48 protein-coding genes (1 of these 48 only partly in view) are annotated in these 57,671 nt (G+C 35.9%); 16 read left to right on the top strand and 32 right to left on the bottom strand.

The annotated features are described in order from the left end of the window. The 5 genes from C1634_RS06555 to C1634_RS06540 all read left to right on the top strand — a co-directional run. Window positions 1-840 carry the 3' portion of a hypothetical protein gene (locus tag C1634_RS06555; RefSeq protein WP_103232237.1) on the top strand. 30 nt of this gene lie to the left of the window's left edge, so the window shows 840 of its 870 coding nt (coding positions 31-870); its start codon lies beyond the left edge, outside the window; it ends in the stop codon at window positions 838-840. Next, the gene (locus C1634_RS25935; protein WP_165835278.1) at window positions 827-988 is read left to right on the top strand and encodes a hypothetical protein; all 162 of its coding nucleotides are present in this window, start codon (window positions 827-829) and stop codon (window positions 986-988) included. Before C1634_RS06555 ends, C1634_RS25935 begins: the two co-directional genes overlap by 14 nt. A gap of 1 nt (window position 989) precedes the next feature. Beyond that, complete coding sequence (locus tag C1634_RS06550) at window positions 990-2,582, top strand: hypothetical protein (protein WP_103232238.1); 1,593 nt, start codon at window positions 990-992, stop codon at window positions 2,580-2,582. Then, window positions 2,575-3,561, top strand: coding sequence for a hypothetical protein (locus C1634_RS06545; RefSeq protein WP_103232239.1), 987 nt, complete (start codon window positions 2,575-2,577; stop codon window positions 3,559-3,561). The genes C1634_RS06550 and C1634_RS06545 overlap by 8 nt, the downstream gene beginning before the upstream one ends. Window positions 3,562-3,949: 388 nt before the next feature. Further along, window positions 3,950-4,861 carry a hypothetical protein gene (locus C1634_RS06540; protein WP_103232240.1) on the top strand — a complete coding sequence of 304 codons (912 nt, stop codon included), beginning with the start codon at window positions 3,950-3,952 and terminating at the stop codon, window positions 4,859-4,861. Window positions 4,862-5,058: 197 nt separating this feature from the next. Here the strand turns inward: C1634_RS06540 and C1634_RS06535 are convergent, their stop codons facing one another. Both C1634_RS06535 and C1634_RS06530 read right to left on the bottom strand, forming a co-directional pair. After that, on the bottom strand, window positions 5,059-8,541 hold the full coding sequence (locus tag C1634_RS06535) for an RCC1 domain-containing protein (protein ID WP_109738079.1): 3,483 nt from the start codon (window positions 8,539-8,541) through the stop codon (window positions 5,059-5,061). A gap of 15 nt (window positions 8,542-8,556) precedes the next feature. After that, the gene (locus tag C1634_RS06530) at window positions 8,557-9,735 is read right to left on the bottom strand and encodes a hypothetical protein (RefSeq protein ID WP_109738078.1); all 1,179 of its coding nucleotides are present in this window, start codon (window positions 9,733-9,735) and stop codon (window positions 8,557-8,559) included. Between the two features lie 1,100 nt (window positions 9,736-10,835). Between C1634_RS06530 and C1634_RS06525 the strand changes: the two genes are divergently transcribed. The 3 genes from C1634_RS06525 to C1634_RS06515 all read left to right on the top strand — a co-directional run bounded on the left by C1634_RS06525 (window position 10,836) and on the right by C1634_RS06515 (window position 13,400). Continuing rightward, window positions 10,836-11,846: a phosphotransferase gene (locus C1634_RS06525; protein ID WP_103232243.1), complete on the top strand. Its 1,011-nt coding sequence runs from the start codon at window positions 10,836-10,838 to the stop codon at window positions 11,844-11,846. A 323-nt stretch (window positions 11,847-12,169) separates the two neighbouring features. Continuing rightward, window positions 12,170-12,640: a hypothetical protein gene (locus tag C1634_RS06520; RefSeq protein ID WP_103232244.1), complete on the top strand. Its 471-nt coding sequence runs from the start codon at window positions 12,170-12,172 to the stop codon at window positions 12,638-12,640. A 79-nt stretch (window positions 12,641-12,719) separates the two neighbouring features. Continuing rightward, window positions 12,720-13,400 (top strand): hypothetical protein, encoded by a 681-nt coding sequence (locus C1634_RS06515; protein ID WP_123921402.1) that lies wholly within the window; start codon window positions 12,720-12,722, stop codon window positions 13,398-13,400. 172 nt (window positions 13,401-13,572) lie between these two features. Here C1634_RS06515 and C1634_RS06510 read toward each other — a convergent pair whose 3' ends face one another. The 4 genes from C1634_RS06510 to C1634_RS06495 form a co-directional block, all read right to left on the bottom strand. Continuing rightward, entirely contained in the window at window positions 13,573-14,862 is a 1,290-nt protein-coding gene (locus C1634_RS06510) for an alpha/beta fold hydrolase (RefSeq protein ID WP_109738077.1), read from the bottom strand. A 436-nt stretch (window positions 14,863-15,298) separates the two neighbouring features. Next, on the bottom strand, window positions 15,299-15,766 hold the full coding sequence (locus C1634_RS06505; RefSeq protein ID WP_103232253.1) for a MaoC family dehydratase: 468 nt from the start codon (window positions 15,764-15,766) through the stop codon (window positions 15,299-15,301). A gap of 293 nt (window positions 15,767-16,059) precedes the next feature. After that, the gene (locus C1634_RS06500) at window positions 16,060-16,254 is read right to left on the bottom strand and encodes a cold-shock protein (protein WP_103232247.1); all 195 of its coding nucleotides are present in this window, start codon (window positions 16,252-16,254) and stop codon (window positions 16,060-16,062) included. 126 nt (window positions 16,255-16,380) lie between these two features. Then, a complete protein-coding gene (locus C1634_RS06495) occupies window positions 16,381-17,121 on the bottom strand; it encodes a DEAD/DEAH box helicase (protein WP_228410004.1) in 741 nt (246 codons plus the stop codon). Window positions 17,122-17,552: 431 nt separating this feature from the next. On the opposite strand from C1634_RS06495, the gene C1634_RS06490 reads away from it, so the two are divergent. The 7 genes from C1634_RS06490 to C1634_RS06465 all read left to right on the top strand — a co-directional run bounded on the left by C1634_RS06490 (window position 17,553) and on the right by C1634_RS06465 (window position 23,883). Next, window positions 17,553-18,500 carry a beta-1,6-N-acetylglucosaminyltransferase gene (locus tag C1634_RS06490; protein WP_109738076.1) on the top strand — a complete coding sequence of 316 codons (948 nt, stop codon included), beginning with the start codon at window positions 17,553-17,555 and terminating at the stop codon, window positions 18,498-18,500. A gap of 231 nt (window positions 18,501-18,731) precedes the next feature. Next, window positions 18,732-19,817: an NADH:flavin oxidoreductase gene (locus C1634_RS06485; RefSeq protein WP_103232250.1), complete on the top strand. Its 1,086-nt coding sequence runs from the start codon at window positions 18,732-18,734 to the stop codon at window positions 19,815-19,817. A gap of 212 nt (window positions 19,818-20,029) precedes the next feature. Continuing rightward, window positions 20,030-20,395 (top strand): DsrE family protein, encoded by a 366-nt coding sequence (locus tag C1634_RS06480; protein ID WP_103232251.1) that lies wholly within the window; start codon window positions 20,030-20,032, stop codon window positions 20,393-20,395. Between the two features lie 235 nt (window positions 20,396-20,630). Then, complete coding sequence (locus tag C1634_RS06475) at window positions 20,631-21,515, top strand: helix-turn-helix domain-containing protein (protein WP_109738075.1); 885 nt, start codon at window positions 20,631-20,633, stop codon at window positions 21,513-21,515. A gap of 12 nt (window positions 21,516-21,527) precedes the next feature. Next, window positions 21,528-21,995, top strand: a complete 468-nt coding sequence (locus C1634_RS06470) for a nucleoside deaminase (RefSeq protein WP_103235085.1) — start codon at window positions 21,528-21,530, stop codon at window positions 21,993-21,995. 315 nt (window positions 21,996-22,310) lie between these two features. Continuing rightward, on the top strand, window positions 22,311-22,475 hold the full coding sequence (locus C1634_RS25930) for a hypothetical protein (protein WP_153816317.1): 165 nt from the start codon (window positions 22,311-22,313) through the stop codon (window positions 22,473-22,475). 250 nt (window positions 22,476-22,725) lie between these two features. Then, on the top strand, window positions 22,726-23,883 hold the full coding sequence (locus C1634_RS06465; protein WP_109738074.1) for an acyltransferase family protein: 1,158 nt from the start codon (window positions 22,726-22,728) through the stop codon (window positions 23,881-23,883). Between the two features lie 33 nt (window positions 23,884-23,916). On the opposite strand, the gene C1634_RS06460 is transcribed toward C1634_RS06465, so the two are convergent. The 14 genes from C1634_RS06460 to C1634_RS25915 all read right to left on the bottom strand — a co-directional run bounded on the left by C1634_RS06460 (window position 23,917) and on the right by C1634_RS25915 (window position 38,083). Beyond that, a complete protein-coding gene (locus C1634_RS06460) occupies window positions 23,917-24,357 on the bottom strand; it encodes a lysozyme (protein ID WP_103235087.1) in 441 nt (146 codons plus the stop codon). Next, window positions 24,354-24,923 carry a hypothetical protein gene (locus C1634_RS06455; protein ID WP_123921400.1) on the bottom strand — a complete coding sequence of 190 codons (570 nt, stop codon included), beginning with the start codon at window positions 24,921-24,923 and terminating at the stop codon, window positions 24,354-24,356. Before C1634_RS06455 ends, C1634_RS06460 begins: the two co-directional genes overlap by 4 nt. Window positions 24,924-24,965: 42 nt before the next feature. Continuing rightward, complete coding sequence (locus C1634_RS06450) at window positions 24,966-26,282, bottom strand: ATP-binding protein (RefSeq protein ID WP_109738073.1); 1,317 nt, start codon at window positions 26,280-26,282, stop codon at window positions 24,966-24,968. Between the two features lie 977 nt (window positions 26,283-27,259). Continuing rightward, window positions 27,260-27,997 carry a hypothetical protein gene (locus tag C1634_RS06445; protein ID WP_109738072.1) on the bottom strand — a complete coding sequence of 246 codons (738 nt, stop codon included), beginning with the start codon at window positions 27,995-27,997 and terminating at the stop codon, window positions 27,260-27,262. A gap of 790 nt (window positions 27,998-28,787) precedes the next feature. Then, a complete protein-coding gene (locus C1634_RS06440) occupies window positions 28,788-29,645 on the bottom strand; it encodes a hypothetical protein (RefSeq protein ID WP_103234963.1) in 858 nt (285 codons plus the stop codon). Window positions 29,646-29,708: 63 nt separating this feature from the next. Next, the gene (locus C1634_RS25925; RefSeq protein WP_165835277.1) at window positions 29,709-29,867 is read right to left on the bottom strand and encodes a hypothetical protein; all 159 of its coding nucleotides are present in this window, start codon (window positions 29,865-29,867) and stop codon (window positions 29,709-29,711) included. Then, window positions 29,857-30,714: a hypothetical protein gene (locus C1634_RS06435; RefSeq protein ID WP_103234962.1), complete on the bottom strand. Its 858-nt coding sequence runs from the start codon at window positions 30,712-30,714 to the stop codon at window positions 29,857-29,859. The genes C1634_RS25925 and C1634_RS06435 overlap by 11 nt, the downstream gene beginning before the upstream one ends. 692 nt (window positions 30,715-31,406) lie before the next feature. Beyond that, a complete protein-coding gene (locus C1634_RS06430; RefSeq protein WP_103234961.1) occupies window positions 31,407-31,817 on the bottom strand; it encodes a 5-fold beta-flower protein in 411 nt (136 codons plus the stop codon). A 151-nt stretch (window positions 31,818-31,968) separates the two neighbouring features. Continuing rightward, entirely contained in the window at window positions 31,969-32,496 is a 528-nt protein-coding gene (locus tag C1634_RS06425; protein WP_103234960.1) for a hypothetical protein, read from the bottom strand. A gap of 2 nt (window positions 32,497-32,498) precedes the next feature. After that, window positions 32,499-36,521 carry a hypothetical protein gene (locus C1634_RS06420; RefSeq protein WP_109738071.1) on the bottom strand — a complete coding sequence of 1,341 codons (4,023 nt, stop codon included), beginning with the start codon at window positions 36,519-36,521 and terminating at the stop codon, window positions 32,499-32,501. Between the two features lie 226 nt (window positions 36,522-36,747). Beyond that, window positions 36,748-36,879: a hypothetical protein gene (locus C1634_RS26400; RefSeq protein WP_262509912.1), complete on the bottom strand. Its 132-nt coding sequence runs from the start codon at window positions 36,877-36,879 to the stop codon at window positions 36,748-36,750. Between the two features lie 61 nt (window positions 36,880-36,940). After that, window positions 36,941-37,318, bottom strand: coding sequence for a hypothetical protein (locus C1634_RS06415; RefSeq protein WP_109738070.1), 378 nt, complete (start codon window positions 37,316-37,318; stop codon window positions 36,941-36,943). A gap of 60 nt (window positions 37,319-37,378) precedes the next feature. Beyond that, the gene (locus C1634_RS25920) at window positions 37,379-37,546 is read right to left on the bottom strand and encodes a hypothetical protein (protein ID WP_165835276.1); all 168 of its coding nucleotides are present in this window, start codon (window positions 37,544-37,546) and stop codon (window positions 37,379-37,381) included. A gap of 378 nt (window positions 37,547-37,924) precedes the next feature. Further along, window positions 37,925-38,083, bottom strand: a complete 159-nt coding sequence (locus tag C1634_RS25915; protein WP_165835275.1) for a hypothetical protein — start codon at window positions 38,081-38,083, stop codon at window positions 37,925-37,927. Between the two features lie 929 nt (window positions 38,084-39,012). On the opposite strand from C1634_RS25915, the gene C1634_RS06410 reads away from it, so the two are divergent. After that, entirely contained in the window at window positions 39,013-39,678 is a 666-nt protein-coding gene (locus tag C1634_RS06410) for a S24 family peptidase (protein ID WP_228410003.1), read from the top strand. A 74-nt stretch (window positions 39,679-39,752) separates the two neighbouring features. On the opposite strand, the gene C1634_RS06405 is transcribed toward C1634_RS06410, so the two are convergent. The 12 genes from C1634_RS06405 to C1634_RS06355 all read right to left on the bottom strand — a co-directional run bounded on the left by C1634_RS06405 (window position 39,753) and on the right by C1634_RS06355 (window position 57,645). Then, window positions 39,753-40,646 carry a hypothetical protein gene (locus C1634_RS06405; protein WP_103235011.1) on the bottom strand — a complete coding sequence of 298 codons (894 nt, stop codon included), beginning with the start codon at window positions 40,644-40,646 and terminating at the stop codon, window positions 39,753-39,755. A 151-nt stretch (window positions 40,647-40,797) separates the two neighbouring features. After that, a complete protein-coding gene (locus C1634_RS06400) occupies window positions 40,798-43,998 on the bottom strand; it encodes a hypothetical protein (RefSeq protein WP_109738069.1) in 3,201 nt (1,066 codons plus the stop codon). 86 nt (window positions 43,999-44,084) lie between these two features. After that, the gene (locus tag C1634_RS06395; protein WP_109738068.1) at window positions 44,085-47,084 is read right to left on the bottom strand and encodes a PKD domain-containing protein; all 3,000 of its coding nucleotides are present in this window, start codon (window positions 47,082-47,084) and stop codon (window positions 44,085-44,087) included. Between the two features lie 13 nt (window positions 47,085-47,097). Further along, on the bottom strand, window positions 47,098-49,926 hold the full coding sequence (locus C1634_RS06390) for a hypothetical protein (RefSeq protein ID WP_109738067.1): 2,829 nt from the start codon (window positions 49,924-49,926) through the stop codon (window positions 47,098-47,100). A 24-nt stretch (window positions 49,927-49,950) separates the two neighbouring features. Further along, on the bottom strand, window positions 49,951-53,004 hold the full coding sequence (locus C1634_RS06385; RefSeq protein ID WP_109738066.1) for a baseplate J/gp47 family protein: 3,054 nt from the start codon (window positions 53,002-53,004) through the stop codon (window positions 49,951-49,953). 89 nt (window positions 53,005-53,093) lie between these two features. Beyond that, window positions 53,094-53,504, bottom strand: coding sequence for a GPW/gp25 family protein (locus C1634_RS06380; protein WP_109738065.1), 411 nt, complete (start codon window positions 53,502-53,504; stop codon window positions 53,094-53,096). Between the two features lie 113 nt (window positions 53,505-53,617). Continuing rightward, window positions 53,618-53,908 (bottom strand): PAAR domain-containing protein, encoded by a 291-nt coding sequence (locus C1634_RS06375; RefSeq protein ID WP_202980636.1) that lies wholly within the window; start codon window positions 53,906-53,908, stop codon window positions 53,618-53,620. A 5-nt stretch (window positions 53,909-53,913) separates the two neighbouring features. Next, a complete protein-coding gene (gene vgrG / locus C1634_RS06370) occupies window positions 53,914-55,659 on the bottom strand; it encodes a type VI secretion system tip protein VgrG (protein WP_109738064.1) in 1,746 nt (581 codons plus the stop codon). A 1-nt stretch (window position 55,660) separates the two neighbouring features. Further along, the gene (locus tag C1634_RS06365) at window positions 55,661-56,380 is read right to left on the bottom strand and encodes a CIS tube protein (protein ID WP_103235302.1); all 720 of its coding nucleotides are present in this window, start codon (window positions 56,378-56,380) and stop codon (window positions 55,661-55,663) included. Further along, window positions 56,380-56,541, bottom strand: coding sequence for a DUF5908 family protein (locus C1634_RS25910; protein ID WP_165835274.1), 162 nt, complete (start codon window positions 56,539-56,541; stop codon window positions 56,380-56,382). Before C1634_RS25910 ends, C1634_RS06365 begins: the two co-directional genes overlap by 1 nt. A 202-nt stretch (window positions 56,542-56,743) precedes the next feature. After that, window positions 56,744-57,211 (bottom strand): phage tail protein, encoded by a 468-nt coding sequence (locus C1634_RS06360; RefSeq protein ID WP_103235303.1) that lies wholly within the window; start codon window positions 57,209-57,211, stop codon window positions 56,744-56,746. Between the two features lie 2 nt (window positions 57,212-57,213). Next, window positions 57,214-57,645 carry a phage tail protein gene (locus tag C1634_RS06355; protein ID WP_109738063.1) on the bottom strand — a complete coding sequence of 144 codons (432 nt, stop codon included), beginning with the start codon at window positions 57,643-57,645 and terminating at the stop codon, window positions 57,214-57,216. Window positions 57,646-57,671: the final 26 nt, after the last annotated feature.

Here is a 57,671-nt window from a genome sequence, read left to right as displayed (position 1 = left end):
TTAAACCTTCTCGAAGGAAAGAAATTTTATCGCTATTCCTGTAATGAATATACCACCACCAATGGGAAAACTCACAGAAGCGAGCTCAACAAAAATTTTCATGTTACGCTGAAGCTTTTAGAAACAGAAAGATTTGAATACCATATAGAAACTTTTGACAGAGTGCACCGGGATAAGGAACTCTCACTCTCTGAAAAAGATTTTTTAACCAGAATTGCAGCTATCAATGATGATGTAGTGCTTGTAACAGATGAATACGGCCGTTTGAAAAACATACAGGGACTGACAATTCTTCAGGACAGAATGGAAAAAGCCATAGAAAAGCTCTCCCGATCCTATGTTGGCAAAAAGGCAGAAGATTTTTATCAGTTTTTAAAAGCATTTTACCAAAAGGAAAACCTGGTGGGTAAAGATTTTTTAAAAAATATTCATTTCGGAATGATCCTTCATCAATTTTACGGAAGGCATGAGAAAGAGAATCAGAAAAAGCATAGGGTACGTTACCGTAATTTCATGGCTAATACCGTAATCGATATAGACGAAAGTATACAGACGGAGGCTATGCGTTGTGATGATGAATTACTACTATTACAGTACACCGGCGATATCCCTTCAGACAAAAACTGGGAAATGTTTTATGGAGAGATGAAAAGAAAAGAAATCGCTTATCAAAGCGAAACCGATTTCCCAAAACTGGACAAATATAAAGGACAAATGTTATTAGACGCTGTGACCAAAGAAGTGCTGGAGCATAAATTAACCATAGAATTTTCCCTGGGAGAAAACTATCAAAAGAAAATCATCTATCATATAAAAGAAATAAGTCATGAAGAATTATAAAAATATAAGATGGATCGAAGAACTGCAGAACCAGCTGGATGAAAAATTTGGCGGTCTGAACCACATCTCATTTAAAGAAGATAACATCACGGATCATCCTCGTCATGAAATATCAGAAACTCCCGTATTAAAAAAAGAAAAATCTTAAAATGGCAACACGTATTACCATAACAGACTCCGGGCAGACACAGACTTTAAATGGCCCATTGGCTCCGGATACTCCCGATGACTCATTGCAGCGCATCAGTGACGTTTATTTTGCCAAAAAAGTGACCACAGACAATGGAACAAGAGTAAGCTTCACAAAAATTGATTCTGCCCACATACAGAGGGATCACGATAATGTGGAAATCCCCTACGATTCTATATTAGGAAAAACCGTATATCTGATCATAGAGACCAGCAATATGACAGACCTGAATATAGATGCCGTGATAAGACCTTCAGCCAGTACCATGACAGAAAATACAGATACATTACAGCTCATGCGTTTTGTATCTCCCAATCGGTATGAAGTACAGAGGCTGTTGACGGTACAGGTCGGAAATTTTGATGCCCTCAACAACAGAGAAGACAGCCATGCTCATTATACCAATCTGCAAAGTGACCATATCAATAAAGCTATTATTAAACTGCAACTCAGACCAGACGGAAGAGCAACTTTTGATGACTGGACCAGAAGACTGGCAGATGGCACTATCAATCTGGAAGTGGCAGTAGAAAGAACAGACAACAATCCCTGTGCCTACAGAGATGAACAGCAAGAAGTAAATGGAGCCGGTATTTTCTTAGATGATGACACAGCAAGATTCAGAGTGGTCAATAAAAATATCTATACCATTCACCATGGCAGTAATACGTACAATACTTTAGCTGTGATCAGTACAAATCCGGAAAGAAGAAGAAGGGTTCAGAAAGTTCTGAATGCCCAATCTACGCAGGTTATCTTCTTTTATTATGATCAAAATGATAATGAACACAGGATTTGCGCCAGAACCAAAGAAATAATAACCAGAAAAAGAAGAATGAATGCCATTCCTCCGCTGGCCCAGAGAGGAGCTCTTTTGCAGACCATAGATTTTACCGCCAACAGGGCTGCCGGAGAACAGATCGATGCTCATCAGTTATTGGTGTATGCTAACGGAACACTTGGTGATGGAGCCACCGATAAATGGTACGCCAATCAACAGGGAGATGTTGAAATGGTGGATATGGATATTTTAGCGAATGATGGTGTGGGACCACAGATTTTTGAAGCATTCAATTATAATCAAAATGGAGTCATCATCCGATATGGATTTCAGCACACCAGAAGAAGAAGCATTCAACCGGATTTATTTGCAGGTTTCTTAGGGTCATTGGCGCAATTCAGGCAGGAAGGACACAACCATTATATTGTATCTCAGGGGTTTTCTTATGCTGATGCGTCGTGTTATCCCAGTGCAGAACATGTGAATGGCGAAGCAGGAGATTTAAATTTATTAACAAATCAGCAGAATGGAAACAATACGATCCTTACGGCCGCGAATTTTGATTATGATAATGAAGTGATTCTTAGAAATATCCTTTATGACTTTGGGTTTATACTAGGCCGGTCAGAGGATTTTTCCAACACGGCAAATGCCAGTACGGCAGACAATGCCAGCACACGGTTACCTCATACCACTCATACCGCTACTCCACGACATAATAATCATTTGCATGTCCACGGTTTCACCCCAATATCAGATATATATGTTTAAAATTAATATCGCTTTTTTTTCTTGTCTGTTTTTCCTTTTTTCCTGCTACAGTAAGGCTCAAACAGAAAATAAGGCAACAAACACAGAAGTACATTCAACAGATAAGGGATCGTTTTCTTTTAACACCAATAAGGCGGATTGTATAACGCTGCCATTTGGGTATTCAGATCTTTCAAAACGAACAACTGCTGATGCCATTCTGCCTGTCATACAGGATGAGAATACATTGAAGAAAATCAATGCATTGAAATTTGAAACAGTCATCAAAAAAGATCTTGTATCACTTCCTGAAGAATATGATGTCCTTCTGCCATTCAGCACTACTGTCAATGAAAAATATGACCGTATTAAAATAGCCTTTTATTTTCTGTGCTACGGAGACTATTCAGTCTACTTTATGGCGGTCTATAATACCGTTCGTTACACCGAACCATTTATTGAAAAAATGTATTTAGTTTCAACCAGAGACGGTAAGCTTATCGATATGAAGAGAATCTATCTTAATCATCAGGGAGAAATGGGTTTTGCCAACTACACCCTATTTAATATCGATAAAAATTACATCATTTCTCTGCAAGATTATGAGTTTACTGAAGATCCTTTCAAGCTAAAACCTTTACAGCAATACCAAATTCTACCCTCTGGAAAATTGGCAAGATACTATGACAAAGATGGCCCTTATAAAAATGAGGAAGAAATGGGCATGGTGAAAAACCACCTTAAAGAAGGAAAATGGATCGAAACCAAATCCAATAGTTCTATAGATATACAAAAACATCCGGAATTCACAGACCCCTATACCTATCTGGAAGCGGAGTATAAAAATGGGTTACCCGTTGGAACATGGAAATTTTATAAATTACTACAGAAATACCGTGAGGAAACAGGAGAACCCATCATCAATACAAGGAAAAAAGGACCATTAGTATACACTGAAATATATAAAAACGGACTCTTGGAAAAACGGGAATTTCATTAACTCAGGTCTTGCTGAGGAAGCATTTTCACTCCTTTGCAAAATCTATACTGCTGGATAAACTTTTGCTTATTGATTTGTTGGAACATCGCAAAGGCGCAAGGCTTTTTTAGCTGTATTGGGAGTCTAGGGCGCAAGAAAATCAAAGATTTTCAGCTAGGTATTCATTATGGAATAAGCCGTATTCGATTATATCAGATAAGATTAAGCTTTTTTAACGCAAAGGTTTTTATAAGTTCCTGATGATTTTTAGGAAAGCAAAGGTGGCGGATTCTCCGCTGATGAAGCAGAGACTTGAACTCTCAACAACATTTTTTCTCTAATTTCGTTTCATTCATTATCAAACTCCTAGAATAGAATTCATTGATCTTAAACTAAAGCGACTTAGCTAATGATAACTAATATACCAGCATACGAAGACTTTGAAAAAGTAACAAAAGAGTGTCTAATTCAAGCACTTGAATCATTTTTTATAATTTATTGTGCTTATAAAAAATATGATGATGAAAATATAAACGAAGAAGTTCCTCTAAATGAGGTTTGGGAGCATAACAAACCAACATTTAGAACATCTATTATTTTATTACATCAAGGAGTTGAAGCTTATATGAAAAGTGTAATTGTAAAAAATTCACCATATTTACTTCTTGAACAAAAAAGATCGGATTGGCCAAGTCTACCAGACAGTAAAGATGTAGATTATTCTTCTATGTATACGTATGCTGGCGAAAATCTTCTTCATACTTTTTGTACTGTTACTAATCTCAACATTAATTCAGAAAAAATAAAGTTCATTGAAGATATTAGACAAAATAGAAACAAGGCAATTCATGGGGCTGGAAATATATTAAACAATCCAAGCATTGTTATAATTGATGTACTAAAAGCATATACTTATTTCTTTGGAAAGGATCAATGGTTCAATGATATAAAAAAATGGAATCAATCAAATCCTCTTTTTGGCTATTATGATTGGAATTTTGAGAGTATACAATCATATAAATTTTTAGATTTCCTAGAAGTAACAATTGGAATAAAGCAGCTAAAAAAATATTTAAATTTTAATTTAAGTGGAAGAAAATATTTTTGCCCAACCTGTTTTCATAAAATACATTCAAAAGGCCATGAATTAAAAAGTAAGTGGGCATTTCTCAATCCCAACAAACCTTTTTCAACGATGTTATACTGCATCAATTGCAATTTTGAGAATGAAATAGAACGAACAGATTGTCATATTAAAGATTGTATGGGCAATGTAATAGACAAAGATAGTTTCTGCCTTACATGTGGTGAAAAACAATAAAATTTCATTAACAATCTCTTTTTCCCCGCTACAACAAAGAGGTTTGAGTATAATCAAAGTCGGGAGACTTTGTATAACAAAGAAAAGAGATCAGAAAAAGAATATTAAAAAAATAGCACCACTTATTTCTAGGTGGCGCTATTTTGAAAGATTTCAAATGTAAAGAAATCTTAGCGAGTCTAATAAGGTTTTAATGCTTATCGCTTGATTACTTTTACTGTTTTCACAACGTCATTAGCAGCATTTACTTTAACCAGATAAGCTCCTGATGCGAGTCCGGAAACATCAATGGTTCCTTTCGTATCATTGATGGCCTTGGTAAGGATCTGCTGTCCGGCTGCATTGTAAACCGCTACCGACAGTATCTTCTGGTCAAACGAAATCGTCAGGATATCCTGTACCGGATTTGGATAGACCTTCAGCTGATCTGCTTTTGCTGTAATTTCATCAACTGCTAAACTTCCTTTAGCGGAAGTTGAAACTTTAGTAATAGTTCCATTACTTGTACCACAAGCAACTGGTGTGAAAATTCTCTTTATAGCATTAGTACCATCTCCAATCTGTCCCTTGAAATTATAACCACTGATGGCCAGAAATCCATTAGCATTGATAGCAAACGTATTGTTAGCTCCTGCTGCAATACTTTGCCAGTCAGTTGCATTTCCTATACGCATAGGTGTAGAGGCGCTCGTCTCTGTACCATCTCCTAATTGCCCCCAGCCATTATACCCCCAGGCCCATAAGGTACCATCGGTTTTGATGGCTAAAGTTGAACCGTACATGCCAGTCTTCACACTTTGCCAGTTGGCTTCTGTTCCTACCTGTGTCGGAATATTCTTTCGATTTGTAGTTCCATCGCCTAATTGCCCCGAGCCATTATTCCCCCACGTCCATAGCATTCCATCGGTTTTGAGTGCTATTGAATGATTGGTTCCTGCAGTAACAGATTTCCAATTCGTAGCCGTTCCTATTTGAGTAGGGGAACTTACTGCGACTGTACTACCATCACCTAATTGTCCATAATTATTATCTCCCCAGGCCCATAGCGTTCCATCGCTTTTTATAGCAAGGGTATGATATCCTCCGGAGGCGATACTTACCCAGTCTGTTGCTGTTCCTATTTGTACAGGTATACTTTTGTTAATGAGGGTACCATCACCTAACTGCCCTCTGTTATTATACCCCCAGGCCCAAAGTGTTCCATCTGATTGTATAGCGAATGTCTGTTTCTCCCCCGTTGCAATATCCAACCATCCTGTTGCGGTTCCTACCTGCGTTGGAACAGTTCTCGTGGTGGTAGTTCCATCACCCAACTGTCCTCTGCTATTCTCTCCCCAGGTCCATATGGATCCATTGGCTTTCATACCTGCTGAAAAATAAGGCCCGGTAGCTATTTTCACCCAATTATTTTCGGTGCCGATTTGTGTTGGGGTATTTCTATTGATCGTAGTTCCGTCTCCCAGCTCTCCTTCATAGTTATTTCCCCAGGCCCATAGTGTTCCATCTGTTTTAAGCGCCATTGAAAAATCAACACCACCGCTCACACTTTGCCAGCAGCCTGTTGCAGTGGTAGGAAGTGTAGTAAAGGAACCTCCCGGCATCCAGATATACGGACTGAATCCACAATTAGAGCCCACCCACCAATAGTAAGTAGTGTCAGGTAGTAAATTGGTTAAATTGGCTGTTGTAGAAGTAGAAGGTACACCTCCCTGAATCCCTCCAACCGTTGGGCTGGTACTGTAAAGATAGACATATCCCTGACCAGGAGCCACCGTTGCTGCTGTCCAGTTAAGAGTAGCCGTTGCAGAAGTAATATTGGCAGATGAAACCGGTGTCGGAGGAATACAATATCCAGGGCAAGCCGTAGAAATAAATGTATTTTTGTTAACTTTCGTACCGTCACCTAGCTGCCAGCTATCATTTCGTCCACAAACTTTTAGAAAACTGTCAAATTTTTGTACAAGAATATGATTTTCTCCAGCAAAAACCTGCTTATTGTCTGAAGAGGAATCTACCTGTGTAGGTGATGTAGTACTTCCTCCAGTTGTACCAGTACCCAACTGTCCAAAATTATTGCTGCCCCACGACCAAAGGGTTCCGTCTGTCCTGGTCGCAAATGTAAAACTATTTCCAACCGTTGCAGTTTGCCAGTTGGTTGCTGTTCCTACTTGTATTTGAGTGTTTTTTGAAATGGTAGTACCATCTCCCAGTTGCCCATTACTGTTATTGCCCCAGGTCCATAGCGTTCCATCGGTTTTGATTCCTATCGAATGCTGAACTCCTGTATCAATACTTTTCCAATTAGTAGCACTTCCGATTTGCGTTGGGGTGTTTTTTGACACTGAAGTTCCGTCTCCCAGTTGTCCATAGTTATTAATTCCCCATCCCCACAGCGTTCCATCGGTTTTGATGGCTAAGGTCTGATAATTGGCGGCACGAATACTTTTCCAATTGGCGGCCGTTCCGATTTGTGTTGGAATATTTTTCGAAACTGTAGTTCCGTCTCCCAATTGTCCGTTACCATTACCTCCCCATGCCCATAGCGTTCCATCGGTTTTAATTCCTACGGAATGTTCAGCTCCACCGCCAAGACTTTGCCAGTCCGTTGCAGTTCCTATCTGAGTGGGAACCGTTTTGCTAGTTAAAGTTCCATCTCCTAATTGCCCAGAAGCATTATTCCCCCACGCCCACAACGTTCCGTTTGTTTTAATGGCAAGGGTATGCCTGTTGCCGACATATATGCTTTTCCAATCTGCTGATGTTCCTACTTGGATAGGGACAAGTTTGACATATGTAGTTCCGTCTCCTAATTGTCCAGATGTATTACTTCCCCATGCCCACAGGGTTCCGTCTGTTTTGATTCCTACCGAATGGTCTCCTCTTGTGATAAGGCTTTGCCAGCAGCCTGTAAAAGCTGTGGTCTGTACATCAATAACATTTCTAAAAACAGGCCCCCAAACACCCGTATTGTCTTTGATACGAACATTAAATACATGCAAACCATTAGCCGGTAAAGCAATTCCTGCATCAGCCAATTGCTCAAAAGAGGTGTCGAAATTTGTATCAGCAGCCAATAAAGCGGTTCCATTTCCTGCTCCCGGATCTGTATCCCAAAAATACTCGGCCTGAGAAACAGTTATTATTGGAGATGCTGAAGGTTGCTGAATATTAATGACATTGGTGAAAACCGGTCCCCAAACTCCCATATTGTCTTTGATACGGATACTGAATTTATGTAAACCGCTGCCCGGAGTGGCAACTCCTGATGCATTCAGCTGTTCAATAACGCTGTCAAAAGTACCATCGGCAGCCAATACGGGATTCCCATTTCCTGCTCCCGGATCGGTATCCCAAAAATATTCTGCCTGCGAAACAGCAATTACTGCAGAGGTCTGATTGGACTGAACATCAATAATGTTGGTAAAAACCGGTCCCCAAACTCCTGTATTGTCCTTGACACGGATACTGAATTTGTGTAAACCGCTGCCCGGGGTGGCAATGTCTGTTTTGGAAAGCTGCTCCACAACGTTATCGAAAGTCCCATCAGCAGCCCATACCGGAGTTCCATTTCCTGTTCCGGGATCGATATCCCAAAAATATTCTGCCTGGCTGACCAATACTTGTGCCGGGCACAGCATCACCATCAACAAGGCAATTATACTATAGATATAATTTTTCATATCGTTATATTAGAATTATTTAGAAAAACCAGATCCGCTGAGATTGAAAGTTCCGCTGGTAATAGATCTTGGAGTCGACAGATAGTTTACCTGAGGTTTATTACCATTATTTGCCGGCCAGTAATTCATCCAGCTGTTAGAGCCCCCATAATGCCCGGCGTCGTTTCTTGTTAAGTCTAAATCGGTGTATTTGATACCAGGATTTCCGGCATTTACATTCATCCCGGTTACCGTATACGCTACATTGTCGAAGTTCAGAGTCATTGATCCTGAATTGTCGCTCTGCGTCATATTACCTTCTGTTATAAAAGTATTGGTGAATACATTATAATTAGCCGTTATAGCCACGTTATTGCTTTTGTTTTGAATGCACGCATTGGTCCCTCCTACCACAAAAGAAGATGCATTGTTGATAATAGCAATATTTCCTGCATTAAGACTATTCCCTAAGTTGACGTAAAACGGAGCCGTATCTGCGGGAGTATAATTATAGACGGTATTGTTAATGATTTCGTTAGAGCTTCCTGCTTTAAGACCATAAATATAAATACCGGTACAAAAATTATTGTTGAATTTAAAATTATAATTGGATTGTGAATTGGATATAAACGAACTAGAGACATTACCATATACCTCAATATCAGATCCAACAGGGCTGCTGTCTTGTGTAGATATTACAGCAATACTTTGTGCTTTATTAGCGGTACATTTCCCGTGAGAAAACTTCAGCATTCCACTAATCGTACAGCCGGAGATATTAGTAGTGAAATTCACTTTGTCTGTTAAAACATTATGCAGTTCACAGTTCACAATATTAATAAAAGTTCTTCCTGTACCTATTGGAAAAGTTGCCTCTACATTGTACATGCCGTAATATCCTGAGCTCAGATTGCTGATTGTCACCGTTCTTCCTGTTGCCGGATTGATACTTATATTTCCCTGAATGATATATTTTGTATAATGGGTTTCGGAAACAAAAGTGAGCGATTTGTTGATAATCAGATTTTCTACATAAGCTTCTCCATTCGCTTTAGGCTGAATGATGATACGATCTCCATCTGAAGCCGCTGTGATTGCTGTACTTACGGTAGGATAAGCTCCGCCTGCTCCGCCGTTTCTAACATATAAATCAGCGGCAAAAGCCATAGTACATGATAAGCCTGTGAAGGCAACGATGAATAGTTTCTTTGTCATAATAGTGTAAAAATTATTGAGTTTATTATTAAATTATATTCTTTGGTTTTTTAATCATTTGCTTGCTGTTATTTTCCCATTGCACCCTTTACCGGGTACAGGATAATGGTATAAGGATTGGCATCAATAAATTACTATTGATTAAAAAATGTCTCGCTGACCGCGATGGTATAGTATCTTAACGGATACAACATGAAGTTTTCCCAGCTTTCAACAAAAGCATATCTCACCCCCGGATCGAAAGCGAAATCCCGGTCATCTTTTTTATACCAGCTATTCTTCCCATCTTGATGGACGGAAATAATCAAATAAGCCTTACAGGTTCTATAGGATTGGCAGCTCTCAAGAAATTCTGAGGATTTACTGTGTTGTTACATTGCCGGGAACATTTTAGTTTTGAGGTATTACAGAAATAAATACCGTGTAGTTTTGTTCTTTTTCATGGTTTTAATTAGTTTTAAAATACGGTTTTTAGTTTTTTTAGCAACAACAATATGATCAGCTATATTGATTTTATGTTGTTGATTACAAAAGTATATTTTTATTATGGATCATCAAATAGTGAATAAAAAAATAATATTATTTTAGCTTTTGAAAATCCGGTAAATAGGATATTTAATAATATAGCGCTGATGCCCCCTGCTTACTACCTGTTATTTCAAGTTTACCAGCATTGATCGTTTTTAGTACCTTCTTTTCCTAATATTGCCAAGCTTTTCTTTCAAAAGATAAAAATTCATATTTTTTATATCAATAATTTATCTAATATTGCAAAAAAACATAAAAAGCTCAAAACCAATGTCAGCCACTGTTGCAATGCTATTCTCGGCAGCGAATGTAACGGCTCAAAAAAAGAAATCAGCAGCTCCGTCAAGCCATGGGCTATTAGAGATACCTAAAGACGCTGAAATTAAGGTAATTTATTAACCTTCTGGCTAATTACCCTTTCACTCTGCAAAAGTGATTGAAATAGAAACCACATGATATAATCGTGTGGTAACAAGGGAGTAAAAGGAAAATTTATATAGATAATAGGTGTAAAACCGAAAAATGTTAACGAAATTGCAGATGCTTTATAATCCACTACGACCTAAGAACTGATGACAGAGAAATTTCCTACAATAAATAGTACACTTTCACCCAATGGGCTTGGCAAATTTATCCAACAAAAATATGAACTGACCGACAAAACGGAGTGCAGCATATTTCGACTTGCTATGAATCATTTATACATTGTTCATGATGGCGAAAACAAATACGTTTTTAGAGTTTACACCCATAATTGGCGGACTCAATTAGAAATTGAAGAAGAATTAAGACTTTTAACTCTCCTAAAAGAGGCAGACCGGCAAGTTGCTTTTCCAATAGCTGATACATCGAACAAATTCATTCAGGAAATTGAAGCTCCGGAAGGTACTAGATTTGGCGTTTTATTTTCGTATGCTAAGGGTACAAAGACAGCAAAATTTTCAGCTCAAACAAGCTTTCTAATTGGACAGGCACTAGCAAAAGTTCATCAATCGACAGAAAATATAGAACTGAGGAGAATATCTTACAATGCTCAGAACATGCTTAAAAACCCCGTTTTAAGAACAAAAGAATTCTATAGTAAAAATACCAACGAAATTGAATTTTTAGAAACCCTTTCTGCTTTTTTAACGCTAAAAATGGAAAATATTGAGCAACAGAAAATGAGATATGGAGCTGTTCATCTTGACGTTTGGTTTGACAATTTGCACATTGACGATGAAAAAGAAATAACATTTTTTGACTTTGATTTTTGTGGTAACGGTTATTTATGCTTTGACATTTCTTATTTCCTATTTCAGTTATTTTCAACCCATTTGAATGAAGAGGAATATCAAATAAAAGCAGATAGCTTCATCAAAGGTTACGAGACGATAGCTAAAATGAGTGAAGAAGAAAAAAAGTTTTTACCCTACGCATGTTTAGCAATTATGACCTATTACATCAGTGTTCAGTGCGACAGATTTGAATATTGGACCAATATTTTCCTGAATGAAGATCATTTAAAAAGAATGGTTGGGAATCTCAAACGATGGATTGCTTACAACAAAATTGAGATTAATAACCAACTTTTAACAAACTAAAATAGACAGACAAACGAGAATTACGTATGTCTTATAGAAATTTCAAAATAGTAAGCAGACAGTATTTACATTGACTTTTATATTAAAAAACAGCCATATCACAAAGCTTAAGACAGTACATTATAGATAGCAAAACATCCTTGGCAAGGTTTTAAACCTTGCCAAGGATATCAATCTGCTTTCATCACTATTCGAAAAATCCCAACCATGGAGCATGTTTAAAGGGATTATTTTGATAGGCTCAAAATCAGGAGATTTTCAAAAAAAACAGCATCTTTCAAAAGAAACTCCCAAATATTCCGTTTAATTCTTAAATTTGGCTCATGCGAAAGAATTTATACCTCATCATTCTATTATTTTCTCTTACCAGTTGCTATACTTATCAGGTAAAAAAGCAGGCGGATCCAACGGCTGACAATAAGCAAGACTCTAAAAAGAATACAGCGATTGCTAATACTACTGCTCCGCAAATGAATGGTACAGCAGCTTCATCCCCAAATCTGAACGCTCCACAAGCGCCTGCTCCGATCAATATTCAGGAGAAACTAGCCTCAGGTAAAAATGTTAAAATTGAAGTGGATGGTAAGAGTTATAAAGTAATCGTTGACAAGTGGGAAAATGACAGTCTGGTAGTCCACCCGGTTCGTAATGCTAAAAAAATCATGAAATTCCATAAGAATCAGATCAATAGTGAGAAAATTGCAGAAAAACGATTTTCACAACCTATCGCTGATATTCTTACGGTTACGGCTTATACTGCAATTGGTGTTGGAATCTATCTTCTTGTCCGCTAATTTTTCAACCTTTTCTGATAATCAGAAAACCTATATTTGAGCATTAGTGGGAATTGTAGAACACCAAAAAGCTTACAATATGAAAATAAAATTGAGCTATCTGTTTATTATACTCTATACCCTTGTAAGCGGCCAGGGAAAATCAATCATTAATGACCTGGAATTTTCTAACTATTCGGGGCATCCAAAAAAAGTGACAGAGATCATCACGTTTTCACCTCAGAACATTAACAAAAGTATTTCCTATTTTGACAAAGAGGGCTTTCTCACAAAAATTGAACGTTATAATTCAACCACCATCGAATTTCCTGATAAAAGATTGATCAGTGACTTTCTTATCTACGATTCAAAGGATAAAGCTAAACGCCATTTCAAAAGCATTAATCCTGGAAATAAGAAGATAGAAACTACCGGCTATTTTGAAAAAATTTCCGATTCTTTGTATAAAAGAGTTTCAAATGCTGCTGATCACAAGATGTCGCTTACCAAGTTGTTTTACTTTGACAAAAACAACCGCCTTATAAAAACAGAAGAAACAGGGAATTTTTATGAAACCCCGATTAACAATACCATCTTGTACACTTATACCAATGCCATAAAAAGTGAAATGCTTCTTGAGGATGCCATTCAGCAAAAAAAATCTCAACTTATCTATAAAAATGTGAAGCTTGACGCCAATTCAAACTCTATTTATGAGGAATTGGTAGACGATAAGGGAATTGTACAACAAAAAATAGAAAGAGCATTTGAATATTATTAATTGAAAACTATTGCTAACAGTAGTCTTTCAAAATAGCCGTCCCCAGAAAACGGTATAGAAAATAACTGATTGACAACAGCCCCTCTCCTCCCGGAAACTTACTGACTTTGAAGATGCAAATGCTATAAAATAAAATCCCTTCGCCATATTTGGGAAGGGATTATTTTTAACCTTAACTGGTAAAAAAATCTACAACAGCTTTGTTGAAAATTCCGGGGATTTTTTCTGGTGCTTCGTGGTCAGCTCCTTTAAAAATTAATAACTTGCTGTTGGGGATTTTTTCGGCAATGAGTTTGGTGTGCTTTTCTTTTACAACATCGTGCTCACCAGCCATGATCAGGCTTGGCGATTTTATTTTCTCTAAAGAATTAGGGTCAATATGCGGTTCGTTGATGAGCAGCATTTTCAACCGATAATCCATATTATTTTCTGCAATACCACGCTCTTTCATGGCTTTCACCTGTTCTTTCAGCAGAACATTCGTCTCTTTCGTCACAGAACTGTCATCATTGTATAAGACAGTGCCCATAATGGCCATTTTGTTCACCTTATCCGGATAATCTCTTGCGAGGATAACGGCAATATTTCCCCCATCACTCCATCCTAAAACATCTACTTTCTTTAATCCGAGTTGATCCAGGAATGCATTTACATCTTTAGCCATAAGCTCATACGTCAAAGGCGTTTCGTCACCTGAAGATTTTCCCTGTCCGCGGCTGTCCAGTGCTATCACCTGAAAACCTTTGGTAAGGGGATCAAATTGATTTCTGAAGGCTCCCATAGAAGAATTATTGCCATGCAGCAAGAGAACCGGTGTTCCGTTGCCGTATATTTCATAATAAAGCTTCACCCCATTCACCTCAGCATATTTTCCCATCTCAGCGTTATTTCCAAGTGTTGGCTTTGTTTTTACATTCGAATTATCAATGTAAAGTGATTGTTTCCCTGAATAGAATTTTTCTGATGATGTCGCCACTTTTACATGATCATCTTTCTGAAAGTTTTTCCATTCTTTGAGATCTTCATTTTCAAAATCGCCGTTCTTCAGAGGTATTTCAATTTTGTTTTTACCATCTAAAACATAGAGTTTCAAATCGTCTATGAAATAGTTATCATTTCCGGCAAAAGCAAACCCTATTGTTAAAAACTTTGTATTTGAATCTATTTTTCCTTTCAATTCATAAGGGCTCCATTCATTTTTTTTGTAATATTCCCCTGCATCCTCATTATAAAAGGGTTGTTTTATCACCTTAGAATTGGCATCCACATTCCTTACAGCCAGAACCGTCCAGGAGGAATTCGTCATATTATTCGTATACCATATTTTTGCCTCAAGCAAAAAATTTTTCCCTTTGTACTGCTCTACTGCTACGGGTTGGTAAAGTTCATAGAATTGCGCTTTTGCAAAGGTTACCAGAAGGAAAATGAAAACAGAAGCTATTTTAGTACGATATCCAAACATATTCTTTTAATTTTATTATATGGGCTGTCCTTAATGTAGATATGAAATTACCTTGATATAGAAAATCCTGCTTTGTTTTGCAGCCTTTCTATTCCAGACAAATATATAAATAAAACACCATATGGTGTCTTGTTTTTTTTCATTATTATTTTGCTGTAATTACAGGGTAAGATTCGAAATTAAGGGTTTAAGTTTCTCATTAGAAAATGAAGGAAACTGATATACCAGCGCAGTATATTAAAATAAGATGTTTCTAAAGATAGGGTTTCCCGTAATGTAAGGAGTAAATATCGTCTTACATTGTATGACTTAAATACAATATATTATGGAAACCATAAAATCAATTAAACCAGGCCCAAAGCCTGATAAGTCTGGCGGAACACCAGACAGAAGGAAAAGAATAACGCCGGAAACAAAACCGAAGTATATTTGAGGTTTAAGAGGCGCTGATAAAATGATAAAGGAAAACCACGTCACCCGTATAGGCTGGTTTTATATGATCTTTGATTAATAGTTTGGCCTCAACAACCGCCTTTACAGTCCCCCGAAGGTTGATCACTGATTTTACAGTTGCCTGCAGTCTTACCTCACTATTTACCGGAACAGCTTCACCAAATTTAAGGTTTTCTATTCCGTAGTTGATTTCCATTTTTACATTTCTAACATCTGCAATCTGCTTCCAGAGATAGGGAATCAAAGACAATGTTAAATAACCATGAGCAATGGTAGATTTAAAAGGACCTTCTTTTTCTGCCTTTTCCTTATCAGTATGAATCCACTGATAATCTAAAGTTGCATCTGCGAATCTATCGATCTGCTCCTGATCTATTTTATGCCAGGCAGAAGCTCCTATTATCTGACCCTCAAGAGCCTTATACTCATTAAAACTATTGATAATAATCATATTATTTTCTGAAGCTTTTGAGAAATTAGAATATATACAATTGTTATCATAATCACTGTAACAATTGTAAATCAAGTCTCATCTATTTAAATCCCTCAAAAACCTCTCACATACAGTAAGAGGTCAGTGAACATGATGAAATAAAAACGAATCTCATTGTCATCAATGTTCTTTCAAATCATATATCCAGATACTGAAGAGTACGGATTTTGAATTTGTAAAAAAAATATAAAAATATGAGACTTGATATTATAAAGGATGTTATATTAACATACTTGTAATTGAGATCTAAATTATGCCAACTTTACGTTAACAGCATTTAAACCTTTATCACTTTTTTGTACATCAAAAACTACTTTATCATTCTCACGGATCACTCTTGTAGTTAATCCTGAAGAATGTACAAATATGTCTTTACTTCCATCTGCCGGAGTAATAAACCCGAAGCCTTTTGCTTCATTGAAAAATTTTACGGTGCCTTCTTGCATTGTAATTATTATTAAAAATTGTATATTTTATCTGTACACTTTACAGATTTTATTTATTAAAAATCCCTGACAGGCAGTAAGCCGTATCAGTTTTGAATCTTTTTACATTCTAAACGCTTATCCACATTACACAATGAGATAGCGGTTACTTCTCCCGATGCCATCAACCAGTAAATCCGTTTTTTTTTCATTTTCTACAAAAAAGGGTGACTGCTTAGCAGGTTGTGTTGTAGAAGAAACGGGATTCACAATAATCTCTATGGGATTATTGAGGATCGTTTTGGCAATACTTTTTATACTTGCCGGCATTGTTTTAGAGAAAAATAAGGTTTGTCTTTTTGGGGAAATCAGTTTTAAAATCTTTTTTACATCATCTACAAATGCCTTATCAAGCATTCTGTCTGCCTCATCCAAAACAAATATTTCAATTTTAGAAAGATCAATATGTCTATGGCTAATCAAATCCAGCAGTCTTCCAGGTGTTGCCACCAAAATATCTACCCTCTTTCTAAGGGCAGCAAGCTGGCTCCCAATAGAAACACCTTCATAAATGGAAAGTAGAGACAATGGTAAATACTTACTGTAAATTCCAAGGTTTTCTTCTATTTCTATTGCCAATTCTCGTGTTGGGGTAAGTATGAGAGTTCGTATTTCTTTATGTTCCGGGGTATGTCTTTTTAGCAGTTGCAAAATAGGCATTGCAAAGGCAGCTGTTTTCCCCGAACCCGATTCAGCACACCCTACAATATCCCTTCCAGCTAAAATATGCGGAATTGCGGTATACTGTATTTCAGTAGGCTTAGAATATCCGGCTTCTGTCATGGCGCGGATAATTGGGTTGATTAAATTTAAATTTTTAAAACTCATTATAAATTCCGGTCTTCCGGTAGTTTGTAAGCAAATCTGATTATCAGAATTTGAGTTGGTGTATTGACAAACTAGTAAAGACTATTCCTTTTTTGTTTATCTTTTTTCTTGCTTTAGCTACAATAATGACCTTAATATATCATTGATAACCAGCAATAACATATCGCTTTTATCTACAATAGAACTTTATAATCTCTGATTTCTGCTGTTGAAACTGATTATAAATTGGTAGCTGAAAAAGCAAAACTGAAAGAAAAAATTGTGATTTTAAACTATTACAGAATAGCAAAGGCAGTGACCTGTTTTATAAATGTTTTGCAAAAATACAATAAAAAAAATGCATTTAATCGATTGATTATCAAAAATATATTCGTAGCTTCCGCACGTCAACCCAATTATTTGCAAATGCGGATGATTTTAAGATCCTTAGTATGCAAACGCCTTCCCCCATAGCAAAACCTTATCCCAAGACTTTAGGTTCCTCTACATCTCCACATGTAAGAATTGCTTATTTTATCATGGTACATCATAAGCCTGAACTGTTTAAAGAGATGTTTCAGAAGATCTATACAAGAGATCAGTTTTATCTTATCCATATTGATAGAAAAACCAAATCAAAAATTATAGAAGAAATACAGCTTTATATCATTCAGTTTCCTAATGTCTATATTCTGGACAGTCTGAATATCGTTTCCGGGGGATTCAGCATGGTTCAGGCTGAGCTTAATGCAATGGAATTTCTTCTAAATGTAAGCCGGGAATGGGATTATTTTATTAACCTGAGTGGTGAAGACTATCCCCTTAAGTCACAAAATATTATCCGAGAATTTCTTACCATCAATAAAGGCCGAAATTATCTTTTTTATTATGATCAGAAATTTTACAGACCCGATACCCTTCAAAGAATACAAAATCATTTTACCGAATTAGCCCATATGATCTCCTCACTCATTTATAAAAGAACATTTATGAAAGGAGTGACCCCTTATATCGGAGGAAAATGGTTTATTTTCACAAGAGAAACCTGCTCGTTTTTAGCCAATAACCAAATGGTAATGGATTTTGAAGATTACTATTTTCATACTTTTTTACCTGCAGAATCATTTTTTCAGACTGTTCTGATGAATACGTCATTTAATGATATCATCATCAATGATGACAAAAGAGCCGTGCTGGAGAAATCGGTCTTCCCCAACAAACAGAATACCTTCAATTATATCAAGTCCCTAAAAGCCAGTAATCAGCTTTTTATCAGAAAGATAAACAATAAGATTGATGAAAGTATCCGAAAATATATCGAAGAAAGTTTTCTTTCTCCCCTACCTTATGTAGATGAAATTGAAAGAGAATTGAAGAGGGATAATCTTCAAAATAACTGACTTTGATCACTCTATAATAGTAATCTCTATGTTTTAAAATCTCAGCACTCCTGAGATTTTTTGTTGTACGGAAAAGTCCAGCATATGATTTTATTACATGGATAGATTATTACGGGTATGTTGTAGAAAACATCCATCATATCATTAAAATCATCCATTTTTCACCGCAACTTATAACCGCAACTTTGCAACAGACAAAATTGATACGTACAACCTTAAAATTAAAATAAAATGTCTGTTTCCGATTTATTCAAACCCCTCACCTTTCTTCACGGTCCGGCTATGAGAAACCGTTTTATGCTGGCCCCCCTTACGAGCCAGCAAAGTAATCATGACGGTACCGCCTCCCAATACGACCAATATTGGATGGAACAGCTTGCCCAGGGCGGCTACGGCCTGATTCAAACCAGTGCATCTACAGTAGAAGCTGGAGCTATCGCCTTTGAACGCCAGATGGGTATTCATAGTGATCAACATCTTCCGGGATTAACTCAAATGGCCGCAGCAATTCGGGAAGGAGGAGCATTATCTGCGGTACAGCTACACCATGCCGGACACAGAGCAAAACCATCAATAGGAGGAATACCCGCTCCTGCCTCCGATAAAACAGTACCGAATATCAAGGCCCTCACCACCGAAGAAGTGGAACGAATCCGTGACAGCTTTATCACCGCTTCCAGGAGGGCACAGCTTGCAGGATTTAATGGGATTTCAGTACATGGTGCTTTTGGATGGATTCTTTCGGAGTTTTTGTCTCCTCATCTCAATGACAGGATGGATCAATATGGAGGCAGTATAGAAAACCGTGCCCGTTTTACCCTTGAAGTCATTGAAGGTATCCGAAAAGCCTGTGGTCCCGATTTTCAGATTGGCTGGCGATTGTCGATTGAACGGTATGGACTGCGTTTGGAGGAATTGCGTGAGATTACTGCTGAAATTTTTGATAAGGAATTGATTGACTATCTGGATCTGGCTCTCTGGGATTCGGCTCAGCTTGTCCGGGAAGGATCATTTCAGGGAAAAAAAATGCTCAGCGTTTTCACAGAACTTCCGCGTAAAGGAGTACGTTTGGGTGCTGCCGGAAAGATAATGAGTGCACAACGTGCAGGAGAACTGCTGGATGAAGGCTGCGATTTTGTCCTGATTGCAAGAGCCGGGATTCTTCAACGGGATTTTCCGCTTCAGGTACAGGCCAATCCATTATACGACAGCCCTACGCTCCCTGTCACAGCCGATTTCCTTCGTAAAGGCGGGCTGAGTGAACGTTTTATTGAAACAATGAGAGGCTGGCAGACCTTCGTGAAACCGGGATCATAATATATCCTTCTCCTCCATATTCATTAGCGTAAAGCGAACTTTATCATGAAGGTTCGCTTTATTTTTTTCAATACATCCTTGCTGATTTTGAAAGAGGTCATGCGGACCACGAATGAGACCGTGCAAAAAATCTCCATGACAAAGTAAAAATCATCCATTCTTTAACGAGCGTTATTCCCACATCTTTGCAGTGTAAAATAAAATTTTCTACAATGAAAAAAACAGCAATTATTATTCTTTCAGATCCTAAAGCGGGTTCAGAAGAAGCTATGGGAAGAGTGTTTAATGCTTTAGCATCTGCATATGAATTCAAACATGCAGGGGAAGAGGTAAAGATCATTTTTCAGGGCACGGGTGTCAGATGGCCAGAACAACTTGAGAAAGATGATCATCCTGTACATGGGCTTTATAATGAAGTTAAAGATTATGTTCATGGTCTTTCAAAAGGCTGCGTTGCCGTATTTGGAACTGAAGTTTCCGGATATGAATTACTCAACGAAAATGAAGTTCCCGGAACTCCCGGCCTGCCAAGCTTCCTTACTCTCAGAAATGAGGGCTATGATATTTTGATTTTCTAACAGTTTTATATGCTGTCCTTCGAAATTTTTGGAGGGCAGTTTTGAGGTAAGATGAGGATCGAGATTCGAAGAAGAAGGTGGACTTTAACCGTGTCAAGGTTTAAACCTTGGCACGGTTAAGTATTCAACGGACAAAATGAATCAGCCTGTTCTCAAGCTCTGATATGGAACTCAGCAGCGTCCCGCTTCAAACTTCATTCCTCCATTAAAAAATATTAATTAAATTGCAGGTATCATGTTATCACAATCTGTCTATACACTCATCAATCAACAGAATGGAAATCTGGCTTTCAAGCTATTTGAGTTTGATAACAACAGTTATTTTGATCATATTCAGCGTAATAACTATTTTACGCTTATATTGATTACTTCAGGAGAGGGTGTTGCGACCGTTGATCTTTCCGATTATTCTTTCAAAGAAAATACGTTGTTTGCCTTTTATCCTTATCAGCCCTTTATGCTTTGGTCTGTAAAACCCATTAGAGGCATTTCTATACAGTTTCACCATGACTTTTTCTGTATTTACCGGCATCATCAGGAAATTGCAGCCAATGGTATTTTATTCAACAATGTGTATCAGCAGCCTTTTATCTGTCTGGATGAATTGAGTAAAAGTTCTGTTTTGAATCTGATCACGGGGATCGCCAATGAATTAAAAGCAGATGCTTTCAGGAAAGATGAAGTACTGGTTTCTTATCTTAAAATTCTGCTGGTAACTGCAACGAGGATAAAACTGGAGCAACAGTCGGTTCAGGATTCGGAAACGGCCAATATAAAGCAGCAATTCCTTATTCAGAATCTTAAAAATGCGATAGAGAATCATTTCCGGGTAAAACATTCTGCCAGTGATTACGCCGACTTACTGAATCAAACACCTGCTTCACTCGCAAGGATTACAAAAAATCATTTTAATAAAACGCTTTCTGATCTGATCACTGAACGGATCATTATTGAAGCAAAGAGGGAATTGTATCTTACGGATAAAACGATCAAAGAAATCGCCTATGAGCTTGGATATGAGGACGAATACTATTTCAGCAGGCTTTTTAAAAACAAAACAGATATTTCACCTCAGATTTACCGAAATACCATCGGGTTCAACAGAGGTTGCGAATCCTAATTAAGAATAATCATGAACAGTTATAATCAATACATGCTTGAATGCATCGAACTTGCAAAACAGGCATTGGAAAAAGGAAATCCACCGGTAGGATCTCTACTGGTTTTTGAAGATCAGATTATCGGCAGAGGAGTTGAATCCGGGAAATCAAGTGGAGATATTACACAGCATGCAGAAATTCTGGCGGTAAAAGATGCTTTGAACAATGGGTACAGAGATATTTTAGACCAATCTGTGATGTTTTCTACCCATGAGCCCTGCATCATGTGCTCTTACCTCATCAGGCATCATCAAATTTCTAAAATTGTTTTTGGTATTTCCGTTCCTTTGGTGGGCGGACAGTCTTCAGAATTTAAAATTCTGGAAACCGAAACCATTCCCAAATGGGGAAATAAGCCTGAAATAGAAACGGGAATATTACAACACGAATGTGAAGCTTTGAATAAGCAGTTTGCAGAATATCTTTCTCAACAGAAATAATATGACAAAAATTCTAATGCTTCCTAGTTTGTAATTTGGAAGGATTCCAACCTTCAACAGGCCAAAGCAGTATGTAATAGCACTGCCCTATTCCAATAAAAAATCCCTCAAAGCGAGGGATTGTATTCTAATATATTTAGCTTAAAAAGCAGTGAATATTTTTGTACTTATCCCCCTTGTAAAGGTCCTTCCCAGATAGAGTACAATTAATTCTTCTTGAAAATAAATAATTACGAAAACCCGAAACAGATCCCATTATGGAAACCTGGAATGCTTATTATTTGCTTTTGTCATTTATTTTTACTATATTGATACATGAAAAAAATTGAAAATCAAGGTAGTATAACGCATGCAGGTAAAATGAACGAACGATCAAAAGCACTAGAAGTTCTTGAAAAAGCAAAGCAAACACAAGGAAAAGTCACCTTCCTAAGACAAGGAGCCGGAAGAAACTTTAAGCCAAAAAATGAGGAATCCTAAGAGGATATTAAAGTAAATGTATGGAATATAAAGTTAGGTGATAACTTGCCTGATAGAAATCTTTATTTGAAGACGCTTCAGATAAATAAATAATGATTTCTATATTTCCAAAATAAACAATCCCCACCTAACAGTGGGGATTGTTTATTGTAAGAATTGATTTATTTTACATTACAGATTCCCCAAATTATGATTTATTTTAATCTTTATATATTTGTGAAAATACAATATTGAAAATATTTTCTATAAAATGAAATTAATAACCGCTTTTAAAATTCACTTAGATAAAAATAGAGTTTTTGGATTAGATGTTTTACGATTTTTTGCTATCACATTTGTTGTTTTAAGTCATGCATTAATTTACTTACCAAAAGACGTTGCAAGAATTTTGACATATTTTATTTTTGATGGGGTAACTATTTTTTTTGTTCTAAGTGGTTTTTTAATTGGAGGAATTCTGATTAAAATATTAGAAAAAGGAGCATTTACTTTCAACAAGTTATTGGACTTTTGGAAAAGGAGGTGGTTTAGAACTCTTCCGGCTTACTTCTTAGTGCTTTTCCTTTTATTGGCATTAAATAAAGTATTTAACGAAAATTTTGTTTTTGATTCCAGTATTATAAAATATTTTCTCTTTCTACAGAATTTTAAAACAGTTCACCCCAATTTTTTTCCTGAAGCCTGGAGTTTAAGTGTGGAGGAGTGGTTTTATTTGCTTTCTGCAATAATAATTTTTTCTTTAATTAATCTTTTTAAATTCAATTCAAAAAATGCTGTCCTAGTAACAATTATATCAATAATATTATTCACTACCTTTTTTAGAGCATATCGGCTTTTATATAATATTAATGTAACAGATATTAACATCTGGGATTCATATTATAGGAAACAGGTTATAACAAGGCTTGACAGTTTGATGTATGGAGTTTTAGCAGCATATATTAAATTTTACGCCAAAAACTTTTTTGAAAAATATAAAAAAGTCTTTTTTATATCAGGAATTATATTAGCAGTAATACACCAATTTTTTATTATGAATTACGGACCTAATACCTTTTTTGGTGCAACTTTAAGCTTTTCGATGATTTCTATTTATGCTATGTTATTGCTGCCGTTTTTAGATTCAATACGATCAGCGCCAAAAATAATATTAAATCCTATTACCTATGTTAGTTTAACTTCTTACAGCATGTATTTAATAAATTATTCGCTAGTCCAAGAGTGGATAATAGGTAAGGTTGATTTTTTACATTCTCCTCAGCTGCTCAATACAGGCATAACTTTTTGCATCTATTTATGCTTAGTGATGATGATTTCAATTTTAATGTATAAGTATTTTGAAGTGCCTACCACAAAACTAAGAGATAAACTAGTTAAAGTCAAACCACAGAATGTGATGATAAGATAATAAACATAATCCCCACGTAATAGTGGGGATTATTTATTTCGAAAAGAACATATCTGCTTCCGCTTTTCTTCTTCGGATCAAACCATTTAAAGTTTTTCCGCCCGCGGTAATATATTTCGTGGTGAACCAATTTCTGATCTCAGACTCTCCTGCTTTTTTATTGACTAAAGAAAACAAACCATCTGAGCCTCCGGTATTGTAAGTGTGCGATACAAGGGCATCAAATTGATTTTGGGTAAGACCTACTTTGATTTTATTGTACACTATTTTTTCATACGTTGGTAAAACAGAGGAAAACAGTTCTGCTCCTTTTTCTTTGCTGATGGCAGGATCTGTCATGGTTACTTTCTTTCCACCCGGATAATAGGTATTTCCGTATCCTATGGTGGGAATTTTTGCGGAATCGAGGTAAGGCTTGGAACTGAAACCTTCAAATGATAAAATCAGGTTGATTCCTTTTTGTGATGTTTTCATTTCTTAAAATATTTATAGGTAAAAAAGAGGAGTATTAAAGTGATTCCCAAGATGGTCATGAAAATCCAGGCTGCAATTTCAAATCCACTCACTGTTACTTTTTTTGTTTCTTCAGAGACTTTCGAAGCTACTTCTTTGACGGCTTCTTTTGAAACTACTTTCTGAGCTGAATCCTGAATACTATTTGTAAACACTGATTTTTTAACTTCTGATTTTTCACGATCAGCCTTTGTATAACGGTTACTGATTGTGTATTCTGCATTTCCCATGATGGAAATACTTTGAACAGTATCACTTCCTATAACATTATGATAAACAAAGGGATTGGATGTATCAGATTTTCCTGTGATCAACAGCTCTCCGGATATTTCATTTTTCTTTTCCTGTACTAAAGTATCAGTATATTCATTTTGAATGGATGTTGAATGGTGTACGCTCAAAGAATCCGTTTTCACTTTTTCCGTTTCTTTTCTATCTTCTTTATAAGTGGTTGTCATTTTCTGCTTACTTCGGCAGCCCAATAAGAGACTGCTCAATAGAAGCAATAATAGAATATTTGTTTTCATCGGTTTTATTTTTTTAATTGAATGAGTTTACATCACCGGTTCTTATGTAAATATTTTATCTTCTTTCACATATTCTTTTTTGATACTTTCTAATAACATGTCTAAGCTTACTTTGTAACCCGATTCTTTTAATGCAATTGTTTTTAAACTTACATCTTGTATAACGTTCATAATATTAGACCCGGTGAGTTCGTATCGTTTGGCGATGTGTTCCAGATTGATGTCTTCAAGCTGTAATTGTTTGGGTAAATTCTGCTGCCAGATACGCAGACGCTCTTCATGCTTTGGATTATTGAATTGTATGCAGCTATGAAAGCGTCGCGTAAAGGCTTTATCCATATTATTTTTAAAGTTGGATGCCAGAATAATAAGCCCTGAAAATGTTTCTATCCGCTGCAGCAAATAAGAAACTTCCTGATTGGCATATTTGTCGTGAGCATCTCTTACAGAGGTTCGTTTTCCGAAAATAGCATCTGCTTCATCAAAAAATAAAATCCAGTTTTTATTTTCAGCTTTGTCAAATAATTTCGACAATTGCTTTTCTGTTTCTCCGATATATTTTGAGACCAGCATGGAAACATCTACTCTGAAAATAGGTCGTTTGGTATATTTTCCTAAAAGGCTGGCTGCAAGAGTTTTTCCGGTTCCCGGTTCTCCATAAAACAATACCCGGAAGCCCGGCTTAAGTTTTTTCTGCATGCCCCAGTCTTCCATAAGAATCCGGCTGCTGTTGTACCATGCTTCAATACTCTGAAGTTCATGTAACGTGGCTTGAGGAAGTATCAGGTCTGTCCAGGATCTACCGGTGTGCAGCTGTTCTGCCGGAAAATCATTACTCATTTTCGGCAATACTTCTGATCCAAAAATTATAGTATTAAAAGCTTCGTGGTGGATACTTATCTGGCTGTTCATTGAGGCATACTCGTGCGCTGAATTTGAAAAAACAATGAGTTCTTCTTTTATCAAAACCGAATCTGGACTCAAATAATCCAGTGCTTTCAATCGTTCTGAAATATTATCTCCACCCAGAATATATTGTATCGCCTGAACTGTAGGATAAAAGAGCCTGCCATTATCATTGGTTGAACAAAAGTCAAACAGCATCGTATTGGGAAACTCCAGATAAATGCGTTTCAGCAATGATGGATCCAATCGTGGTAATAAAGCCATTAGGATAATAACAACTTCCTGATGGGCAAGCTCTTTCCCTGAAATATAGTCGCCTAATTGAAAGCCTTCATGGTCATTAGGTTTAAACTCAGGTGCTCCTATAGTAAAATCTTCTGAAGAATTATTGATACGCCATGTAATAACCTGTTCTAAATGAGTAAATAATTTTTGTATTTGTTTAGGCTCCATTGGTTTTTAGTCTTTTATATTTTTGAAAGCAACCTTTAATAGGCTGCTAAAAAGAAAACCTCAACCGAAAAGTAGCTCACATTAGAGAGTCTTACCCAAACTGCCGTAGCCGTTCTTTGTGGAAAGTTTCTCACTCATTGGAATTCCTACTTTTTAAAGAATTAATCCTACGCCTGAAAGAAAACTTTAGATTTCACAATCTATCGTTCTGCTTCATGGATGAGATTCTTATGATTGCTCATTAGAAAATTCCAGTATTCCAGTCGCAAAAGGCTTCCCATTATTGAGGATCTTACTCGATTGAGGATATGTTTGTATGTTGATAAAATAGCGTGTACTCCATCTTTATTAAAGAGGTTTCCACTCTATTCTGAGATTTGCTTTAATAAACCTCAACCGAAAAGTAGCTCACATTAGAGAGTCTTACCCAAACTGCCGTAGCCGTTCTTTGTGGAAAGTTTCTCACTCATTGGAATTCCTACTTTTTAAAGAATTAATCCTACGCCTGAAAGAAAACTTTAGATTTCACAATCTATCGTTCTGCTTCATGGATGAGATTCTTATGATTGCTCATTAGAAAATTCCAGTATTCCAGTCGCAAAAGGCTTCCCATTATTGAGGATCTTACTCGATTGAGGATATGTTTGTATGTTGATAAAATAGCGTGTACTCCATCTTTATTAAAGAGGTTTCCACTCTATTCTGAGATTTGCTTTAATAAACCTCAACCGAAAAGTAGCTCACATTAGAGAGTCTTACCCAAACTGCCGTAGCCGTTCTTTGTGGAAAGTTTCTCACTCATTGGAATTCCTACTTTTTAAAGAATTAATCCTACGCCTGAAAGAAAACTCTAGATTTCATAATCTATCGTTCTGCTTCATGGATGAGATTCTTATGATCGCTCATTAGAAAATTCCAGTATTCCAGTCGCAAAAGGCTTCCCATTATTGAGGATCTTACTCGGTTGAGGGGATGTATTAATCAATAATATAATTGATCACATCAGTATCGTCTCGTCCTAAAATAATTTTTATATTAACGGGAGCCGATCTGTATTTTTTTCCATTCACATTAATTTCCAAAAGCATTTGAATAAGAGAAAATGGTTTTCTATGATGAACTGAATATCTAAATGAACCAGGTCTGTTGAAAGTGCCTGATGGATAAAATTCTTTTAAACTTGCATTGGGTCTGAAATAGTTAATAGGATTAATATCAATCACCATTTCATTAGACGTTACAGGATATTCGGACTGTCTGCCTAAAGATTTTGCATCTAATGGGCGTTCCTTGTAATAACCAGCGTCTTTAAAACGACCACTTTGAAGCCTTTTTTTCTGCTTGTATCGTTTGATGATAATCTGAGGCTGGTATTTATCAATATCTAAGTCGTTTGATAATTTTACATGTAAGAATTTATATTTTACATTACCACTTAAAACATGCTTATATTTATCTATCTTCGGTGCTCCTGTCCCATCATCTTCAATGTTTAGATGTCCTCTTCCTGAATTCTGGATATTTTCAGCTACATAGAAATGATAGTTTTTCCCTTTCCAATTTCCTGATGCCTTGACCTCCAGTCCGAAATTAAACTCATTTAAATGGACATAATTATCTATAAATTGGCCAAATTGACTTTGTGTTGGATATTTACCGGTTTCAAAATAGGTTTTCAACTCCTCTCTTTGGGTAAATTTATTGTTTTCTTCCATGATTATTTTAATTTTCTTTAGTGCTTATGTTCTTCGTGTAACTGTCTTTCTGGATTCAATTATTATCTATTATTTACAGGGCAAAATTCCTCTTTTTTTTGGTCTTATAAAAGTTTTTCGGCCTCTCTATCCTGTAGTTGCAGTAAGTCTTATTTTTATAATAATCAGATAATTACATACTCTATTTCAAAAATTAACCCTTCATTATTTCTAACAAAGTTTTTGTTTCCCGCTTGCAGGAAATGTGTTATTTATTCTTGAAAAAATAGATCTGATCAGCCTTTATTCTGCTTCCTGGATGAGTTCCTGATTCTTTCACATCAGAACGTTTCAAGATTTCAGGAGCAAAAGGCTTCTATTATTGAAAATCTTACTCGATTGAGAGTGTATTTTAGTAATGGGTAAGGAGTTGATTACATCTTCCCGTCCTGCGATCCTACATCAGTTTATATTAATAGGACACGCTTTGTATTTTGTTACCTAACAGCAATCGCTATTGGTGTTATGATTTACAGTTCAAAATTAATCACTTTTTTGTTCTTATAAAAGTTTTTTGCCCTTCCTATCCTGTAGTTGCAGTATCTCTTATTTTTCTAATCATCAAATGATTGGTCAATTGGTTTTAAATTTCCACCCTTATATTTTTTCTAATGCATTTTTGGTGAATTTTTAAAATATTTAATTCTCTTTTAGCTTTGTATCACAACGATTTCCACGTTCCCTAAAGTTTCTTTACAAAGATTGATGAGCTTTTAAAATGTTGGTTCTTCCTCAAATATTTTCAGTTTGATTATTTTCCAATGACAGCGTAATTACATTCGATTCTTATATTTCTGATTCCCTTTACGCGATCGCCCCCAAAAATATTTTGATTATTTTGTCCTGCATGTAAGGAAGCCGTCATTAAAAGCGCATCCTTATCCGCATCATAGACCTTACATTCGATGGACTGACTGATCTCACGAAGATCTGCACTATACGCAAATTCCAAATAATCCCATGCATCATAATGATCGGTAATAATATCTTTAAAGGTATACTGATGTCCCCAATAAGTTGACTGTACTGTATATCGAATGGCAGCCTGTGTTGCATTAACAAACTTAATGTTTGTGTTTACAATGTTTACTTTTTGTCCAAAATCTTGTTTGAATACCCGTAAGTACAATATTCTACTCTCCCCTGTTCCAAATTCAAACCCATCAGGGATCGCAGGCAGATTATTTCCGAACATTTTAGTTATCGTAAAGGCTTCACCAATATTACAACTCAAATAATAGTATTCGGTTCCTTCCAATCCTTCTACCGAGAATTCTTTTGCTTTAATGGTATAGGGTGAGCTGCCAAATAAGTATCGTTTTTCATCGCCACGGTATTCTCTTATGGTGATCATCTGATCTTCCTCATCCTTTGAACCTATGGCTGCTACGAATTTCTCATTTCCAATATTTACTCCAGAATAGTAAATGTTTGCGTTATCTATACTTTCCAAACTATTGGCAATGATTACGGCTTCTTTATTGCTCAGGTTATCCCCCTTATGTTTTAAAGAATCTATTAAATCCGAAAATTGATTTTGTGTAGGATATTTTCCCGTTTCAAAATAGGTTTTTAGCTTGTCTCTTGTAGTTAAATTATTTTTTTCCATACTATTTTACTATTTTTTACTGCTTTTGTTATGAGCATATTGCTTTTTGGATTCCATTACTATTTATGATGTAAAAGCCGAAATTCTGCTTTTATTTGTTGCTGTAACCGTTTTTTGAGCTTTCCGCTCTGTAGTTGCAATAATCCTTATTTTTTCAGAAATGGTGTAAAGTTTTAAGATGTTGATTCTTGCCCAAATATCTTCAGTTTGATTATTTTTCATTTTTAGAATAATTACATTCGATTCTTATATTTCTGATCCCAGCTATCTGACCGCCATACCAAGCATCCTGGATTTGCCCGCCATACAGGTGGCTTGTCGCTAAAAGACTGTCATTGTCTGAATCATAGATATCACACTGTATGGACTGATTGATTTCCCGAAGGTCTGCCTTATAAAAGAAAGATAAATAATCCTGTACATCATAATGATTGGTGACAGTGTCTTCGGCTTTGAATTTATCACTCCAGAGGCCTCCATCCACCCTATATTGGATAAGCATTCCAGTTTTATTAACAAATTTAATTTTTGTATTGACAATCTTTACATTTTGCCCAAAATCTTGTTTAAAAATTTGTAGAGATAATATCTTACTCTCCAGTACTCCAAATTCAAACCCATCAGAAATTGCATCCAAGCCATTTCCAAACAATCTGGCAATCGTATAACTTTGACTTATCTGGCAATTCAAAAGATAATATTCGGTTGCTTTTAATGTTTCTCCTGATATTCCTTTTAATTTAATGGTGTAAGGTGCACTGCCTAAGAAGAATTGCTTTTCCATAGTATTGTTGGTTTCTCTTACCGTAATCACCTGATCTTCTTCATCCTGTGAGATTACAACAGTCTGGAATTCTAAATTTCCAATATTGTTTGTACGATAGTAAGCGAATGCATTATCAATAATTGCCAACCTATTGGCAAGGATTACCATTTCTTTATTGGTCAGTACATCTTCTTTATGTTTTAAGGAATCTATCAAATCTGAAAATTGACCTTGTGTAGGATGTTTACCGGTTTCAAAATAGGTTTTTAGTTTGTCTCTGTTGGTTACGTTATTTTCTTCCATAATTCTTTTCTATTCTTACTACTTATATCATGAGTGTAATTGCTCTTTTGCAGCCTATGGCTATTGATGATTTTAAAGTTCAAAATTCATCATTTTTTCATTCCTGCGAAAGTTTTTGGAGCTCTCTATTCTGTAGTTGCAGCACCCTCTATCTTTTAAGAATCAAATGATTGGCTACTTAAATTCTAAGACCAAAATTCATCCTTTTTTTATTCCTGTGAAAGTTTTTGGAGCCCTCTATTCTGTAGTTGCAGTAACCCTCTATCTTTTAGAATCAGATGATTGGTTACTTAATTTCTAAGCCCAAAATTCATCCTTTTTTTATTCCTGTGAAAGTTTTTGGAGTCCTCTGTTCTGTAGTTTCAGTAACCCTCTATCTTTTAGAATCAGATGATTGGTTACTTAATTTCTAAGCCCAAAATTCATCCTTTTTTTATTCCTGTGAAAGTTTTTGGAGTCCTCTGTTCTGTAGTTTCAGTAACCTTATTTTTCAGAATAATTATAGACCGTTGGCTTTTGTCGGTTTGAACATTTTTTAGTTATAAAGAGAGGTAAAAGTGTATTGAAAAATTGTTTAAAGATCCAATCAATGTATGTTTATCATTGAAAAAAGGCTTAGATTATAAAATCCAAGCCTTTTTATTTTACTTTATAGGTCTAGCGAGATTATTTCTTCTTCGCTGAGCTGATGATCAATTTAATTTAAAAAAGAAATATACTACTGCTACCCATTCTTTTCTAACTCCTCTGGCATAGCCAATAGTACTGTGGCTGCTGTTTTCTACCGTTCCGTCGTCTTTGATGTAACCAATGGTTGAATGGCTGCTGTTTTCTACTGTACCGTTGCTTTTTACGTACCCAACCGTAGAACGACTGCTGTTTTCTATAGTACCATCACTTTTGATATAACCAATGGTACTGCGACTCTTATTTTCAATAGTACCGTCACCTTTAATGTAACCCACCGTTGAATGACTGCTGTTTTCTATGGTACCATCACTCTTGATATACCCTGTAGTACTGTGGCTTCCGGATTCTATGGTCTGAGCACTTATAATGGAAAGGCTAAAAAGGAGGGAGCTAATGAGTAGTATTTTTTTCATGGTTTTACTATTTTAATGGGGTTATTGGTTTGATTTATATACTGTAAAGTTACAAGCAAAATTCTATATCTTTATCACAGTGTAGTCCATTTTATGGAAATAAAAAAATCGAAGCTTCTAAAAAATAGAAACTTCGATGTATGATTTATTTTTATTTATCTTTTAAATACTCTTCCAAACTCCATTCATCAGTGGGCTCTAGATAACGCTCTACTTTTACCGGTGTACCCAAATTATGTATACGTAAGCCATTATCTTCATCACCTCCATAAAACTTCCATTTGCGCGTATCTGGCTCAACACCCATTTTTGCTATTATTTTTAAACTCTGATCTATTTCTGCCACTAAAAAACAATTTGTTAGCTTTTTTGTACTAGCGCTTGGATTAGGAATAGAAACATAACATGCCCATACTGTATTGTATTTTTCATTATTATATTCGCTTATTTTGAATAAATGACGAGAAGCTGGATATGAGGGATTATCTTCATAAAATATGTCGGGCTTAGGACTTGTTAATACCGGCAAACCCAAACCAACAGTAATATCATTCATATAAGATTTTATTTCCTCAGCCAATTGATTATAATTATCAAATTCTCCTTTTTTTTCTCCTAAATAAATTGCTTCCTGTTCTTTTTTAAATAAAAAATCTAATAATTCTTTTACTTCTTTCATAGTTATTGTATGTTAAATAAATTGTTCAACCAAATATCGCCATGTTCAGTACTTGTATTTGCAGACCCTAATTTATTTTTTAAATTATCATGCATTTCAGCTCTGTAGAAAACACTTTCACAACGTCTTGGAAGCTGTTGCATTCTCTGCAATTTTAGAAGTGTTGCATTTTTTTCTTTGTCAGTCATACCTGAATGTACAGCTTTTAACGCTTCTACCAAAGGATCTTCTTCCAATACTTGATAAGTAGAAGCTACTGTTAAGTCAAAAGTAACAAATTTATCTTTATGCTCATTCATTTTTTCTATAATTGCTGCCTGTAAAGTATCTTCTGCATCAGCCATAGTCTGTTTATTAAACTCATCCGAAGTTAAAATTAGATTCAATCCTTTCTTATAGCCTGAACCCAAAAACTGATCGCCAATAATGTGAGCTGAATTTAACAGCAGACCATAATTATATTTTCCTAATTTTCCTGCCGGTATTGTGAGACCACGAGAACCTACTTTTTTCAAGACCAGGTTTCTCCCTTGATTTATATGATTTACAGTTCGTTTACTTACATCTTCTAAACTAATTGTAATGGTAAAATCTTGCTGCCCATATTCATGAGCCTCTTTATCATAATAATAAGTTACATTCACTTTATGCATTCCAATAGCTTCTAATCTCACATCTTTTGGCTGAAACTCTTTATGCTCTCCTCCATCATTATCAAAAATATCTCTTAATTGATAGGTATCTCCAAAGTTTTGGATCATTAGACCTAATCTTTGCATTTTAGCTTGAGCTTTATCTATTTCAGTTTGGGTTCCTGAATCCTCTGCTTTTTCTAATTCTTTTTCTGTACGGCCTTGTATATCTTTTAGTCTAATTAATTGATGTTTTATAAGTTCTGATTTACCATTATAAGCGCTTGAAGCAGGGTATCTTTCAACTTGTTCTTTTCCTCGATTTAATTTTGTGGAAAGTTTCGTTTTCTTACTTTCCATATAAATTTCATTATCCTCAAAACTTAATGTGTGAGATTTTCCAGACATAGAAAAAGATTCAGAACCAATGTAATTTTTATCTTTCTTATCTTTTTTATCCTTCTCTTTTTTCTCCTTCTTATCATTCTTGCCTCCAACACCAATTTTACTAAGCAATCCTTTAGCTTTACTCTTAACAAAAGTCCAGAACTTGGTAATAGCCTTCACAATACGTTCCCGTATTTTTCGAATGACACCAACCACTTTATCTGCCAATCCTCCTATGCCAAGCAATGAAGCTAAAAATCCAATTAATACAGGGATTGCTCTCCCCAATGCATTTTCTATTGATTTGGCTACAGCACCTACATTTCCGCTGGCAATAGCTTTTATACTCTCCGTAAAGGCTTTTACCAACTCCATTATTTGTGCTGCTCGCTGGATGAAGAATTTTACGACATCTATAATCGCCATTGCGGCTTTTACAAACGCTCCTACCGGAGTCAATAATCCCATAATCCATTTAATTCCCGCCTGTATTACCTGCGTTTGGACGATATCCATAATGGTATCCATTATTGTTTCTTTCAGGTCGGCAAATTGGTCTTTCAAATGCTCCCAAAGTCCAGCAACACCGTCTTTACGAACGATCTGCACCATTTCAAAACCTGTTTCAAGAACTTTCATTACAGGCTCTCCTACTACTTTAGAACCAATAGCTCTGATGCCGTCCCAGGTTAATCCAAGAACCTGTGTGGTAATGGAAAAAATACCTTTTAACGAAAATATATCTTCCGGCATGGTGATAGAAACTCCTTTCATCGCTCCGGTTAACCATCCGAAGAAACCTGTTTTAAGGTGGGTCCAGATATTATTTCCGAAATTGGTAAATCCTTGTGAAACTCCGGCTATAAGATTTGATAAGAAATCAATAGGATGTGCAATAATTGATAAAATCACATTGATGGCGCCTGAAAGCAAATCGGTAAGGGTTTTCCGTATATTTTGTATGGTTTCCCAAACTCCTAGTGTTGCTTCTTTTAAAGCACTTAGCAATCCCTGGTTACGCTTTTTAAAGTCAGCAACCATATCGTCAACCTCTTTCAAAGTGTTGCTATATTTGGTTACCAATGAATCGATCAATGAGGATTCTTTTTCGCTGATAGAGCTCTCAAGCTGTTTAAATTGTCCCTGGATAGCATCAATATCGCCTTTGATGGCTTTTTTGACATCTGCAGGGAGATTTTTAATAAAGGTCACTACCTTCTGACGTCCGGAAGTGATGGCCGTTTTAGCTTTATTCAATCGGTCGGTTACCAGATTAGCAATAACATTAATAGTGCCATCCAGTTTCTGCAGGAACAATTGGCGTCCTTCAGCAAAAAATGCGTCTACTTCTTTTGGTAATCTTCCATTCCAGGCATCTTTTATACGTTTACCATATCCGCGTACATCATACCAACTGCCGTATCGTTTTTCTTTGTATTCGTCTGTTTTTTTAGTAACATACTTTTCAAAGGCATCTTTAGCCACTTTAGCACCGGCATCAAATAAGAGGGTTACTTTACTTTCCAGATCATTTAATTCGCCATCTACCGATTTTTTAGTATCAGCATAGATTTTATTCAGCTGGCTTACAACTTCCTGGTGTTTGCCTGTATTTTTTTCACCTGCTTTGTTCTGTTTTTGAGTTACACCATCCAGCATTTCTTTTCTGCTGTGATGCATGCCTTCCATATTACTGTTGGTTTTGCTTTGTGCTTCCTGTTTAGAATCTTCCAGCTTTTTGCTTTCAGCAGCTTTAAATGATCCAGGTGCAGTTTCGGAATTTTCCTTAGCTGCTTTTTTAGCATTGAGTGTATTGATAAAAGTAGGCTCATTTGAGTTCGCCAACTGCTCATCGGTAATATTATTTTTTTCAAACTGCTGCTCAACTGCCTTGTATCCTTTAGTAATAGGTTCACTTAGCTCAGCCTCACCTCGTTTACCTGGTACAGTTGCTTTGATATTAACTTTTGAACCTATTTTTGGATCGGGTAGCGCTGTTGCTATACGTTGCTGAACTTTTGATTCGTTTGGCTCCTGTTTAGAAACTGCTTCAATACTGCCTGTTACATTATTTTTGGATGCTACAACATCTGCTCCAGCTGATTGATTCACTTGGGCAATATTGTTATGTGCTTCAAAATTGTCAACTTCTTTTTCATTGGTCGGCAATTTCATGTTTTTGATTTTGGCAGCCAATTTAGCCTTGAAATCAGAAGCTTTGAAAGGACTTGATTTTTGCTGGTCAAGCTGTTCTACCTGCTGTCCGCGTGCTTTCGATTTGCGTTCGCCACCAGGCACTGCTGCAGCGGCATTTGCATGCGTTTCTGCTTTTTCTTTAGTGGTATGGGCTCGTTTTGTTTTGGCTGTGCTTTTAACCAAACCTACCGTTTGATTGAATTGTGGGTCACTATGCGGATCTGTTGGCGTAGTTCTCACTGAAGCATCTTCCTGCTCGCCAGGTAAAACCAGTTCTGTGCTCATATCAGATGCAGCAACAGGAGTTTGAACAGACTGCGCATCATCCGGAATAGGTTCCGGAATCTGAGTTGCTGCTGTTTCGGAATTCCTTTTGGTGCTTTGAGCCATCGCTGCCTGTTCTTGCACTGTTTTTGGCAGATAAGTCCCCGATTTAAGATTATGATAATCACTTATTTGATCAACATTCAATGTTGTGATATATCCTTTCTCAACTTTTTGGGTATCGGGATGATTGATATCGCCGGTTTGTGATAAACTCTCTTGAAGTTTATCATACATTATTTCTGAGCCTTGTCCGTAAATGTTTTGCGAACTATGTACGGCTGCAATATTATCATTGAGATTGGTTCGGTTCGTGTTAGGATTTACTGATCCAGCCTTACGGGTCGAGTCTTCAGCCTTTTGTGTCTGCGTACTGACCACTTCTACCTCGGATAGAGGTACGACCACCGGTTCTTTCGGCCTTTGCTTTTTGCTTTGGCTGTGGTGGGCTTTATTGTCTTTTTCTACAGGATTTGCTGTTTTCATTGACTTAGTTTTTTAATTTCATATTGATTTAAAAGGCATACAAAACGCAATTAATATAATTGCGTTTCATATACCTGTTGAATGTGAAAAATCAAACCTGGTTGGTCGATTTTTTTTAAAGAATTTAAGTAATCAGAAGTGACAACTTTGGGATGAGAAACAGGCAATGCTAGGCCACTTCTAGTTTTTTGCTCTCTTGTTATATTCAAGTTTTCTGGTTCAAAATTCACTCTTTTTCGGGAGAATTATCTGTTTTTTGGATGATGGATTCTGTAGTTGCAGTAAGGAATTTTTCAGAAATCTTTTTACCGCGGCAATCTAAACCTCCGGATAAATTATTGACATCTTTGCAATCCATTCATTGTACTATATTTTCCGGACTTCCGGAAATGTTACCATCTATAGTTTTTCATTTTTAGTTAATTCATGTCATCCTTTTTTTCTTCCTCTTCTTCAGGTTGTCTATTGGTCTTAATACCATATCTGTTTTCTATAAAAAGATTCACTGCTTTATCAATCCAGTTAGGCAGATTGGTAGTGATCATTTTCAGGAATTTATCATAGCCATACCCAAGTACAAATAATACTCCTGTTGAATACCATTTGTCATGTAACTCGGCTCTATTCATCAAATAACTCATTGTAAATCCAACGATTACAACAATTAATAATGTAATAAAATGTTCCCACGGCTGTTTCTTCTCCTTATTTTGTATTGAGACCAGTACTCTTAATAACCCTCCTGAAAATGCTATTGCAGTTCCAATCAAAAGGGCTTTTATACTATCCAAATTCATTCTTTTGCTATATATTATTGATTAAAAATTTTTGTTTTTTTACAATTTTCAGATGTATAATTATTCCTGATCCAGCATGTACATATGATCTAAAAATTTTTTGCTTTTACGGATATTTCCAGTCTCATTCAGATATGCTAATTCGTCAATAAGATCACTGATATCTTTACGGGGCTTTTGCAGCTTTTCCTTATCTTTTTTCTTCTTTTTCTTTTCTTTTTTTTTCATGGTTTCTAAGTTTCTAAGTTTTATTGAATGAACAGTTGTTTTTTAATCTTTTGGGGATTGGTTTCTCTAATACCCTAAGGTCAGACGGTTTCTATTTTCAGGCCTATGTTTCCACTAAAAACAATAGAACTTAAAAGCAAAAACCGTTTTTCACCTTAGTATTTTACTATCAATTTAAATTTGAGAAAGAGGTCAGGACAACCCTTTGATGCATCTGATCTACGGGTAGTTATTGGGGCAGGATAATAACTTTGAATCCTTTTCTATCTTTTTAGAATACTATCATTTCGAGATCCAATTCATAAGTTCGCTCTAAAAGATTATCTTAATGAAGTTCAATGCAGTATTACATGAATACATTGCCTGAACTTTGTTTTGCTAACTTTGAAGAAGAATATTATATATTGTTCTTTCGGACAAAAACAGCATTTCTGTTAACTCGGTAACAATTACCTTCATCTGTTTACTTTGATTACGTTTTACATATTCAATAACGAAATCTTTTCTTTTCTCTACTAATTCTTTACTACGTTTCATGTTCTTTGGTTAAAAGTTTGTTTGTTTTTAAGGCTAAAAGTTTATTTTTGAATCAGACATTTATCATATTTCTTAAATTCTTACTGTTTAATTGAGTCCATAAGGTACCCTAAAGGCAGATTTTAAGCCTTCGAATAGATATCCAATTACATTATTTAATTTTTGGTTTTTTAGAAGTCGACACCAGGTACTTTCTAATAGAAATGATACCTCAACTTCTTTCTAAATTTTACTTTTTGGTAAATCATTCTATGGATGCTTATAATGAATTGATATTCTATAAGCACACAGAGTCAGCATTTACTTCTTGTATTTGTTTATAAAGAGCATAACATCCTTTTTGTCTATATTAAATTATTCTCAAAAACAATTGAGCTTGTTTAACAAATTTTATCTCCTCTTTAGGATGTATTAACAGTCTTACTGATCACTATAATTAATCGATATTTTATAGATTGACCCGTAGTGTGAGTCTGCATTTTTTAGTTTACTTCGTGTTTTCGAAAAACAAAGAGCCAACAGCTGCTTTATTTTTAAATCAATCAAAAAATAAACACATTTTCCTCACTGATAAAACCGAACAGAATAAACGCACAAAAAACTATTGTCACATATATTAAAAATGCACTTTTTACACTTATTTAGATTAAAAAGATTTTTTTGTTTTAATTAGCGCATGATAAAACAAAATCTAACCACAAAGCGTATCAAGTATAAAAACCGTTGTTTAACTTTTTGATTACAAGGATTTATATCATTCAAACAAGGTTTTTAAATATTAAAACAACATTCAATTATAAATATAATTTTGTATATTTGTACGGTTCTATCTGAACAGCGAAACAAATATACGAACATTGTTCGTTTTTCAAAACACAAAAGAGAATATTTTTCATATTTTTTTACAAATAAACTATAAACATATCAAAATGAACTATTTAGAATTCAAAGAAATCAGAAAGAAACTAAACATGAAGCAGGCTGATATTGCAAAATCTATAGGAGTAGGTACCAGAGCTGTTCAATATTGGGAAAAAGGCGAACGAAAAATACCGGAAACAACGGCTTATTTTGTAACCAACTTACTGTTGGAACAGCAAAAGGAACTCAATAATGATAGTGCATCACCTGTTGTTTTTTCGGATTTAAAAATCATGAATGTTCCGCTTGCCAATCAATATGCACAAGCTGGCTATCTAAGCAGATTTGCGGATGAAGAATATATAGAAAGTCTACCCACAATTCCTTTTACGGACGATGTGGAACACCGGGGTGAATACATGTGCTTTGAAGTAAAAGGAGACAGCATGGACAACGGATCGTACGAAAGCTATCTGGAAGGCGACATTATTTTATGCAGAAATATCAGACAGGATTACTGGATGAGTAAGCTGCATTATGACAAGTGGGATTTTGTAATCGTTCACAAAGAGAAAGGAATTCTGGTAAAAAGAATTATCAACCATGATGTTGAGAACGGTATTATCACTCTTCACTCCCTGAACGAATATTATGAGGATTTCGAGATCCATCTCAAGGATGTTGCGAAGCTTTTCAATATTATAAGTACCAGACGTAAGAATAACAGAAGATAACTGCCCGGGTGAATAAAATCCTCAATTTCTTGAGGATTTTATTGGGGCATTCTTATATAAGTTAGCTAGGATGGCTAACATTTAAATCTTTGTGTTACATCTACTATTTCAGCTGTTTCTGACTTCACTAAATAAATAAAACTCGGATTAATACTTGAGAATCTTATCCATAAGATTCCATTATTTTTGAAGTTATCGGGTGCATTTTGATAAAGTTTTTTTATATTTTCTGGTATTGCAAGCAAATCATTATTCAAATAAATTAAACTTCCTATCATTGGTTTATCCGTACTCAAAGCTACTTCTATCTTCAAAATGGGATCTCTGTCTCCATAGCAAATATCCTCAATCAAATCATCACCACTAGCCTGGCAACGGGCTTCTAAAGGATTTCTCCATGTCCCGGATTGAAAAGTAATGACATTTGACCAATCCGAAATTCCATTTGACTTGCAATATTTTCTTATTCTTATGTATAATTGAGTATTATTAGGAATCTTTCCACTTTTCATATCAATATATTCAAGCTGGGCGTAATCAAAAGCTCCTTTCACATAAATAATGTTTGTAAAATTACTATCTGTTGCTATTTGATATTCCAGCGTTACAAAATCATTAATATCAACCCAATAATCCATTACTATCTGACCATCCTTCAGTACTTCTACTGATTTTATAACCGGAGCTCCACAAGAAGAAGGAGCGGTACACCTGTCAACTACCAAAGTAGCATTGGTCTTAGCAGTAACATTCCCTATAGCCAACTTTACTTCCAAATGGTAAGTGCCCGGAATTTGAATATCTTTAAGTTCGACCTTATCTCCACTCTGAGGCAATGGATTATCTATGTCATAAGTAACTATAGTTCCCGATGCCGGCGGGTATTCGTAATTCACCACAGCCTTTGTTATTGCCTCGGAAGAGTTGTATTTTATATTAAATGAAACATCACATTTTGATCCTATCATTAGATTATATTTTTATTGTTATTATTATATTTTTTCTAATATCTAAGGGATGTTGTAATCATTTTGAAGATTAAAAAACACCCCTTTATATTAGATATGGCATAAAGAAATCTGTTCTTTTCAGCAATTTTCTTTATTATCTGATCACGGATTAAGATTGATCATAAAACACGTCTACCTTTGCTACAGCGATACCAAATGCATCACTATTACGATCCTTCACTAAAAGCCGGAACTCATATTTTCCAAAACTTATATCTTTAACTGTCAGATTAGATGTATCTGTTCCAATAAGTTTCACATCCGGACCTGTTAATTTACTCCAGAAATACAGAAGGTCTGTAGGTCCATCGGCTAATCCTTTCAATCCAAATTCCCGACTGGAGAAAGGAACTCTATCTGGTCCTTCCACCTTAGCGATAACAGTAGGCAAAATATCTGTGCAGCAATTGCCATTAGTAGGGAAAACAATACTCTCTATCACAACCGTCGGACGATATTCATTTTTATAGGAAAGAATGTTTGAAGTAGCTGTATTATTTTTTGCATCTATTACAACCACTCTATATAAATTTGTACCCAATCCACTTATAGAGTCTGTAAATGTCGTTCCGTTGAAATTACCAGTAAACAAACTCCATGTAGTCCCATTATTAGTACTTTTCTGAATCTGAACGCTGGCAAGATCTCCATCCTGATCGCTTGCATAAACATCAACCGCATAGTTACAAGTAGGCTGTGTACATACCCTGTCTCCATTTCCTAATATATCATTCCATTTGATTGATACAACAGGTGGGTGATTATTCTGATCTTTCATAATTCCAATATCATCAAATCCCGGAAGATCCTGAGTATTTTCTTCTTTTTTACATGAACCCACTAAACCGAATCTAATAGAGTATTTACCTAAAGGCAATGTAATTGTTCTTCGTGGACGATATGATCCAGGTTCATAATGCCATCCATTTTCAAGATCACTTGAATCATAAATATTCAAGCCTGTTATTCCAGAAAGATCTGAAGGTAAATCCCAATCAAAAGTGAATGTTTGGGTATCATTACCATTATCAAGAATTATATATTTAATATTTGAAATCACCGGACACTCTTTGGTCAGGGGTAAATTTACAGGTATCGTCTCACTACATCCGCCGCCACTCACTTTTACCCTTACTACTGGAATATTTTTTGGATCCAGATTAGAATACTTGTAACTCACATACCCATTTTTATCTGGGTTTATAGGAGCCCAAACATCATTACCCAGGAAATCCCAGCTGTAAGTATAGTTTGCAAAATTTTGTCCTGAAACTTTAAAGTTTACGATGGTTGTTTTTGAATCTCCTCCAGAATAAATGACAGGTTCAACGACTTCTATTTTTATATTGGGTTGTGAAATCACTTTGATACTACAATTGGTAGGCTTCCCGTTGACAGTAAAGGTAATTTCCTTGTCAAGCAGACTTAAGTCTACCTTTTTCGGATTAAAGAAATATTGGGTACCTATTAATTCCACACCCCCTTTTACATTTGCACTGACATTAGCTTTCACTTCTCCATTCGCAGGAATTACTTTAAAAGGTATAGGGCGGGATTCTATACAAATAGTAGTGGTTGGCAAGCTCAATTCAATTTTATTTTTTGGAGTACAGCATATGTACGGAAGTGAAAAATCCGCGACAACTTTATTGTCTCTCCCAATATTCTGATAAACAATAACAAATGTTCCTCCCCGCTGAACACCACGTTTGTGTTCCAATCCCGGATGTTTTTCTAAATATTCATTGAAATAGGCTTTTACCAGGTCTTTATTATCTTTTAGCTCATTCAAAGACACCAGCATAATATCAAATCCCAGCTGCTGCTTATCTCTGATTTCCTTTATTTGATCAAAAACTGTTTGATAATCCAATCCCTGATGTCCTTCTATATTGTAAAATGAGCTTTTATCAATATTAAAACTCAAAGGGTCTTTTATATATTCGTTTAATGCAAACCCTGTATCATATGCCAGGTTATCTGTAAATGACCGATTACTTGTTTTATCAAAGTTCCACGCTTTTAAAAGTTCTACTGAAAGCTCATAGTAAAAAGGAACCGCTTTGTTGCTCAGAGGATTCAATTTTTGCGATGGCGTAATTTTGATCTTTTGTTGAGCCCCAATTTCAACGAAGTCAGGATACTTGAAACTCAGTACCTGCTGATTAAAACGATTAATTAGTACTTTGACTCTTTGTGTGGTTTTCTCATCATCCAAAACAGGCGAGTTATAAAACTGATGTCTTGAGAAATCTAATTGGGTATCCGATAGTAGTTTCCCAAGCATGATATGTTTAGGAAAAGAAACTACATCAGGAAGACACTTGGTAAATGCTTTAGGAAGCAGCTTTATAATTTCAGAATAGGTATCTGCCAAATCCTTCACTACATCATAAGCATACTGAAAACCAGATTCTTTAGCAAGGAACTTATTTAATGTGCTTTTGAAAACTGAATGGTTCGCTCCTGAAGTTCCCATGAACTGAGAAATGGCATTGATTTTTTGAAAAAGAGCTTCACCATACCCATTTTTATCTAAAGCTTTGATATACAGATTTCTTAAATCAGTAAAGGAAAAAGGAGTGTCAATGTCATTTTCTAAAATAAGCTGTTCTACAATAACTCGCTCCTGTTTCACAGGCCCCAGGATGTCATCCACGAACAATGGATGAGGCTGAACCTTATCTTTTCCAAGAATATAATTGATTCCGTTAGCTGTAGTGACTAATACTTTGAGATTTCGAATTTGCTGGATTCCATGGTTATCACAATCAACTCCCCTACAAGGTTTCACTTCTTTTTCATAATCTTCCAGATACAGCAACAGATATTTGTCTTCTAAATTTGAAAGATTGCTGATGGGTTGAAAACCTGAATTTGCTTCCTCATCTGTTGCTAATTCCCACAGTTCAATCTGGTTGTCTTTTCCATAATAAAATGCCGGATAATTTACTTTAAAATTATCATACTTTTTAAAATAGGTATACTTTTTACTTTCTATCTTGATGGTCTTTAAATCACTTACATACAGATCTTTACTTACCTCACTGGTATTATTCAAAGTCAGCAGATCTCCGTCGGTTGTTATAGCCACTCCCTGAGAAAGTTGTATGCCGCTCAATAGCTTATTTGTATAAATAAGATCTGGTTTGAGACCACATACAATACCTACCCCTTGCAGCAGCACTTTTGACAAACGGTCCTGGTCTTCAAAAAAATCTAAAAACTCGTTGAACTGGGGGTGTTCTATGTATTGTCCTTTACTGAATTTGCGGTATTGGACTGCTATATTACTTAATTGATTATTCATTATTGTTCATTTTTTAATGATTCATTAAGGTCTTTTAATAAACTTCATAGGCAATTTATACTGCCTATGAAGTTATTATTTGACTATTATTTTGTCACTCCTGTACAAGGGTTTATCTTTAAGAAATTCCCATTTGGATATCCTTTATAAATAGGAACTGTAGCGTTTGCTAAGAAGATTTCTGTATAGGCAACATCCTGGTGACAACCAGTTGGTGGTCTATTATTAACAGGTAAAGCACATTCCAGTGAAAACTCTACAAAACCGTCTGTTGTTTTTGAAGCCATGGTTTTAGCTTCGGCTTGAGTGATAATAATTTCATTATATCTACTCAGCGCAGGAGTACCAGGTTTATGATTGTTTCTATCCTGATTACCTCCTGTATTACTTAAATGTATATTTCCAATATAGCCAGGATATGGGTTTATTCCTCCTATCACAATACCGTTTCCTGTTAAGTTGAAAGTAGCATCATTACAAACGTGACCAGTGTCTACATCATCTCTATACTGAATGACCACTCTCATACCACTTAAACATGCAATCGTAGATTGGCCTTTTAATTTCAGCGGAGCTAATTTGTACACAGTGCTACAGCCGTTCGCATTGGTTACTGTAAGGGTTGGATTGAACGTTTTTTCTTGTCCTGCAACAAGCTTGTACACATGAAGTTTTGTGTTAGCAGGTGCCTCATTATGCTGTATTGGAGTACCATCATCAAAGTTCCAAGTAAATGTAAGACCTGTAAAGTCACCGGCAACTTTAAATTCAACCGTAGCATCTGGGTTGTTTGCATTTTCGTCCGTTGTAGGAGCATCATAGCTCACACTTCCTGTGGTAACAGTTACATTAGGTTGTGGATACACGACCATCTGTGCTTCCACCAGATCATCATTAACTGTAAACGTAATGGTTTGTCCAAAATAAGCTGCGTTAACCAAACCAGGATCGAAGAAGCTTTGACCTCCGGATTGCGTAACCGCAGGGATCTGAGTACCATTTACAAATGCTTTCACTTCTCCGTTTTGCGGAACGATTGTCATAGCAATCGGAGCATCTTTCTGACATAGTTTACTGTCTGGCAACATCAGGAACACAGGTTCCTTTTTAGAACAGCACAGATAAGGTAATGAGAAATCTGCAAGAACCTGATTGTACGTTTCTGATGCGTAAATTAAAACAAAGGTTCCCCCCGGTTCTACACCAGCTACATGCTCCAAGCCTGATTTTCTTTCTAAAAATTCGCTTAACAGTTCGCTTACAACATCATCTTTTTTAGGATCTTGTTTTACCACAGTAACTCCTTCTGCTGATCCGTCTTTTGCGAATTCAGCTTTATTTAACAATCTTAATTTCTCGTCTAACTTAGAAATATTTAGTAAGGTGTTTTGTGAATCTCCTTTTCTATTACTGATATCACTGGAAATTGATGTTAATTGTTTTCTAAGGTCATCTATTGATACTGTTTTTTCATTGGATACATCGCCACCAATCAGTTCACCTTTCTCTAAAACCAAAGCAATAACATCAAAGGCTAATCCGTATTTTGTTTTAAGATCATTGATATTTTGTAAGGCTGTTTTGTAAGGCAATGTTAAATGGCCTTCAATTCTATAGAAATCGTTGTTATCAATATTAAAATTCAACGGATTCTGAACAAAATCGTCCCCGGCCAGATTGGCTGTATGATAGCTTAAATTGTAAGTTTCTCTATCGGTTTTTGTTTTTTCAAAGTTCCATTGAGCCAATAATGGTTTATCTACATTATAATAATAAGGGATCGCTTTTTCACCCAATCTCACATAAAGATTGGAAGGAGTAATTTTAATGGCTCCCATATACGATTGAAATCCATTTATTTTCTGTACAAAACGATTGGCAAGCATTACCACTTTTTCGTAGTTCTCATCATCATTTGTGGTTACAGGTGAATGGTAAAAACCGTGACGGAGTGGAATATATTTTCCTAATTCCTGTGTGGCTCCAACAGCTCCCAACATAAGGTGTTTAGGGAATGAAGCTATAGCCGGACAGCATTCTGCATTAAGATGCAGGATCAATCCTTTTATTTCATTGTAGGTATCAATTAAATCTTTTAGCAAGTCATATCGATACTGATAGTCGTCAAAACCTCGTACCGTATTCTTAAATAGGGAATCCAATTTATCAAAAAGGGACTGTCCTCCCAGGTTGACACTCACATTAAAAGTACTTGCAATTGCATTAAACCCATTGCTTAATTCTGCAACAGAACCAATGGCATTTTGGAATTTCTCTTTCAATTGCCTTGCTGATACAACATCAGGGTCCAGAATAACTCTTTTGGCTTCTATTTTAGGCAACTGATCAAAAAGTTCTTCATAAGAATTGTGAACATTATAGATCGTGTCTTTTGCATCTCCCAGCTTGATAAGATCTAAAACAGAATTTGAATCTGCTAAAAGCACTTTGAGATTAGACACCTGCTCAGCACCGGTATTGTCACAATCTGCATCCTGACATGGTGATTCTTCATTGGAATAACTTTCTAAATACAGAATTACGGTTTTACCATAGATGTTGGTGATTTCTTTTGTGTGCTTAAAATCTCCAACATTAACACCCTGGTTTTTTAATTGGGTATATTCTTCCTGCGTAATCAATTCTAAAAGAGGGATTTGTTTCCCTCTAATAAGAAAATGTTTGTACCCGACCTTGTCAATATAATTTCTAAAATATTTGTAAGTATTAGTAGTGAAATCGATAGTAACTTCTGCCTCTTTATCTGTTTTCTGGCGCAGGGTTATTAAATCACCATCTGTGGTAACTCCGGCACCTTGTGTAATCGCAATTGTATTAAAATCAAAATCAATCGCTTTATCTTCAGATCCAGACTTTTTTTCCATTACAGAATCAGGCTGTAAAACAAAATCTATGTATGTCGATTGAAAACCACATACCACTCCCACCCCGCTCAGGCGAGTTCTTGAAAGCCTGTCCTGGTCTTCGAAATAGTCTATAAATTCGTTTAATTGCCCTTCTGTTAACGCTTGATTTTCGTTGAACTTTCTATATTGGGTTGTTATATTATCTAATTTAGCATTCATTGTTTTTCGGTTTTTATATGTTTGATTGTCCTAATATGATTTTTCCGTCTAAGCTGTCATTATCATCCATTGCGCAGTCCAGAAGTCTTCCCGGTCTATAAATATTGTTTAAATGGGTAAGAGCGGTCAATAAATCTGTAATGCTGTTTCCAAGGTTGACAATATTGTTTCTCGATTTATCTGAAAGGTATTTTTTAAAGGCTACTTCAAATTCAGACAAGTCATTCTGAGCAATTTCAGTTTCTGTCAATCGATCTCCCACCCAGCAAATTTTTGCTAAAACATGGGCCGGAATCTCCTGTCTGATAACTGTTTCGGCATAGCGTCTGAAATCAGGATCCTGGAAACGATAAGCAAAGCCCGGAAGAACAACGCTTACCCTGTAAGAATAAGGGTCAAAAACATCTGTTTCGCAATCTTCTTCACAAGAATGCATGAAGGCTTCTGAATATTTTATTGGATCTTTTGCAATACCTTTTTCTTCAAGGTCATACATTATTCTAAAGCTACCTTCTATAGACATGCAGCCTATGCCCCCCATGAGTTTATAATCTTTGGAGGTTGGCTTTAGTAATAAGTGCTCAACAAGGAAAATACCTTCTTCTGTAAATTCATATTTAAAATACTTCACGATCTCCCTAATCCCCTCTTTCAATAATGGCAATGATGGATAAGGGTTAGTTTTTTTGTGCGTAGCAATGACATTCTGCTTATCGGTATCATCCAGAATCTCCAGATAGAAGTTACCTCCCAATGAAACACGGATTTTTATATTCCCAATTAAGCAGTAATTATACTCACATGCTATTAGTTTTTCTATTGTATCTTCGAGATGCTTCTCATCTAATCTGTCTAGTTCATTTTCAAGATCTTCCTGATCTATTTGAATCGTCTGATAAATCGCTTCATTTAAGCTTTTGGTTGCAGCGTACTCAATTTTATAGGTATTGACAGATGATAAAATAATATTGCTATTAGCATCTTTTATTTTCCAGGTATAGCTGTCTTTATTGTTACTATCTTTTGTTTTGATGATTGAAACAGGCGACTGAGATAAATTTCGCTGCCTATAATTTTTAATCCCCAACAAACGGGCTATTCTTTTCTGTGCACCGGAAATATTGTTGGTATTCCAAATATCTGAATCCCCAATTAATGTATAATTGTAACCCAATCCTCTGTCTTTACTTAATGATGTATACTCATGCAGGAAGGTTTCTTTGTTACTCAGGACGATTTCATCGGCAGATTTTCCATACAATGACTTCATTAGGAACGTATAATCACTGAATGTTTCAGCAAAACGAGAGGTCAAATGATTCAAAACTTCATTTCGGCGCTCCACACTGTTATCCAGCTCTTCATATAACGAATCTGTAAGCTCATCCTCGTTAGTAGGATAATCATGAACCAACTTGTCAAAGCCTTTAATATTTTTAAGAACCTGGGTAAAATAAGTTCTTTTCAAATCACCATTTACACTTAATACTTCTTTTACTTTTTCAAGGTGTTTGAAGTAGCTGGCAAGGATCTGGTCAAAAAACAGCAAATAGCCTTTCAATTGTTTGGCCAGAGCTTCTCTCTCTGGAGAATGATTTCCAATAATCCCTGATACTCCTACTCCATATGTATCCGGAAATTCATTTAAAATAGTAGCATAGTTTGCGATATCATATGAATTTCCCTGTGGTAAAGTCAATTCTTTATTTTGTCTTGCATCATCCCTCAATACTTCTTCTTCTCTTTTAAGAGTTTCTAAATATTCCTGAACTTTTTTGTCATTGATATTTAACGGAAGGGAACCTTTACTGTAGCTGAATGAACTTAGGTCACATAGCTCGGGTTTTCTGCCTTTTTCAATGCAGATCAGCCAGTCATTGGTTTGTTTGATCACGCTATCACACCCTGCAATAGAAATTTCATGAATTTCTTTAACTCCGTCAATTTTCATCACTTCACTGATGATATCGGAAAGACGGACTTCTTTTCTTAACTGGCTTTTTTCAAGTTCTTCAGTATCAATAAAACCATTGTCCAAGAGGGGACCTTCAAAAATCTGATCTGTAGCCAGACCTTTGTCAAGCATTTGCTTCAGTGAATAAAAATGAACCTCCGGAGACAGGTAGTTATTGATCGCTTTTATTACTTTAGCGTGTACCAGCTCTTCATCGGCTTTGTTTACAAGTCCGATGCGGGCACATACGGCCACTTTTTGGGTTTCGATTTCTTTAATTTCAGCCAAATCTTCGCAAAGACTTCTATTGGCATGGTAACGGTCTAATATATTGATATTGACATTGGATTTTTGACATCCATTACCTTCAGCATCAATATCTTCGGCATAATCTACATAAAGATCGTACAGTCCTTTCACCTTAAGATCTCGTATTTTTTCTCCAATCGGCTTAAAATCTAATTTCCCGGTTTTGCAGTCAACGTACAACGTTTCAGTTTTAGGAACCAGCCAACAATTACGGATTGGTCTTTTATGACCTGCCACCAGGTTGATATCTATGAACAACTTTCTATAGTCAAGCTCGTTTAAAGGTCTTGAAGGTAAAATCTCTGTAGCCTTTAGAAACTGTGTATGAATGTCTTTCTTTACATCTTTGGATGCTAAGATATCTTCCATATTCAGGTTCATTCTCATCCCTAGGTCTGTGATGGCATAACTTAAAACTTCCAGTGTGGTAATACCAGGGTCATGAGAGTTATAATCGGTCCAAAGTTTTCCTCCTAATTTTTCTATGTATTCAATACCTGTTTTTCGTAGAAAATGAAAATCTGTTTGATCTCCTGTTTCTATATTTTTTGATATACTAATGTGCTTATTTTCTGACATGATTATGTTTTCTTCTTATTATTATTAAATACATACTTGGTCCGTAATACTTACATCGTGCTGCTTAGCAGATACCAGGATTGATTTTGGATCTACTTCGATTAAAGATTGTTTTTGTAAAACATTATTTACCAATATCTTTATCTCATCAATATAATCTACGTAATACAGCTGCTCCAAGTAATTAATGAGCTGATTAACATTTAGTTCCACGTTAAAATCGATATCTTTAGAATCTGTAAAAGCCCATGGCGATATATATTTTTTAATATCTTCGTCTAATTGCTGGATGTAAAATGTTTCGTCGTACTGCTCAAAGAACTTAACCTTCGTTTCTACTTTTGCTTCTTTATAATTTGGATTGATTACCTGAGCGTTAACATGCATCGTATTTAATTCATTGACATAATTTTGAATTTTATTCAGACTGGCTCTGCTTACTCTTGGCTGATAGACATCAAAAGCATTTTTATTTTTAATATTCGGCACTACCATTAAGGTTACATGTCCCGGAGCCATATATGATTTTTCAGAGGTATGATTTAAACATTTTACCTTAAAGACTTCCGGAAATTCCTGTAATACCAGTTGTTCGTAGTCCCATTGGGTAATGGCTCTGTGCTTATGTCTCAGTCTTTCACTCACCCGTCTGTAGAACTCTGTGTCTGTTTCTTTGTATTTACCATCGAAAGAATTGTAAGGCTGGCTAACCGATTTCACCTGAGGCACTCTGGTAATAAGCTTAGCAATAGTTTTTGCTTTCAATCCGTTATTCAAATGGGACAGATCATTGTCCTGATTCTGGAAGGTTGCCAAAACAGCCTGAGTGTATATTCCCTGAATTTTACATACCGCATCATAACTTCTTTGTGATTTGGCTCTGATCCAAAATAATCCGTTGGTAAACCTTGTATGGTTGGTATTGATATCTTTAGGAATTTTAAACTTTACAATACCTGATTCCAGAAATCTTCTGGTCTCATTCTGCAGCATATCATTCGACAGACTCACCCATGTATTATTTGAAAGGATATGCCATTCTATAAACTCTTTTTCCTGGAAAGTTTCCACTAAAGGATTTTCACTTCCTTCCAGCATTTGGATTAATAGTGAAACGGTGGTTTGAGGCATTGCTTCCAAGCCGATGTATAGCTCCCCTCCGTTTCCGTGTACAGGTACGATACTCTTCGTTTCAACTTCTTTTTCGTACTGTCCGAATGCATCTTCATGATACAATTGTACCCCTTTACTTTTTGAAGCTACATTTTCAGAGCTTTTATCTAAGTACGAATATGCATTTTCCTTTGCAGTGTAATTCAGTTCTATATCTTCAGCAAAAGGGATGTAGGGTTCGTTTGGAATCAGTTTGCCGCTAGTAGGTTTGCTTGATAATGCCAATGTATACAGCTTAGGGTATACATCCTGTAGTGAAGACTGGTTCAATGTTAATCGTATAGACTCACTGGTACCAGGCTCTTCATTGGTATTATTGATAGAAAACTGGGTTTTATAAGCGCCGTCTACTTTTTTGAATACATCAATATTATTGGCTTTGGCGTACCATATTTCTTTTTCCAACAATGCGGTATCTGCTTTAAAATAAGCATCAGAACCTACAATTGATGAATTTTTTAAGCCTTCAAAATCCTGTAAGCTGATATTTTGATTAGGCTGAATGATGTATCCGTTGTATAAATCTTTTATAGAATCCGGAGTATTTTTCCAATGGATACTAATGTCTGCATTGAGCCATTTTTTGGAAAACATTTCAGGACATTTGATATAGAAATTAGATCCTTTAATGGGCTGTGCAGTGAATGGATAATACGGTTTTTCCGAATTTAATGTACTGCTGTCATTTTCTATCTCTATTGATTTTACTCCTTTTACATCAACTGCTATTTCTATATTTTTTATTAGTTTTTCTGAAAGAGCTTCGTAGATATCGTAGTACTTTTCTCCTTCGATCATAAACCTTACGACCGGGAATTGAGTTTGGAATGTTTCTGACAGCACTTCCTTATTGTATTTTACAACTGCCGGGAAATCTTTGGGCAGTGTAAAAGAAAGTTCTAATCTTTCTTCTTCGTTTTTAATACATTTTAAAACGATGCCCGATAACCATTCTTTTTCACCACTACAAAGCACTTTGATATTATTCTCAATATATTTATCTTCAATTTCCTGTAGTTTTTGAGTCGAATTTTTATTAAAATCGATTGTAAGCGTGACTGTTCTTTCCCCTTCTTTTAAATCAAATAAAGAGGATGCCACTGAAAAGCCTAGTTTAGCTTTTGGGAGCTCTTTGTAAATAGATTTATGCGAAACTGTTTCATCCGAGTTATACCCGAATGGCCACCAATAGTTGCTGTCTTCCGGTAGTTTATCTCCCAGCCCATCAGCCGTATTGGCTATGGGAGCCATTTTTAGCTCTCTTTTTTTAACATCGTTTAAAAAACTTTTAATTTCGACTACTTTTGCCTGGTTGGCAATGAGTTCTCCATTAGTTTTGTACACTCGCTTTTTTCCAGCAGCGTCTTTATCACCATCCAGCAGTGTACCGGCTGGAATTTTTTCCTGAATTGCTTTTTTTGCTAATTCAAAAATCACGTAGACTTTGTCTGATTTAGCATCATTTTTCTCAATTTGAAGTATTTCATTATAATAGAAATCCAAATGCCTTTTCGTCAGATTGTTGAAGGCTTTTTTTGAGAAATCTAATAATTTTAAAAAACAAACAAATAATGTCAAGTGAGGGGTCAAGTTGCTGTCTTGTTCAAACTGGGACATAAGATCTGTAACCTGTTTTTTCATACTTTTATACTCAATGCTTTCCCTACGCGGCATTATATCATTGGTATCATCACCCAAGAAGAAGTTTCCCCAGTTTCCTTGTGGTTTTGTATTATCATCTTTGTCAAAATAATTTACACGCTTAGCAAAATTGTTTGCAAATAATAGCCAATCAAACAAATCGAAATCGTGTAATTCAAGATTGCTAGGATCTAATTCTGCTAAAAAGCGCTGCATTTGTGATTTTCCTTCACGATAATGTGAAAATGTATCTGTTTTTTTCATTTGTTTATATTTATCTTTCTATGGTCAGATGCAATACTTCATGTAGTGTTTGGTAGTATTCAAAATGGCTACAGACATCCCGTAATTCATTATATTTCGGTAGCTTCTCCTTTATAGAAAGGAAAAACAATATTGCTTCTTGTATTAGTATTTCTTACTTCGTAGTCAACTTGTATCAAAACTTCTCCCTGAAGTTCTTCCTGAGTATCGATATCAATACTTAAAATATTTATTCTAGGCTCATGATATAAAATAGCACGCTCAACAATTCCTTTCATTTGGGTAATAAGCGTTAAGTCCAGAGGTTTAAAGAGCATTTCCTGCAAGTCACATCCGTAGTTGGGGAACATGACACGTTCACCCGGGCGCGTCGACAGCAAAATAATAAGGCTATTATTGATGTCTTCTACATCTGTGGTCATTGCCAGTTTTCCTTCAGTCTGATTAAACTCAGGCGGGAAGCTCCAGCCTATTCCTAAAAAATCTGTATTTATTTTCATACGTTATTTGTATTATATTTAATTGTAACATCTTGCATCTGTAACATAGAGTTTTAGTTATTCTAACCGTTTTGTTATGGATGTTTTACATTTTTATTTTTAATTAAATGGGATCATCCACCTATCAAAACAGTAGCTTCACCTGCGGTTATTACCCCTCCATGAGCGGTAGAATCTCCCATTCTTGCGGCTTGTTTTCCGCCGATCAAAACACTTGAAGATCCTGATGCAATAGTGTCTAATGGACCTGTGCACATTGCTTTGTCTCCAACTCTTGCTGCGGGCATACCTCCAATAAGTACCGTAGGTTCTCCTGCCGGAATGATGGGTCCTCCCACATGCGGAACGGTGCCTGTCACCATAGGACAAGTATGCATGTCTGTAATTCTTGCTGCCGGTTTCATGATTATTAATTAATTTTTACTTGAGATCCTTTTACAACTGTTACTGCTCCTGATTTAAGTTCTGAACCGGAACTGCCTTCTGCTTTTAACTGCGCAGATGCTTTTAAACCGATATTCGTTCCTTCAATTTTCACGTCGCCTTTTGCCTTGATTTTGATGTCTCCTGCACTTTCCATACTAATACCATCTTTATTAAGGGTAAGAATATTAGAATGTTCATCTTCTATTTTAATGACGTCTGCATCTTCATCTAAAATCACTTTTTTTCCTTTTGGTGTCTCCAGGGTATATGAGATTTTATCATCATTAAAAATCATTTTCATTTCGCTTCGGGTGACAAATCCTTTTTCATGATTATCATCAGAAGCTACAATTGGAGCTGGTTTTGCACTGCTGTTCAGCATTCCTAGCACCACGGCATCATTGGGATCGTCATTAATGAATCCGATGATGACTTCATCTCCGATTTCCGGTCTGAAAAATGATCCTCTGTTTTCTCCTGCATCAAGGGTGGCTACTCGTGCCCAAATACCTTCTTCCTCGTTATTGATGATGGGTATTTGCACCAAAATTCGATCTTCACCATCCGGATCTGATTCTAATTGTGATACTACCCCAACATGTAATCCGCTTATGGAAGGAATAATTCCTGAACCTGGCATTTCGCTTACATCATAGGTTTCTGAAAACCACGTTGGAGAAAGCCCAAACTGAGCATCTACCAGCCAATTTCCTTCGGCTATTTCATGACGGACACCGGTTACGTATATTTTTCCGTTAAATCGGTTTCCTACCCCCTGAAGTGTTAATGAAACTCCCGGTATTACAGATGGAATTCCTTGGAACTGTACTCTTCCTCTGGTTTTTGCTAACTGTTGAAAAGTTGCTTTCGCATCGCTCCATTCCTGAAGCTCGCTTTGGGTAAGATTTCCGCCATGTTTAAGCTGTAGGTCTTCAATTCCAAAAACATCTGCTAAATCACCGGATGAAAGATTTCCATTGAGTTTAATAGCCGGATCCTGTGCTTCAACTTCTGTCACTTCCTGATCGGTATAGCTCCATGTTTTGGCTGTAATCTTGTTGAACTGATCTCTGGCATCTATCTCTCCGTCAAATTCATGTACGGAGGATCCGTAAACCACTGTTTCTACGGCTTCACCACTAAAATCAGGCTTAGCGACTTTTATCGTTCCGTTATCTACAAAACAAAGTTTACCGTTAGCCTGCGCTCTGGTTAACATGAAATCCCAATCAGAAGCCCGGTACTGGACCAGTTCTTTATGTGAATTTGAAGTAGCTTCTACATCGGCAGTTGCACCGCTATTTCCTATTAATTCTTCAATGATATCACTGTCTTTGCTGTCGTAGAAATATTTGCTTTTTCTCCCTAAAGTCATTTTCACAGCTTTATCTCTACATTCGATGATGAGGTAAGAAGAACCGTTTCTAACTTTGATATTGTGTTTTACAACAACTCCTTTAAAGATGGTTTCTTCTTCAGAGTGGTATCCGGCAGTGATCTCAATTTCTTTTCCAGGAATTAACAGATCTTCATTGCTTAGCTTGAAGTCTTGTTCCGGCACACTTCCGTCTAAAATAACAATGTGGGCATAAGGAATTCTGTTGATTTCTTTTTCGACTACAATGCTTTTCACACCATACTTGCCCGGCAATTCTGTACCTCCGGACATAACCTTATAGGTAATCAGGTCTGAGTTTTTTGCTGTTTGTATGTATCCGCTATTGTTCATGTTATGATATTTTTTCTAAAGGTGGAAAGTATAACTCATCCCCTGGGATCAACTGTCTGAAATTGATAAGACCGTTCACTTTAGCTACTTCCAAATAGTATTTAGAATCGCCATAAATTCTTTCGGTCATTAAGGGAAGCGTATCTCCATCCTGTATTATCCTTTTGTGGGTAAGGTCTGGTGAATTATTTTTCTTCTCTGCTGCTTCTAACTTAGGGCTTATAGATTCACTAAATTTTGCTTTTCCTATGGCTCTCAAAGGCTGTCCTTTGTTGTCAAACAATTTGTATTCTACAGTAAATTCTGCTAATACTCCTTTAAATTCAAAATCACCCCAATTAAGAATAACATTATAGGGTTTGTGGATAGGACCTGCAACCTTTCCTGTTGCTTCATAAAAATCCGTAACTTGCTTTTTTACTGATGTTTTCTCAAATAATTTTCCTTTAATTTTATTAATAAGCTTATTACCAGTATATGCTTCTGTTACTCCTGTACCATCAAATAAAAATTCTAAAAGTAAATCAGTTGAAGGTGATGCAACATATTTTAAATCTGCTTTAGCAGTTCCTAGTGCCTGACCAGGTTCAAGTTCAGTTTTATATGTGACGGAATAACCTGTAGGATTGATAAAAGTTTTAAAGGCATGATTAGCAATTCTTTTATCGTAATCAGAGTTTTCGTACGTTCCTATTGTCAGTTTTTGAAGTTCTCCTCTCATTATCTTTCTTTTTTACGTTGTTCTATTTTTACTACTTGCTCTACACTTTCGCTGATTGCCCGCATGATTTGTGCTCCATCTACCGATTGGTTAGTTGTTGTTGCTGCTGCTTTTTCGTCCACATTTATTTTAATGTGAAGCTCTTTTATTTCTATTGGCATTTCGTTTGTTTTTTAATTAATCATTAATACGTAAAAAACTTAAAACCAATTATTTAACGTATTTATTTAAAAAAATCTAAGCACATGAAGGGTGTGTTCAGTCTCGGTTATAGACTAATCTGTTGTTTTTTATGAAAAAAGATGTTGCTAAAAGTTATCTTTAAACTAACACACGCTCTAGTGCTTAGATTTGATTTAGAAATTACAAGCCTAAGCTTGCTAACGATGAGGGTATTGTGAAATATCTATATTTCAGTTCTATTGTTTCAATAGCAAGTTTGCTTTCTTCGGCGTTGAATTCTGATACTTCCCATTTTACAGGGTAAGCACCCACTACATTCCAAACCATTAAAGGGGCTGTAGATTGAAGTCCTCCTGCAAGAGAAACAATCAGGTTTCTAGGCTCAAACTCGAAGTTTTCCATAGCATTTCTACACCAGCTTATCAATCCTGAACTTACAATTAATCCACGTTTAAGAACTAAATTAGGATATTTTGGTCTCAAAGGAAGTTGATGAGTAAATCTGTTTTCGCCTCCTTCGGCGTATTCTTCAGTGCTTATTTCAGTTGATAAACCAGATATAGACTGAAATCTGGAGTCAATACCCTCAGTTGTTGAGATCCCATTAACAATAAAAGAGAAACTGGTTGGAGGATATAAGAGAGCCATGATTAGTTATTTTCAATAGTTAATCCTTCGTGTGCAATTTCTAAAGTTTCCAATGCTACCTCATTACCTTCAGCTTTCAAATCTGTTGACTGTAATTTAAGTGGGAATGCATTTTTCACTTTCCAGGTAACTGCAGGCTCTCCGTTCTCGTCTAAAAGAGAAATAGTAATCGATCTGCGCTCTACTGTATTAAGCTGAATCGTCTTGAACCACTCAAAATACTCATTATCACTCTTGAAAGTTCCTCTTTTTAAAGTGATGTTACTGAAGCTTGTCATTCCAGGCATTTTCATCTTGCTGAAATCCGGGCTTGCCCCATGTCTGTATTCAATCAAAGCAGTTTCTGCATTCAATCCTGTTACTTCCTGAAAACCTACCTTTGTTCCGCCCCAATCTACTTCAAAGGCAAATTTTACTAATGGATATGTACTCATAATTTTATTTATATTTAATTGTTATT

The organism is Chryseobacterium viscerum (assembly GCF_002899945.2).
Taxonomy (GTDB): Bacteria; Bacteroidota; Bacteroidia; order Flavobacteriales; family Weeksellaceae; genus Chryseobacterium; species Chryseobacterium viscerum.
Note: the sequence above shows the minus strand (reverse complement) of the source record. Positions and strands in the feature narration are given on the sequence as shown.

What these genes read in the sequence shown, in the direction of transcription:
- C1634_RS06475 (WP_109738075.1), top strand. Translation starts at nt 20,631, where the DNA reads ATGTTATCACAATCTGTCTATACACTCATCAATCAACAGAATGGAAAT.
- C1634_RS06390 (WP_109738067.1), bottom strand. Translation starts at nt 49,926, where the DNA reads ATGTCAGAAAATAAGCACATTAGTATATCAAAAAATATAGAAACAGGA.
- C1634_RS06535 (WP_109738079.1), bottom strand. Translation starts at nt 8,541, where the DNA reads ATGAAAAATTATATCTATAGTATAATTGCCTTGTTGATGGTGATGCTG.
- C1634_RS06520 (WP_103232244.1), top strand. Translation starts at nt 12,170, where the DNA reads ATGCGAAAGAATTTATACCTCATCATTCTATTATTTTCTCTTACCAGT.
- C1634_RS06355 (WP_109738063.1), bottom strand. Translation starts at nt 57,645, where the DNA reads ATGAGTACATATCCATTAGTAAAATTTGCCTTTGAAGTAGATTGGGGC.
- C1634_RS06495 (WP_228410004.1), bottom strand. Translation starts at nt 17,121, where the DNA reads ATGAGTTTTAAAAATTTAAATTTAATCAACCCAATTATCCGCGCCATG.
- C1634_RS06440 (WP_103234963.1), bottom strand. Translation starts at nt 29,645, where the DNA reads ATGGAAAAAAATAATTTAACTACAAGAGACAAGCTAAAAACCTATTTT.
- C1634_RS06405 (WP_103235011.1), bottom strand. Translation starts at nt 40,646, where the DNA reads ATGATAGGATCAAAATGTGATGTTTCATTTAATATAAAATACAACTCT.
- C1634_RS06435 (WP_103234962.1), bottom strand. Translation starts at nt 30,714, where the DNA reads ATGGAAGAAAATAACGTAACCAACAGAGACAAACTAAAAACCTATTTT.
- C1634_RS06395 (WP_109738068.1), bottom strand. Translation starts at nt 47,084, where the DNA reads ATGAATGCTAAATTAGATAATATAACAACCCAATATAGAAAGTTCAAC.
- C1634_RS06500 (WP_103232247.1), bottom strand. Translation starts at nt 16,254, where the DNA reads ATGCAAGAAGGCACCGTAAAATTTTTCAATGAAGCAAAAGGCTTCGGG.
- vgrG (WP_109738064.1), bottom strand. Translation starts at nt 55,659, where the DNA reads ATGAACAATAGCGGATACATACAAACAGCAAAAAACTCAGACCTGATT.
- C1634_RS06465 (WP_109738074.1), top strand. Translation starts at nt 22,726, where the DNA reads ATGAAATTAATAACCGCTTTTAAAATTCACTTAGATAAAAATAGAGTT.
- C1634_RS06490 (WP_109738076.1), top strand. Translation starts at nt 17,553, where the DNA reads ATGCAAACGCCTTCCCCCATAGCAAAACCTTATCCCAAGACTTTAGGT.
- C1634_RS06430 (WP_103234961.1), bottom strand. Translation starts at nt 31,817, where the DNA reads ATGAAAAAAATACTACTCATTAGCTCCCTCCTTTTTAGCCTTTCCATT.
- C1634_RS25910 (WP_165835274.1), bottom strand. Translation starts at nt 56,541, where the DNA reads ATGCCAATAGAAATAAAAGAGCTTCACATTAAAATAAATGTGGACGAA.
- C1634_RS06450 (WP_109738073.1), bottom strand. Translation starts at nt 26,282, where the DNA reads ATGGAGCCTAAACAAATACAAAAATTATTTACTCATTTAGAACAGGTT.
- C1634_RS06525 (WP_103232243.1), top strand. Translation starts at nt 10,836, where the DNA reads ATGACAGAGAAATTTCCTACAATAAATAGTACACTTTCACCCAATGGG.
- C1634_RS06540 (WP_103232240.1), top strand. Translation starts at nt 3,950, where the DNA reads ATGATAACTAATATACCAGCATACGAAGACTTTGAAAAAGTAACAAAA.
- C1634_RS06470 (WP_103235085.1), top strand. Translation starts at nt 21,528, where the DNA reads ATGAACAGTTATAATCAATACATGCTTGAATGCATCGAACTTGCAAAA.
- C1634_RS06385 (WP_109738066.1), bottom strand. Translation starts at nt 53,004, where the DNA reads ATGAAAAAAACAGATACATTTTCACATTATCGTGAAGGAAAATCACAA.
- C1634_RS25925 (WP_165835277.1), bottom strand. Translation starts at nt 29,867, where the DNA reads ATGAAAAATAATCAAACTGAAGATATTTGGGCAAGAATCAACATCTTA.
- C1634_RS06415 (WP_109738070.1), bottom strand. Translation starts at nt 37,318, where the DNA reads ATGAATTTGGATAGTATAAAAGCCCTTTTGATTGGAACTGCAATAGCA.
- C1634_RS06480 (WP_103232251.1), top strand. Translation starts at nt 20,030, where the DNA reads ATGAAAAAAACAGCAATTATTATTCTTTCAGATCCTAAAGCGGGTTCA.
- C1634_RS06545 (WP_103232239.1), top strand. Translation starts at nt 2,575, where the DNA reads ATGTTTAAAATTAATATCGCTTTTTTTTCTTGTCTGTTTTTCCTTTTT.
- C1634_RS06360 (WP_103235303.1), bottom strand. Translation starts at nt 57,211, where the DNA reads ATGGCTCTCTTATATCCTCCAACCAGTTTCTCTTTTATTGTTAATGGG.
- C1634_RS06455 (WP_123921400.1), bottom strand. Translation starts at nt 24,923, where the DNA reads ATGAAAACAAATATTCTATTATTGCTTCTATTGAGCAGTCTCTTATTG.
- C1634_RS25930 (WP_153816317.1), top strand. Translation starts at nt 22,311, where the DNA reads ATGAAAAAAATTGAAAATCAAGGTAGTATAACGCATGCAGGTAAAATG.
- C1634_RS25935 (WP_165835278.1), top strand. Translation starts at nt 827, where the DNA reads ATGAAGAATTATAAAAATATAAGATGGATCGAAGAACTGCAGAACCAG.
- C1634_RS06420 (WP_109738071.1), bottom strand. Translation starts at nt 36,521, where the DNA reads ATGAAAACAGCAAATCCTGTAGAAAAAGACAATAAAGCCCACCACAGC.
- C1634_RS25920 (WP_165835276.1), bottom strand. Translation starts at nt 37,546, where the DNA reads ATGAAAAAAAAAGAAAAGAAAAAGAAGAAAAAAGATAAGGAAAAGCTG.
- C1634_RS06400 (WP_109738069.1), bottom strand. Translation starts at nt 43,998, where the DNA reads ATGAATAATCAATTAAGTAATATAGCAGTCCAATACCGCAAATTCAGT.
- C1634_RS06550 (WP_103232238.1), top strand. Translation starts at nt 990, where the DNA reads ATGGCAACACGTATTACCATAACAGACTCCGGGCAGACACAGACTTTA.
- C1634_RS06445 (WP_109738072.1), bottom strand. Translation starts at nt 27,997, where the DNA reads ATGGAAGAAAACAATAAATTTACCCAAAGAGAGGAGTTGAAAACCTAT.
- C1634_RS26400 (WP_262509912.1), bottom strand. Translation starts at nt 36,879, where the DNA reads ATGGATTGCAAAGATGTCAATAATTTATCCGGAGGTTTAGATTGCCGC.
- C1634_RS06425 (WP_103234960.1), bottom strand. Translation starts at nt 32,496, where the DNA reads ATGAAAGAAGTAAAAGAATTATTAGATTTTTTATTTAAAAAAGAACAG.
- C1634_RS06375 (WP_202980636.1), bottom strand. Translation starts at nt 53,908, where the DNA reads ATGAAACCGGCAGCAAGAATTACAGACATGCATACTTGTCCTATGGTG.
- C1634_RS06530 (WP_109738078.1), bottom strand. Translation starts at nt 9,735, where the DNA reads ATGACAAAGAAACTATTCATCGTTGCCTTCACAGGCTTATCATGTACT.
- C1634_RS06510 (WP_109738077.1), bottom strand. Translation starts at nt 14,862, where the DNA reads ATGTTTGGATATCGTACTAAAATAGCTTCTGTTTTCATTTTCCTTCTG.
- C1634_RS06515 (WP_123921402.1), top strand. Translation starts at nt 12,720, where the DNA reads ATGAAAATAAAATTGAGCTATCTGTTTATTATACTCTATACCCTTGTA.
- C1634_RS06485 (WP_103232250.1), top strand. Translation starts at nt 18,732, where the DNA reads ATGTCTGTTTCCGATTTATTCAAACCCCTCACCTTTCTTCACGGTCCG.
- C1634_RS06505 (WP_103232253.1), bottom strand. Translation starts at nt 15,766, where the DNA reads ATGATTATTATCAATAGTTTTAATGAGTATAAGGCTCTTGAGGGTCAG.
- C1634_RS25915 (WP_165835275.1), bottom strand. Translation starts at nt 38,083, where the DNA reads ATGAAACGTAGTAAAGAATTAGTAGAGAAAAGAAAAGATTTCGTTATT.
- C1634_RS06460 (WP_103235087.1), bottom strand. Translation starts at nt 24,357, where the DNA reads ATGAAAACATCACAAAAAGGAATCAACCTGATTTTATCATTTGAAGGT.
- C1634_RS06365 (WP_103235302.1), bottom strand. Translation starts at nt 56,380, where the DNA reads ATGAGAGGAGAACTTCAAAAACTGACAATAGGAACGTACGAAAACTCT.
- C1634_RS06380 (WP_109738065.1), bottom strand. Translation starts at nt 53,504, where the DNA reads ATGAAAATAAATACAGATTTTTTAGGAATAGGCTGGAGCTTCCCGCCT.
- C1634_RS06410 (WP_228410003.1), top strand. Translation starts at nt 39,013, where the DNA reads ATGAACTATTTAGAATTCAAAGAAATCAGAAAGAAACTAAACATGAAG.